This window comes from Neobacillus sp. C211, assembly GCF_051842875.1.
Lineage (GTDB): Bacteria > Bacillota > Bacilli > Bacillales > Cytobacillaceae > Neobacillus.
The window spans coordinates 1-57,211 of sequence record NZ_JBPXRO010000033.1 but is presented as its reverse complement, the minus strand read 5'-3'; the positions used below and the strand labels follow the sequence as shown (position 1 = coordinate 57,211).

46 protein-coding genes and 11 tRNA genes are annotated in these 57,211 nt (G+C 37.3%); 44 read left to right on the top strand and 13 right to left on the bottom strand.

What is annotated here, in order from left to right; translation table 11 throughout:
- Positions 1 to 7: 7 nt before the first annotated feature.
- From ACSU6B_RS24090 to ACSU6B_RS24040, 11 genes are all read left to right on the top strand, one after another.
- Positions 8 to 83: transfer RNA gene (locus ACSU6B_RS24090), tRNA-Phe, on the top strand.
- A gap of 170 nt (positions 84 to 253) precedes the next feature.
- Positions 254 to 329 (top strand) — tRNA-Thr (locus tag ACSU6B_RS24085).
- Positions 330 to 355: 26 nt separating this feature from the next.
- Positions 356 to 440 (top strand) — tRNA-Tyr (locus tag ACSU6B_RS24080).
- Positions 441 to 445: 5 nt separating this feature from the next.
- Positions 446 to 519, top strand: a tRNA-Trp gene (locus tag ACSU6B_RS24075).
- Between the two features lie 11 nt (positions 520 to 530).
- Positions 531 to 606: transfer RNA gene (locus tag ACSU6B_RS24070), tRNA-His, on the top strand.
- Between the two features lie 31 nt (positions 607 to 637).
- Positions 638 to 712 (top strand) — tRNA-Gln (locus tag ACSU6B_RS24065).
- Positions 713 to 716: 4 nt separating this feature from the next.
- A tRNA-Gly gene (locus tag ACSU6B_RS24060) sits at positions 717 to 791 on the top strand.
- Positions 792 to 799: 8 nt separating this feature from the next.
- Positions 800 to 873: transfer RNA gene (locus tag ACSU6B_RS24055), tRNA-Cys, on the top strand.
- Between the two features lie 44 nt (positions 874 to 917).
- Positions 918 to 1,003 (top strand) — tRNA-Leu (locus ACSU6B_RS24050).
- 27 nt (positions 1,004 to 1,030) lie between these two features.
- A tRNA-Leu gene (locus ACSU6B_RS24045) sits at positions 1,031 to 1,112 on the top strand.
- Between the two features lie 502 nt (positions 1,113 to 1,614).
- Positions 1,615 to 1,688: transfer RNA gene (locus tag ACSU6B_RS24040), tRNA-Gly, on the top strand.
- Between the two features lie 79 nt (positions 1,689 to 1,767).
- Here ACSU6B_RS24040 and ACSU6B_RS24035 read toward each other — a convergent pair.
- The gene (locus tag ACSU6B_RS24035) at positions 1,768 to 2,439 is read right to left on the bottom strand and encodes a B3/B4 domain-containing protein (RefSeq protein WP_410888810.1); all 672 of its coding nucleotides are present in this window, start codon (positions 2,437 to 2,439) and stop codon (positions 1,768 to 1,770) included.
- 112 nt (positions 2,440 to 2,551) lie between these two features.
- Between ACSU6B_RS24035 and queG the strand changes: the two genes are divergently transcribed.
- From queG to yhbH, 6 genes are all read left to right on the top strand, one after another.
- Positions 2,552 to 3,682 (top strand): tRNA epoxyqueuosine(34) reductase QueG, encoded by a 1,131-nt coding sequence (queG, locus tag ACSU6B_RS24030; RefSeq protein ID WP_410888808.1) that lies wholly within the window; start codon positions 2,552 to 2,554, stop codon positions 3,680 to 3,682.
- A gap of 85 nt (positions 3,683 to 3,767) precedes the next feature.
- Positions 3,768 to 4,640, top strand: coding sequence for an amidase domain-containing protein (locus ACSU6B_RS24025; protein WP_410888807.1), 873 nt, complete (start codon positions 3,768 to 3,770; stop codon positions 4,638 to 4,640).
- Between the two features lie 73 nt (positions 4,641 to 4,713).
- The gene (gene trmL / locus ACSU6B_RS24020) at positions 4,714 to 5,187 is read left to right on the top strand and encodes a tRNA (uridine(34)/cytosine(34)/5-carboxymethylaminomethyluridine(34)-2'-O)-methyltransferase TrmL (RefSeq protein ID WP_410888805.1); all 474 of its coding nucleotides are present in this window, start codon (positions 4,714 to 4,716) and stop codon (positions 5,185 to 5,187) included.
- Positions 5,188 to 5,239: 52 nt separating this feature from the next.
- Positions 5,240 to 5,989, top strand: coding sequence for an oxygen-insensitive NADPH nitroreductase (nfsA, locus tag ACSU6B_RS24015; protein ID WP_410888804.1), 750 nt, complete (start codon positions 5,240 to 5,242; stop codon positions 5,987 to 5,989).
- Between the two features lie 324 nt (positions 5,990 to 6,313).
- A complete protein-coding gene (locus ACSU6B_RS24010) occupies positions 6,314 to 8,209 on the top strand; it encodes a PrkA family serine protein kinase (RefSeq protein WP_088085888.1) in 1,896 nt (631 codons plus the stop codon).
- Between the two features lie 275 nt (positions 8,210 to 8,484).
- Complete coding sequence (yhbH, locus tag ACSU6B_RS24005) at positions 8,485 to 9,651, top strand: sporulation protein YhbH (RefSeq protein WP_215003926.1); 1,167 nt, start codon at positions 8,485 to 8,487, stop codon at positions 9,649 to 9,651.
- Between the two features lie 194 nt (positions 9,652 to 9,845).
- Here the strand turns inward: yhbH and ACSU6B_RS24000 are convergent, their stop codons facing one another.
- The 4 genes from ACSU6B_RS24000 to nagE form a co-directional block, all read right to left on the bottom strand.
- Complete coding sequence (locus ACSU6B_RS24000) at positions 9,846 to 11,117, bottom strand: cation:dicarboxylate symporter family transporter (RefSeq protein WP_410888802.1); 1,272 nt, start codon at positions 11,115 to 11,117, stop codon at positions 9,846 to 9,848.
- A gap of 198 nt (positions 11,118 to 11,315) precedes the next feature.
- Positions 11,316 to 12,209, bottom strand: a complete 894-nt coding sequence (locus tag ACSU6B_RS23995; protein ID WP_410888817.1) for a response regulator — start codon at positions 12,207 to 12,209, stop codon at positions 11,316 to 11,318.
- Positions 12,210 to 12,211: 2 nt separating this feature from the next.
- Positions 12,212 to 13,492: an ATP-binding protein gene (locus ACSU6B_RS23990; protein WP_410888801.1), complete on the bottom strand. Its 1,281-nt coding sequence runs from the start codon at positions 13,490 to 13,492 to the stop codon at positions 12,212 to 12,214.
- Positions 13,493 to 13,846: 354 nt separating this feature from the next.
- Positions 13,847 to 15,736, bottom strand: a complete 1,890-nt coding sequence (gene nagE, locus ACSU6B_RS23985; RefSeq protein WP_410888799.1) for an N-acetylglucosamine-specific PTS transporter subunit IIBC — start codon at positions 15,734 to 15,736, stop codon at positions 13,847 to 13,849.
- 247 nt (positions 15,737 to 15,983) lie between these two features.
- Between nagE and nagA the strand changes: the two genes are divergently transcribed.
- The 5 genes from nagA (at position 15,984) to ACSU6B_RS23960 (ending at position 20,605) form a co-directional block, all read left to right on the top strand.
- A complete protein-coding gene (nagA, locus tag ACSU6B_RS23980; protein WP_410888797.1) occupies positions 15,984 to 17,183 on the top strand; it encodes an N-acetylglucosamine-6-phosphate deacetylase in 1,200 nt (399 codons plus the stop codon).
- A complete protein-coding gene (nagB, locus tag ACSU6B_RS23975; RefSeq protein ID WP_410888796.1) occupies positions 17,180 to 17,935 on the top strand; it encodes a glucosamine-6-phosphate deaminase in 756 nt (251 codons plus the stop codon). Before nagA ends, nagB begins: the two co-directional genes overlap by 4 nt.
- A gap of 24 nt (positions 17,936 to 17,959) precedes the next feature.
- Positions 17,960 to 18,682, top strand: coding sequence for a GntR family transcriptional regulator (locus ACSU6B_RS23970; protein ID WP_410888795.1), 723 nt, complete (start codon positions 17,960 to 17,962; stop codon positions 18,680 to 18,682).
- A gap of 21 nt (positions 18,683 to 18,703) precedes the next feature.
- On the top strand, positions 18,704 to 19,441 hold the full coding sequence (locus ACSU6B_RS23965; RefSeq protein ID WP_410888794.1) for an SIS domain-containing protein: 738 nt from the start codon (positions 18,704 to 18,706) through the stop codon (positions 19,439 to 19,441).
- A gap of 456 nt (positions 19,442 to 19,897) precedes the next feature.
- On the top strand, positions 19,898 to 20,605 hold the full coding sequence (locus ACSU6B_RS23960; protein WP_410888815.1) for a CAP domain-containing protein: 708 nt from the start codon (positions 19,898 to 19,900) through the stop codon (positions 20,603 to 20,605).
- 43 nt (positions 20,606 to 20,648) lie between these two features.
- Here the strand turns inward: ACSU6B_RS23960 and ACSU6B_RS23955 are convergent, their stop codons facing one another.
- Positions 20,649 to 21,695 carry an ATP-binding protein gene (locus ACSU6B_RS23955; RefSeq protein WP_410888793.1) on the bottom strand — a complete coding sequence of 349 codons (1,047 nt, stop codon included), beginning with the start codon at positions 21,693 to 21,695 and terminating at the stop codon, positions 20,649 to 20,651.
- A 351-nt stretch (positions 21,696 to 22,046) separates the two neighbouring features.
- Positions 22,047 to 23,573: a diguanylate cyclase domain-containing protein gene (locus ACSU6B_RS23950; RefSeq protein ID WP_410888792.1), complete on the bottom strand. Its 1,527-nt coding sequence runs from the start codon at positions 23,571 to 23,573 to the stop codon at positions 22,047 to 22,049.
- A 483-nt stretch (positions 23,574 to 24,056) separates the two neighbouring features.
- Between ACSU6B_RS23950 and ACSU6B_RS23945 the strand changes: the two genes are divergently transcribed.
- Together ACSU6B_RS23945 and ACSU6B_RS23940 are read left to right on the top strand one after the other, a co-directional pair.
- Positions 24,057 to 25,466: an MFS transporter gene (locus ACSU6B_RS23945; RefSeq protein WP_214713320.1), complete on the top strand. Its 1,410-nt coding sequence runs from the start codon at positions 24,057 to 24,059 to the stop codon at positions 25,464 to 25,466.
- Positions 25,467 to 25,845: 379 nt separating this feature from the next.
- On the top strand, positions 25,846 to 27,225 hold the full coding sequence (locus ACSU6B_RS23940; RefSeq protein ID WP_410888790.1) for a glycoside-pentoside-hexuronide (GPH):cation symporter: 1,380 nt from the start codon (positions 25,846 to 25,848) through the stop codon (positions 27,223 to 27,225).
- Positions 27,226 to 27,297: 72 nt separating this feature from the next.
- Here the strand turns inward: ACSU6B_RS23940 and ACSU6B_RS23935 are convergent, their stop codons facing one another.
- Positions 27,298 to 28,491, bottom strand: a complete 1,194-nt coding sequence (locus ACSU6B_RS23935; protein WP_410888788.1) for an ROK family transcriptional regulator — start codon at positions 28,489 to 28,491, stop codon at positions 27,298 to 27,300.
- Positions 28,492 to 28,750: 259 nt separating this feature from the next.
- Between ACSU6B_RS23935 and uxaC the strand changes: the two genes are divergently transcribed.
- The 7 genes from uxaC (at position 28,751) to ACSU6B_RS23900 (ending at position 36,799) form a co-directional block, all read left to right on the top strand.
- On the top strand, positions 28,751 to 30,154 hold the full coding sequence (gene uxaC / locus ACSU6B_RS23930; RefSeq protein WP_215014831.1) for a glucuronate isomerase: 1,404 nt from the start codon (positions 28,751 to 28,753) through the stop codon (positions 30,152 to 30,154).
- Between the two features lie 73 nt (positions 30,155 to 30,227).
- Positions 30,228 to 31,640 (top strand): NADP-dependent phosphogluconate dehydrogenase, encoded by a 1,413-nt coding sequence (gene gndA, locus ACSU6B_RS23925; protein WP_410888786.1) that lies wholly within the window; start codon positions 30,228 to 30,230, stop codon positions 31,638 to 31,640.
- 237 nt (positions 31,641 to 31,877) lie between these two features.
- Positions 31,878 to 32,813, top strand: a complete 936-nt coding sequence (locus ACSU6B_RS23920; RefSeq protein WP_410888785.1) for an AraC family transcriptional regulator — start codon at positions 31,878 to 31,880, stop codon at positions 32,811 to 32,813.
- Entirely contained in the window at positions 32,814 to 33,701 is an 888-nt protein-coding gene (locus ACSU6B_RS23915; protein ID WP_410888783.1) for a sugar phosphate isomerase/epimerase family protein, read from the top strand.
- A gap of 2 nt (positions 33,702 to 33,703) precedes the next feature.
- Complete coding sequence (locus ACSU6B_RS23910) at positions 33,704 to 34,864, top strand: Gfo/Idh/MocA family protein (RefSeq protein ID WP_215003893.1); 1,161 nt, start codon at positions 33,704 to 33,706, stop codon at positions 34,862 to 34,864.
- A 67-nt stretch (positions 34,865 to 34,931) separates the two neighbouring features.
- Complete coding sequence (locus ACSU6B_RS23905; RefSeq protein ID WP_410888781.1) at positions 34,932 to 35,936, top strand: Gfo/Idh/MocA family protein; 1,005 nt, start codon at positions 34,932 to 34,934, stop codon at positions 35,934 to 35,936.
- 2 nt (positions 35,937 to 35,938) lie between these two features.
- Positions 35,939 to 36,799 carry a sugar phosphate isomerase/epimerase family protein gene (locus tag ACSU6B_RS23900; RefSeq protein WP_410888779.1) on the top strand — a complete coding sequence of 287 codons (861 nt, stop codon included), beginning with the start codon at positions 35,939 to 35,941 and terminating at the stop codon, positions 36,797 to 36,799.
- A gap of 504 nt (positions 36,800 to 37,303) precedes the next feature.
- On the opposite strand, the gene ACSU6B_RS23895 is transcribed toward ACSU6B_RS23900, so the two are convergent.
- Positions 37,304 to 38,485: an ROK family transcriptional regulator gene (locus tag ACSU6B_RS23895; RefSeq protein ID WP_410888777.1), complete on the bottom strand. Its 1,182-nt coding sequence runs from the start codon at positions 38,483 to 38,485 to the stop codon at positions 37,304 to 37,306.
- Positions 38,486 to 38,718: 233 nt separating this feature from the next.
- Here ACSU6B_RS23895 and ACSU6B_RS23890 point away from each other — a divergent pair, with 233 nt between their 5' ends.
- From ACSU6B_RS23890 to tkt, 8 genes are all read left to right on the top strand, one after another.
- A complete protein-coding gene (locus tag ACSU6B_RS23890; RefSeq protein WP_410888776.1) occupies positions 38,719 to 39,987 on the top strand; it encodes a lactate racemase domain-containing protein in 1,269 nt (422 codons plus the stop codon).
- Positions 39,988 to 40,009: 22 nt separating this feature from the next.
- Positions 40,010 to 40,780 carry an SDR family oxidoreductase gene (locus tag ACSU6B_RS23885; RefSeq protein WP_410888814.1) on the top strand — a complete coding sequence of 257 codons (771 nt, stop codon included), beginning with the start codon at positions 40,010 to 40,012 and terminating at the stop codon, positions 40,778 to 40,780.
- An 88-nt stretch (positions 40,781 to 40,868) separates the two neighbouring features.
- A complete protein-coding gene (larE, locus tag ACSU6B_RS23880; protein WP_410888774.1) occupies positions 40,869 to 41,672 on the top strand; it encodes an ATP-dependent sacrificial sulfur transferase LarE in 804 nt (267 codons plus the stop codon).
- Between the two features lie 153 nt (positions 41,673 to 41,825).
- Positions 41,826 to 43,298, top strand: a complete 1,473-nt coding sequence (locus tag ACSU6B_RS23875; protein ID WP_215003879.1) for a gluconokinase — start codon at positions 41,826 to 41,828, stop codon at positions 43,296 to 43,298.
- Between the two features lie 24 nt (positions 43,299 to 43,322).
- Positions 43,323 to 44,081 (top strand): nickel pincer cofactor biosynthesis protein LarB, encoded by a 759-nt coding sequence (gene larB / locus ACSU6B_RS23870; RefSeq protein ID WP_410888772.1) that lies wholly within the window; start codon positions 43,323 to 43,325, stop codon positions 44,079 to 44,081.
- Positions 44,078 to 44,923: a LarC family nickel insertion protein gene (locus tag ACSU6B_RS23865; RefSeq protein WP_410888770.1), complete on the top strand. Its 846-nt coding sequence runs from the start codon at positions 44,078 to 44,080 to the stop codon at positions 44,921 to 44,923. Before larB ends, ACSU6B_RS23865 begins: the two co-directional genes overlap by 4 nt.
- 46 nt (positions 44,924 to 44,969) lie before the next feature.
- On the top strand, positions 44,970 to 45,446 hold the full coding sequence (larC, locus tag ACSU6B_RS23860) for a nickel insertion protein (protein ID WP_168242344.1): 477 nt from the start codon (positions 44,970 to 44,972) through the stop codon (positions 45,444 to 45,446).
- A 65-nt stretch (positions 45,447 to 45,511) separates the two neighbouring features.
- Positions 45,512 to 47,524, top strand: a complete 2,013-nt coding sequence (gene tkt / locus ACSU6B_RS23855; protein ID WP_410888768.1) for a transketolase — start codon at positions 45,512 to 45,514, stop codon at positions 47,522 to 47,524.
- A 49-nt stretch (positions 47,525 to 47,573) separates the two neighbouring features.
- Here the strand turns inward: tkt and ACSU6B_RS23850 are convergent, their stop codons facing one another.
- The 4 genes from ACSU6B_RS23850 to ACSU6B_RS23835 form a co-directional block, all read right to left on the bottom strand.
- The gene (locus ACSU6B_RS23850; RefSeq protein WP_214732019.1) at positions 47,574 to 47,855 is read right to left on the bottom strand and encodes a hypothetical protein; all 282 of its coding nucleotides are present in this window, start codon (positions 47,853 to 47,855) and stop codon (positions 47,574 to 47,576) included.
- Positions 47,856 to 47,862: 7 nt separating this feature from the next.
- Positions 47,863 to 49,143, bottom strand: coding sequence for an ArsB/NhaD family transporter (locus ACSU6B_RS23845; RefSeq protein ID WP_410888766.1), 1,281 nt, complete (start codon positions 49,141 to 49,143; stop codon positions 47,863 to 47,865).
- A gap of 155 nt (positions 49,144 to 49,298) precedes the next feature.
- Positions 49,299 to 50,405 (bottom strand): metallophosphoesterase, encoded by a 1,107-nt coding sequence (locus tag ACSU6B_RS23840; protein WP_410888764.1) that lies wholly within the window; start codon positions 50,403 to 50,405, stop codon positions 49,299 to 49,301.
- A 91-nt stretch (positions 50,406 to 50,496) separates the two neighbouring features.
- A complete protein-coding gene (locus tag ACSU6B_RS23835) occupies positions 50,497 to 52,671 on the bottom strand; it encodes an MMPL family transporter (protein ID WP_410888762.1) in 2,175 nt (724 codons plus the stop codon).
- 284 nt (positions 52,672 to 52,955) lie between these two features.
- Between ACSU6B_RS23835 and ACSU6B_RS23830 the strand changes: the two genes are divergently transcribed.
- The 5 genes from ACSU6B_RS23830 to ACSU6B_RS23810 all read left to right on the top strand — a co-directional run bounded on the left by ACSU6B_RS23830 (position 52,956) and on the right by ACSU6B_RS23810 (position 56,900).
- Positions 52,956 to 53,897 carry a sugar-binding transcriptional regulator gene (locus ACSU6B_RS23830; RefSeq protein ID WP_215003866.1) on the top strand — a complete coding sequence of 314 codons (942 nt, stop codon included), beginning with the start codon at positions 52,956 to 52,958 and terminating at the stop codon, positions 53,895 to 53,897.
- Between the two features lie 128 nt (positions 53,898 to 54,025).
- The gene (gene deoC, locus ACSU6B_RS23825) at positions 54,026 to 54,700 is read left to right on the top strand and encodes a deoxyribose-phosphate aldolase (protein ID WP_410888759.1); all 675 of its coding nucleotides are present in this window, start codon (positions 54,026 to 54,028) and stop codon (positions 54,698 to 54,700) included.
- Between the two features lie 24 nt (positions 54,701 to 54,724).
- Positions 54,725 to 54,895, top strand: coding sequence for a DUF1427 family protein (locus ACSU6B_RS23820; protein WP_088085922.1), 171 nt, complete (start codon positions 54,725 to 54,727; stop codon positions 54,893 to 54,895).
- Between the two features lie 25 nt (positions 54,896 to 54,920).
- Entirely contained in the window at positions 54,921 to 55,319 is a 399-nt protein-coding gene (locus ACSU6B_RS23815; protein ID WP_410888812.1) for a cytidine deaminase, read from the top strand.
- Positions 55,320 to 55,658: 339 nt separating this feature from the next.
- On the top strand, positions 55,659 to 56,900 hold the full coding sequence (locus ACSU6B_RS23810; protein WP_410888758.1) for an LOG family protein: 1,242 nt from the start codon (positions 55,659 to 55,661) through the stop codon (positions 56,898 to 56,900).
- The last annotated feature ends 311 nt before the right edge of the window (positions 56,901 to 57,211 follow it).

The following is a 57,211-nucleotide window of genomic DNA, read 5'->3' as shown; positions in this document are numbered from 1 at the left end:
CTATTATGGCTCAGTAGCTCAGTCGGTAGAGCAAAGGACTGAAAATCCTTGTGTCGGCGGTTCGATTCCGTCCTGAGCCACCATTTATATTAAAAAACTTGCCGGGGTAGCTCAATTGGTAGAGCACGACCGAATATGCTTCCTGAATTATCTTCAGCATACTGACCGAGTTGCTGCTTGTATAAACTTCCTGAGGTCAGGATGACGATAACTAGGACAGCGTGGATAAATCAAATAATATACCAAACTTTATGCCGGGGTAGCTCAATTGGTAGAGCAACTGACTTGTAATCAGTAGGTTGGGGGTTCAAGTCCTCTCGCCGGCACCAGAAGTTACACAGTGAATATAATATGTGGAGGGGTAGCGAAGTGGCTAAACGCGGCGGACTGTAAATCCGCTCCCTCCGGGTTCGGCGGTTCGAATCCGTCCCCCTCCACCATTTATAGGGGTATAGTTTAAAGGTAGAACGAAGGTCTCCAAAACCTTTGGTGTGGGTTCAATTCCTACTACCCCTGCCAATTATATTGTGGCGATTGTGGCGAAGTGGTTAACGCACCTGATTGTGGTTCAGGCATTCGTGGGTTCGATTCCCATCAGTCGCCCCATAATATGATTATTAAATAATTAGAATAACATTGGGCTATAGCCAAGCGGTAAGGCATCGCACTTTGACTGCGACATGCGTTGGTTCAAATCCAGCTAGCCCAGCCAATTTGCGGAAGTAGTTCAGTGGTAGAACATCACCTTGCCAAGGTGGGGGTCGCGGGTTCGAATCCCGTCTTCCGCTCCAATATATATGGCGGCATAGCCAAGTGGTAAGGCAGAGGTCTGCAAAACCTTTACCACCGGTTCGAATCCGGTTGCCGCCTCCATAAAACATTTGCTATGTATGGATTAAAACAGGTAATTAGATTTTGCCGGGGTGGCGGAACTGGCAGACGCACAGGACTTAAAATCCTGCGGTAGGTGACTACCGTACCGGTTCGATTCCGGTCCTCGGCATTGCTTTATCAAAACAATTTTATACGCGCCGGTGTGGCGGAATTGGCAGACGCGCACGACTCAAAATCGTGTTCCGTGAGGAGTATCGGTTCGACCCCGATCACCGGTATCAATTTGTTTTAATAAGAAAGTTGCTCATAAAAATATGAGCAACTTTTTTTGACTAAATTTTATTTTGTTCTTTTCTAAAAGATTGTTGCTCATAAAATTCGCCCATAAAAACACTATAATCGCCCATAAAAGTTCGAAATTCGCTCATTAAAACCCAAGATTCGCTCATAAAACTCAAAAATTCGCCCATTGAATAGTAAATCGTTAAATCAATCAAAAAATTACAAATAATGAAGTGTAATTTTACACAAAATATAAATTTTAATGAGCATCTCCTTTATAATTGCATCATTATTGACGAAAACAGACTAATGGTATAATCCATAATCTCCATAATCTTTTATGAAGACTGTCAAACTAAAATTCTTGTTTCTTTCCCAAAATATGCAACACTCTTAAATAAATTCGACAAAATTTGCGTTTTTCCCTTGACGATACTAAAAATAGTGTGTAATATAGAAAAGGTCAGTTGATGATTCAAAAATTTGTCACTTATTAATGCGGGTGTAGTTTACTGGTAAAACCTCAGCCTTCCAAGCTGATGTAGTGGGTTCGATTCCCATCACCCGCTCCATACATATTAACTAACGCAGTGTATCGTTACATAAGAGAACGATGCATTGCGTTTTTTTCTATAGAAAGAAAAAGATGTCCTATGGACACCTAAGGATTTGGAAGGAAGCATCTCCTCCATGTAATTTTGTAAACATATTCATTAAAGATTCTGTTAGTTTCATCGCGTTTTCAACGTCGGTTGAAGGCCTCAAATAAATAATTTGCAGGGCATTTTTAGTAGCAAAAGTTACTGGTGTTCTATCAGAATCGACGAATGGGCTTCCAAATGGCCCCAGTTCATCACAAGATACAATTAGTCGATTTAAAGAATTTATTCGCCCATTCAATCCGGTATATTCCTCACCCACCGTTCCCAACCGAATGCTCACCCCTCCCTTTATGAGATTCAGGTCATATATTCCGATTGGTACTTGATATTGTAAAGAGAAAAAATTATTTATATCAATCGCACTCTGAACGGAAGTAAGGTAATTTTGTTTTTGTACTCTCCTGTATAACGCCTCTACTGAGGGTCGATACCTGTTCGGGTCTTTACCGATTTTTTTAAAAATAGTACGCCATTCCTGAATGCCAGAGAGTTCAGTAACATTTTTATTTTCTAAATCAAAATAAATAGATTCTTGGAAAAGCTGGAGTCTTCCTTTTATCATTTGCTGCGATTCCCCGACCATAATATCTTTATATTCAATTATCCCCAGCTTAAAGTTAGGTATTTGCTCAAATAATTCCTGTGAGAGTTGAATTTCCAACCATTTCACCTCCAAAATTCATTGAAAATAGTTTATCATAAATAGATGTGCATCTAATAATATAACGAGCCAATTATTAAAATAAATGACTTCTAGGGAAGGAGGGGATCAAATGGATGTCCTAAACTTAAAGGAAGAACTAATCGCCTATAGTAAAGAAATTGGAATCGATAAAATTGGTTTCACAACCGCAGACACGTTCACTGAATTGAAAAACCGATTAATAAGGCAACAGGAACTCAAATACCAATCAGGATTTGAAGAACCAGATATAGAGAAGAGAGTGACCCCTTCATTATTACTAGAGGAACCTCGTTCGATCATTTCCATTGCCATTGCTTACCCTTCCAAAATGAATTACCGTGTTGAGAGTAAAAAGGGTGAGAGAAGAGGGATTTTCAGCAGGGCCTCTTGGGGTCTCGACTATCATCATGTTCTCAAGGACCGGCTACACAAACTTGAGGAGTTTATCTCTGCAAAATTTCCAGAAGCTAGGTTAAAATCGATGGTTGATACTGGAGAACTCTCAGACCGCGCTGTGGCCGAGCGTGCTGGAATTGGTTGGAGCGGAAAAAATTGTTCCATTATTACACCGGAGTTCGGATCATATGTTTATCTTGGGGAAATGATTACCAGTATCCCTTTTGAACCAGATACACCAATTGAAAATCAATGCGGGTCATGCACAAAGTGTTTGGATGCTTGTCCAACAGGGGCACTTATACAAGGTGGACAAATTAATGCACAGCGCTGTATTTCTTATTTAACACAAACAAAAACATTTATCCCAGATGAGTTTAGAGACAAAATTGGTAACCGCGTCTATGGCTGTGATTCTTGCCAAACAGCATGTCCGGTTAACAAAGGGAAGAATTTTCATTTCCATGAGGAACTTGAAGCAGATTCTGATATTGCCAAACCGTTACTAAAGCCAATCTTAAAATTAAGTAATCGGGAATTTAAAGCTAAATTTGGTTACGTTGCTGGTTCATGGCGAGGGAAAAAGCCGATTCAACGGAATGCGATTATCGCGCTTGCCCATTTTAAGGATATAACAGCAATTCCTGAATTAGTGGATGTATTAGAAAATGAGGGAAGCCCAGTATCAAGAGGAACAGCTGCCTGGGCCCTTGGGAAAATTGGCGGTGAAACTGCTTTTGCTGCCTTAAAAAAAGCTCAAGAGCTTGAAACCGATCTGGAAGTACAAAATGAAATAGAAAAAGGTTTAAGTTATTATAGGTAAAAATGAGTGAACTCAAGGGTTTGCTCATTTTTTTTGATTGAAATCCTGTCTTCTCTCATATGTATGAGAGAAAGGGGTGAGAAATATGCTTCATTTGATACAAGATTTATTTGATAAAAGAGTAAATCAATTTGTCTCCGATAAAAGAACACATAAAGTATTTTTTCCAAAGGCTGAAATAAAACAAAGTGCATTGTCAAAAAGGTCTGCAGAAATTGTCAAAGTAAAAGCAGCCGGCAGAATCATAGAAAGAAATGAAGAGGATGAATTTCAAACAGTAAAATATCATGCTCATTATCAATATTTAATTAAACAAAAAGGTATTCTTTACATGGAGGAAGAAGTCGAAGAAAGATTAGCTAAGTTTTATAAAGAGGCTTTAGTGATGGATGAGGAAATCAACCCTTATGATCATCAAGAGCCTTATCAAGTACCAATTACACAGAGCTTTGAGGATAGTGATGAACGATTAAGCTTTCAATACAACCGCTTAAAAGCTGTACAATATGCTGAACGCTGGTGGAATAGCTACAATCCTGCCTACAAAAAATTTGAGAATGATTGCACCAACTTTATTTCACAATGCCTCCATACGGGCGAAGCGCCGATGAGAGGCTATCCAAATCGGAGCATAGGGTGGTGGCTCCAAAATAAGAATTGGAGCTACAGTTGGGCGGTGGCACACTCATTTAAGCTTTATTTTGCACATTCTAAAAGTGGTTTACGGGCACGGGAAGTCAGCAGTCCTGATCAATTATTATTAGGTGATGTTATTTGTTACGATTTTGAAGGGGATGGACGATTTAATCATAATACAATTGTTACGGGTAAGGATGCACATGGAATGCCGTTAGTGAACGCCCATACCTATAATAGCCGAATGAGGTATTGGGCATATGAAGATTCATCTGCCTACACACCTAAAATAAAATATAAGTTTTATACGATTCTGGGTTAAAAATGCATCATTATTGAAAGGATAAATCATAGTGGTATAATGGCATGTAGAGTTTTTTATCGAGGTGAGAAACGTGTCAATAAATGTAGTATTATATCAGCCACAGATTCCTTCTAATACAGGTAATATAGCAAGAACATGCGCCGGAACAGATACCAATTTACATTTAATCCGTCCATTAGGTTTTTCGACCGATGACAAAATGTTAAAAAGAGCAGGTTTGGATTATTGGCAACACGTTAATATTGTCTACTATGATTCACTTGATGACTTTTATAAAAAGAATGCTGGCGGTGATTTTTTTTATATCACAAAATTTGGTCAAAAGCCTTTTAGCAGCTTTGATTATAGTAATTCAAGCAAAGATTACTATTTTATCTTTGGACGGGAAACGACAGGACTTCCGAAAGATGTTATTGAAAATAACAAAGACGTCAGTTTGCGGATCCCTATGAATGAAAATATTCGTTCCTTAAATTTATCCAATACAGCTGCCATTCTTATTTATGAAGCACTTCGTCAGCAAAACTATGCACATTTAAAATAATAAAAGGAGGTCCTATCGGGCCTCCTTTTGATGAAATGAAAGGATGTTTGTCATGAATGAAGTTATCAAAACAATTCTTAATCATCGCTCCCTTCGTCATTTTGAGGACAAGCCATTAGCAGATGAACAAATCAAAACGATTGTTACTAGTGCCCAAGCAGCGGCAACATCAAGTTTTATTCAAGCCTACTCTATTATTGGTGTTAAGGACAAAGAGAAAAAGAAAAAATTAGCTGAGATTGCTGGTAACCAAGAATATGTTGAAAAAAATGGTCACTTTTTTGTTTTTTGCGCCGATCTTTATCGTCACACCATTATTGGGGAGAAGGAACAAAAAGATGTTACTCCATCTATCGAAAGTACTGAAAAGTTCATGGTTGCTCTAATAGATGCTTCTTTAGCTGCACAAAATGCAGCGATTGCAGCGGAATCGCTTGGGTTAGGAATATGTTACATAGGTGGAATTCGCAATAACCTAGAAGAAGTTAAAAAGCTTTTAAAGACACCCGAGCGGGTTATTCCTTTGTTCGGACTAGCTGTTGGAGTTCCAACCAAATTGACAGACAAAAAACCTAGGCTCCCGTATGAGCATGTTTACCATGAAGATGAATATCAACAAAACTCTGAAGTTTATCTTAGTCAACTGCAAAAATATGATGAATTAATTTCTTCCTATTATGAAGAGCGGACCAATGGGAAAAGAAAGGACCGCTGGACTGACCAAATAGCTACTATGCTTGATAGGAAGAGTAGAATGTATATGAAGGAGTTTGTTCAAAAAAATAAACTTAATCTTAAATAAAAAAACTGCCGATTGGCAGTTTTTTTATTTTGAAGAACCTGGTTTGTCATTATAACCCGATGTGAAGATTGCCGCTAAAAACGTGACCATTACTAAACAAACGATGAAAGTGTTCATATTTATGTAATCCTCCTTCGTCATACATTTTTCATTTTTATCACACATATAGTTTTATTATAGCCTATCTTATAAAAATGAAAAGAGGGAGATTCTTTTTATTAATACAAAAAATATAGACGCTACTTGGAATGGTACGCATGTTCAAAAGCTTATCAGCATAGAGTATATTAATCGTCTCTGATTAACCTACAGGGGGAGGGCCTTATGGATATTCTAAAAAAAATCGAGATGTATCGCGAAGAAGAAGAAAAGCTACGGTGGGAAGGGTCATTCGCAGATTATTTACAGTTGTTGAAAGAGAAGCCATGGGTTGCACAGTCGGCACATTCACGAGTTTATAATATGCTTAAAGATGCAGGAATTACTGAAGAAAAAGGGACGAAAAAGTACGAATTCTTTAGCAATCAATTATTTGGTTTAGAGGAATCGCTGGAACGGCTTGTTGAAGAATACTTCCATCCGGCAGCAAAAAGGCTGGATGTAAGGAAGCGTATTTTGTTATTAATGGGTCCTGTAAGTGGAGGGAAGTCAACTCTTGTTACCATGCTAAAAAGGGGACTTGAAGCTTACTCTCTCACGGATAGAGGCTCTGTGTTTGCCATTAAAGGATGCCCAATGCATGAAGATCCACTTCATTTAATTCCACATCATTTACGCAAGGATTTCCATGATGAGTATGGAATTCGCATCGAAGGTAATCTTTCTCCATTGAATATGATGCGTCTAGAACAGGAGTATGGTGGACGAATCGAAGATGTTTTAGTAGAAAGAATCTTCTTCTCCGAAGATAAGCGAACCGGAATCGGAACATTTAGCCCATCCGATCCGAAATCACAGGATATTGCCGATTTAACAGGAAGTATTGATTTTTCAACCATTGCGGAATTTGGTTCCGAATCAGATCCACGTGCCTATCGCTTCGATGGTGAGCTTAATAAGGCGAACCGTGGAATGATGGAATTCCAGGAGATGTTAAAGTGTGATGAGAAATTCCTTTGGCACTTGTTGTCTCTAACTCAAGAGGGGAATTTCAAAGCAGGCCGGTTTGCCTTAATTAGTGCTGATGAGCTAATCGTAGCGCACACGAACGAAACGGAGTATCGCTCCTTTATCTCCAATAAGAAAAATGAAGCACTCCACTCAAGGATAATTGTTATGCCTATTCCTTATAACTTGAAGGTGTCACAAGAAGAGAGAATTTATGAAAAGATGATTAATGAGAGTGATGTTTCTGATGTTCACATTGCACCACATACATTAAAGGTAGCAGCGATGTTTACCATCCTTACTCGCTTAAAGGAACCGAAAAAAGGCGATATTGATTTACTTAAGAAAATGCGCCTTTATGATGGAGAAAGTGTGGAGGGCTTTAATACGGCGGATGTGGATGAACTTAAGAAGGAATATCCAGATGAAGGTATGAGTGGTATTGATCCTCGTTACGTGATTAACCGGATTTCATCCACGATCATTCGTAAAGAAATACCTTCAATTAATGCACTTGATGTATTAAGATCATTAAAAGATGGGCTGGATCAACACCCGTCCATCACTACAGAGTTACGTGAACGTTATATGAATTATATCTCATTAGCCCGTAAAGAGTATGATAATATTGCCAAGAAGGAAGTCCAAAAAGCATTTGTTTATTCATACGAAGAGTCAGCTAAAACGTTAATGGATAATTACCTTGACAATGTTGAAGCTTATTGCAACAAATCGAAGCTTCGCGATCCACTTACTGGAGAAGAAATCAATCCAGATGAAAAGCTCATGCGTTCCATTGAAGAACAAATCGGCATCTCTGAAAATGCGAAAAAGGCTTTCAGGGAAGAAGTACTAATAAGAATTTCTGCTTTTGCAAGAAAAGGCAAACGTTTTGACTATAACTCTCATGACCGCCTGCGTGAAGCCATTCAAAAGAAATTGTTTGCAGATTTAAAGGATGTAGTAAAAATCACCACTTCATCGAAAACACCTGATGAACAGCAATTGAAAAAGATTAATAACGTGGTGGCCAGGTTGGTTGATGAGCATGGCTATAATACAACTTCAGCTAATGAATTGCTGCGTTATGTTGGTAGTCTATTAAATAGATAAGTGGATTAAAATAGCTAGGACTGGCAGAAGGTAATCTGTCAGTCTATTTTTTTCCTTATGATGATAAGGAGAAATCCCGGTGCATCCACATGGATAATTTGTCCAATTTAGTAGGCAAAAGCACAATTGTCAAAATAATTTGTAAATTATTCTATTTTTCTGCATAGGATAAAGTAATCCATATTTATCTTAATTTTTTCATTCGAGTTATATTATGAATTTGATAAAAATTTGTGCATATTGGAAACTAATAAATTAATAAGGAGGGGTTTACATTGTCAGTTAACAACCATCAATATGTCATTTCAAGAGAAGATTGGTCCCTCCATCGTAAAGGCCACGATGATCAGCAGAGGCATCAGGAAAAAGTCCAGGAGGCAATTCGCAACAATCTTCCAGACTTAATTACAGAAGAGAGCATAATTATGTCTAATGGTCGAGATGTAGTAAAAATTCCGATTCGTTCATTGGACGAATATAAAATTCGTTATAATTATGACAAAAACAAACACGTGGGCCAAGGTGATGGTGACAGTCAAGTAGGTGATGTCGTTGCACGTGACGGTTCTAGCGGCCAAAAGGGACCAGGTAAAGGCCAAGGAGCGGGAGACCAAGCAGGCGAAGATTATTTTGAGGCAGAAGTATCATTAATGGAGCTTGAGGAAGCCCTATTTAAACAATTGGAGCTTCCAAATTTAAAGAGAAAAGAACAAGAAGAGCATCTCGTTGAAAATATTGAATTCAACGATATACGAAAAACAGGTTTAATGGGGAATATCGATAAGAAACGAACGATGATGTCTGCATTTAAAAGGAATGCAATGAGCGGGAAGCCTGCTTTTCACCCTATTTATAAGGATGATTTGAAATTTAAGACTTGGAATGAAGTAGTTAAACCGGATTCCAAAGCGGTGGTCATCGCAATGATGGATACAAGTGGAAGTATGGGGATATGGGAGAAATATATGGCACGCAGCTTTTTCTTCTGGATGACACGCTTTTTAAGAACGAAATATGAAACAGTGGAAATTGAGTTTATTGCGCACCATACTGAGGCTAAAGTTGTTACTGAGGAGGACTTTTTCTCTAAGGGTGAAAGCGGTGGGACAATTTGTTCATCTGCATACCGCAAAGCCTTAGAAATCATTGATGCCAAATACAATCCACGTAAGTTCAACATCTATCCATTCCACTTCTCAGACGGTGATAATCTCACATCGGATAACGCCCGCTGCGTGAAGCTAGTTGAGGAATTAATGAAGGTGTCAAACATGTTCGGGTATGGAGAGGTAAATCAATACAATCGCCATTCAACCTTAATGTCAGCCTATAAGAACATTAAAGATGATCAATTCCGCTACTATATTCTTAAGCAAAAAGCAGATGTATTTCATGCGATGAAGAGCTTTTTCCAAGCCGAAGAATCGAAATTATTCGCTTAACAAAAACGACTGGTGTCAGGCACCAGTCGTTTTTTGCTATTGCTACAAGTTACTTTACATTAATCTTTGTGGAATTGGTAAAGATGACAGGGGGATAGCAGAAGATACGGATTTCTTAAGTGAAATCCAAGTTGGATTATTAATACAAATGAAAGGCGATGACTGAGTTTCATCGCCTTTTTGTGTTTACCATCTTATGCAGCTTTATCAATGGAAGTGATATATTCTTTACCTTTCTTTGAATCAAATCGTCCTTCCCACTTAGACATAACGATTGCTGCCAATGAGTTACCGAATACATTAACAACGGTACGAGCCATATCTAGAAGTCTATCGATACCCGCAATAAATGCGAGGCCTTCTAGTGGAATGCCTACAGTTCCTAAAGTTGCTAATAGAACCACAAAAGAAACACCCGGTACACCTGCAATTCCTTTGGATGTAACCATTAATACTAACATTAAAGAAATTTGTTGAGAAATACTTAAATCGATTCCATACATTTGAGCAATGAAAATTGCTGCTAGCGCTTGATAGAGGGTAGAACCATCTAAGTTAAATGAATAACCTGTTGGAATAACAAAGGAAACAACATCTTTCGGACACCCGTATTTCTCCATTTTTTCCATCACTTTTGGCAAGACGCTTTCTGAACTGGCCGTTGAAAAAGCTAAAATTATTTCGTCCTTTAATATCTTTGTAATATGAAGAATGCTGGTCCCACATATCTTTGCTATAGCACCTAACACAACAACAATAAAAAAGAACATTGCGGCATAAACACAAATGACTAATTTTCCAAGGGGAATTAAGGACGCTACTCCAAATTTTGAAACCGTTACACCTATAAGGGCAAAAACGCCAAATGGTGCAAATTTCATAATCCGATTTGTTACCCAAAACATGGCATCGGCCGTACCTTGGAAGAATGCAAGAACTGGTTTTCCTTTTTCACCGATTGCTGCAATTCCTAACCCAAACATAACGGAAAAGAAAATGATAGGAAGCATGTCCCCATTTGCTATAGATTCGAAGATATTTTTCGGAACAATATTAACAAATGTATCCATAAAACTATGACTTGTTACTTCACTTGTTGAGTCTACATATGTTTGTATATCGCCTTTAGCCAGTTTGGCCATATCCACACCTACACCTGGCTTAAAAATATTCGCTGCAAGCAAACCTATTATGATAGCGATCGATGTAACAATTTCAAAGTAAAGAATGGTTTTCCCACCGAGTTTACCTAACTTTTTCATATCCCCGGTTCCGGCAACACCAAGGATTAGTGTTGAAATAACAATGGGAACCACAATCATTTTTATCATTCGAATAAAGATGTCACCAATGGGCTGTAAATAGGTTGCAACTGCAGGATTTCCGTAAAAAATGGCTCCGACAACAATCCCCAAAATCAATCCAACAAGTATTTGATAACCTAAGCCAAACTTAAATTTCTTCATCCAATATCCTCCTTAAAATATAAAGTGCAAACGCTTACTATTTTTTCTGTAAATTTTAAGATGTAAGTTAATTATATAAGGAGATTATTAAATCCTACTAAATCCGACATAACTGATTATAAAATATTTACGTTATTTTGAATTGACAGAAAAAACTCCAGAACTTAGCTAAAGATCTGGGGAAATAAATCGTTTCTTTTATGAAGTTTGAGAGTATTTTTCTGCTGTATCAAGGAACAAAACTTGGAGGAATTTTTTAATATTAATTTTTACTTTCGTTGCTTCATTGCTATTTTGATTCAATTCTTTCATTCGTACCCTTATTTCTTGAAAATCGAAATAACGGGGTGCATAATATTCAAAATTGGGGTTGGTATAATCCAATGTTCCTAATGAAGCCAAGTTGTTAAGTGCTGCTATAATGGCTCTGCGGAGACGCTGTTCAATCGATTTCGTTTCTTTTTTAATATCCAGGATGTCTGCTTTATTCGAACTGGAAATAGCTTCGTATAAATCCTTGAGAGGGGGCAATAGTGCAGTGGAATCATTGCGATTTATTAAAAATTCCATCATCAATACCATATCCCCACTTCCTGATTCTCCGATAATCCCCATATCATTTAATATGGAATATACGATTTCTTTCACACTTAGTTGTTTTTGAGTAAACTTGTCTGATTCCATGTATGCCAAGGATTCCCGAATAGTCATTAACGATTGTCTAAGGCGATATTGTCCTACTGTTTTTTTGAGAATGCTTTGTACTTCTAATCGGTTGATTGGTTTATGAATAAAGAACTCAACACCCTTTTCATAAGCTTCACCGACAATTTCTTTATTTTCGATTTGAGAAATCATGATGAATTGTCCTTGAAATCCTTGAATCCTCAATTGTTCAATTGTTTCAATTCCGTCGAGATTAGGCATTAAAAAGTCGATTAAGACAACATCTGGACGGATCGAAAGGATGAGCGGAAGCGAATGGGCGCCAGATTCTGCTTCACCGACTACATCTCCTAGCTTGCCCTCTGAAATGATTTTCTTTAGCATTCTACGACTTGCTGTATCGTCGTCTACTATAAAATATCTCAGTTTTATTCACCTTTCTTTCTTATGTTATCGGTAGGAATTTTGATTCGAAAAGTAGTACCTTCATCTTGTGATTCTACTTCAATTTGGCCTTGAAGAGTATGAACAATTTCATGTACATGAGATAGACCAATCCCTGTTGCACCAACCCCATGATTATTGAATTTTGTTGTATAACCAGGTTCAAAGATGATTGATAGGTCCTCTTCGGGAATTCCATTTCCAGAATCGTTTATAGTGAAATAAATAAACTCTAGTTCCTCGAAGATATCTATAACGATTTTTCCTTTTTCCGAAATGGCCTCAACAGCGTTAGCGGTCAGATTATTCAATAATGCCAGTAATTGAATTTTTTGATGGGTATAAAAATCGGTAGAAATTGTCAGATTAAACGATATTTTTTTGTCTAACATTTCACTATATTTTTCATTTGCTGTAACCACAAATCCTAGCACATCAGAAAGAAAAAGATCATCATTACTTTTTTGAATCGTTATCTTGGACAGACCTGAAAGTATCCGCTGTGAATCCTTTTTCACTTCATGTATTTCTTGAGCAATGAGCAATGCTTGCACGCTTAGCTCGCCCTGATTGCTCTTCTTTAATTTTCGATATAAATCATGGCAAGATGCCGTGATTTGTTCAATATGATTCATTGATTTCTGAAGGTAGAGAGTTTCCGAATATAATTCCGATCCAACTTCGAGCATTTCTTGCATTCGTTTTTTTTGTTCCGAAACAGTTATGGAACTATATAGTCCTACAACGAAGTAGCTCCGGAATAAGGCAACCCCGCTTAATAATGCCCATTCGCTAAAGCTCGAGTTCTCATGATTTAATAACAGGTAGCGCATCAGGTGCTCTGCGCAGTTTGCGATAAACTCTATTCCTGCAGCCAAAAAACCAAGTATAAGGGGAAAAGTTTTGTATTTCTCTATTTTAATCACGCTGAGCCCTAAACCAAACAAGAAATAAAACAGAAATGCAGGCAGATGATTCTTTATGTTTGCCAAGAAAGGAACGGGATCGATCATCAAATCTCCAAGAATGCGAAAACAAACGACAATCATGCCAGTGAAGAACCCTGTTAGAGCTAATGAAGCTGGTGGCTGAATAAGAATTATTAGAAAAAAAGTAATACTTCCTAATCCGAAACGAAAAGCCTCCCCATTGAAAGGAATTACTTTGATTTCGCTAGCAAACGCGGTTAACAGACCAGTAAGAATTAAGGAAATCCATCTAGATTTGTTAAAAAATATCTCAAAAAATGAAAATGAAGAAAACATTTATGTCTCCTTTGAAGTAATGAAGGCACCTAACTAAACAGGTGCCTTTACTTATCAAGATAATTTATTTTACCATTTCCTGAGGCAAATCAATATATTATAACCTGTTTTTTGTGAATGTATCAAAAGATGTCATTTTTCATCCATATGATGCGGATGCGATGTGCTTGCACCAGATAATAAAATTTCTTTAAGAAAAGTAAACATACTGCCATTTAAAAGATTGATTAAATAAATTCAATCGTATAAACATGGACTTCATGTATTTCATGCGATGAGAGCTTTTTCCAAGCCGAAGAAGCGAAACTATTCGCATAAAAGAAACGACAGGTGCCTGACACCTGTCGTTCTTTTTTATTCAATCGATAGAATTCCACTTTGACCTTGAGGCGTGTGTCCTTGTTTCTTTACATTTAATTTTGTTAGGTTCGTAAAGATAATAGGAGTAACAGTAGATGGAGCTGACTTCTTGATAAAATCTAAATCAAATTTTAGTATTTCTTGCCCTTTTGTAATCTGCTCGCCTTCTTTTACAAGAACTGTAAAACCTTCTCCTTTTAAATTCACAGTATCCATCCCAACATGGATGAGAATTTCATATCCTTGTTTTGATTTGAGTCCAAGGGCATGTTTTGTTGGAAATATATTAATGATTTCACCGTCAACAGGTGAAACTACTGAACCTTTAGATGGAACGATTGCAAAACCATCACCCATCATCTTTTGTGAAAAGACCTGGTCTGGAACCTCATGAAGTGGAATAATTTCTCCTTCAATAGGCATAATAAATTCTTTTTCCGAAAGAGGTAGTTTCCGATTCTCTTTCACTGATGTGTCTTCGTTGGGAATAATATCAAGATTTACATTGTCCATATCAATTTTCTTCATAGCATCAGCAACAAATTCTACTTCTGTACCAACCACGATTTGCAGATTGGTTTTATTTAACTTCATAATTCCTTTAGCACCATGCGCTTTGAGGGCAGATTCGCTTACCTTCTCCATATCCTTAATATTTAAGCGAAGGCGTGTTGTGCAATTATCAATTGTTGTAATGTTTTCTCTTCCACCAATATCATTAATAAAATGATAAGCCATCGTTTCATATTTATTGTTACCAACAGTGGCAGCGGGAGTCGCATTATCGAAGTTTTCGTCATCATCCTCACGGCCAGGTGTTTTAATATTAAATGCTTTAATTAATCCGTAGAAAATAACGAAATAAATAACGGCGTAGACAAGACCTACTACTAATAACAATAATGGCTTTTCAGCGATGTTAAAGTTTAATGCATAATCAATAGCACCTGCAGAAAAAGTGAAACCATCACGAATTCCAAGCATCGATGTGATCACAAAGGATAATCCTGTTAAAACAGCATGAACACCATATAATAATGGAGCAATAAACATAAATGAAAACTCAACTGGTTCTGTAATCCCTGTGAGGAATGAAGTCAATGCTAGACCAATAAACATTCCTAATGTAGCTTTTCTTTTCTCCGGTTTTGCGGCAGCCACAATAGCAAACGCTGCACCAGGAAGTCCAAACATCATAACTGGGAAGAATCCAGTCATATAACCGCCCGCAGATGGATCTCCAGCAAAGAAACGAGCAATATCTCCGGTTTTACCAGCATACTCTCCAAATTGGAACCAGAATAAACTGTTTAATACATGGTGCAATCCTAAAGGAATGAGCAGACGGTTTAAAAAACCGAAAATACCTGACCCGATTGCTCCTAAGCCTATAATCCAGTTGCCGAGCCCATTAATGCCATCCTGAATCGGCGGCCAAGCAAATCCGGCAATTCCAGCTAAAAGAACCATTGCAATGGAAGTAATAATTGGAATAAACCTTCGGCCACTAAAGAAGCCTAACCACTCAGGCAACTTTATATCATGGAAGCGATTGTATAATAATCCCGCAATAATCCCGGCTAATATTCCTCCAAGAACTCCCATATTAATATCTTTATCAATTGCTTTTGTTCCTTCAGTTAAAACCAAGTAACCTATTGCACCGGATAATGCAGCGGCACCGTTGTTATCCTTTGAAAAACCAATGGCTACTCCTATCGCAAAGATTAATGCTAAGTTTGCAAAAATTGCGTTTCCTGCATTTGCTATAAATGGAATATCTAATAAATCGGGTTGTCCAAACCGGAGCAATAGCCCTGCAGCAGGCAATACTGCTATCGGAAGCATTAATGCTTTACCAATCCGTTGTAAAAATCCTAACATAATAGTCCTCTCCTTTTTAAAAGTCATTCTAGTGAAAGCGCTTTTCCATCAGTAAATATATCACTAAATATTTATAGATGTCTATACCAATTTTTAATTCAATAATAGATATTTAAATTCCTTTACGATAATTGATGACCGAAAGTTGGAAAATTTAAGTTTTTCGATTCAATTAAATTGGTATAGACAACTAGAAAAGGGTGATGCTAATATATAGTATAGAAATACCCGAAAGGAAGTAATTTCTATGATTCAAAAAATTAATCATATTTTGCTTAAGGGAATCCAAGTTTATGCAGAAGATATATTAATTGAAAATGGATTTATTAAAATTAATAACGGAAAAATAGTGGAAATCGGATCAATGGAAGAACTTGAAAATGAGAATGAATTTGAAGTTATTGAGCTTCCTGGGCACTATAAAGCAATTCCCGGTTTAATCGATGTTCATATTCATGGGGTCAATGGTGCTGATACGATGGACGCCACTAAGGAAGCACTAGACACAATGGTTACAGCTTTACCGAAAGAAGGAACTACGAGTTTTTTAGCCACAACAATGACCCAAGAAGGTAAACAAATTGAAAATGCTTTAATAAATGCAGCGCAATACATTGAAAAGCAGAAACCAAATGGAAAGGCCGAAATACTTGGCCTCCATCTTGAAGGGCCGTTTGTAAACGCAAAAAGAGCAGGGGCACAGCCGATACAGCATATTATTGACCCAGACCTTGCTTTATTTCAAAAGTGGCAAAATCTTACAAACGGAAATATTAAACTTGTTACACTTGCGCCAGAGCGTACAGGTGGATTAGAAATGATTCGATATTTAAAGTCAAATGGGATCATTGCATCAATTGGTCACACCGATGCAACCTTTGATGAGGTTGATCAAGCCATTGATGCTGGTGCAAACCACGTAACCCATCTTTTTAATCAAATGAGGGGACTGCATCATCGTGAACCCGGTGTCGTGGGTGCAGCTTTTTTACGAGATGAATTAAAAGCTGAAATTATCGTGGATGGGGTGCATGTTCGTCCGGAAATGGTAAAACTTGCTTTCAAACAAAAGCAAAGTGAAGGGTTAATCTTAATAACCGATTCCATGCGGGCGAAATGTTTGAAAAATGGTAAATATGATCTTGGTGGTCAAGAGGTAACGGTAAGAAATGGAAAAGCAGTCCTTAAGGACGGAACCCTGGCAGGAAGTATTTTAAAATTGGGGCATGCAGTAAAAAATATTATTGCTTACACTAGCTGTCCACTTGAAGATGCCATTGAAATGGCTTCAGTAAATCCAGCAAAGCAGTTGAATATCTATGATCGGAAAGGCAGTATTGCTGTTGGAAAAGATGCAGACATTGTCATTCTTGATGAGCAACTGGAAGTTTATATGACACTTTGCCATGGGGCAATTGCATTTAATAGGGAGGAAAACTCAAAATGAGAATTATCGAAGTAAAAGATTATCAACAAATGAGTAACAGAGCGGCTGAATTTATCATTGAAAAGGTAGTTCAGAATCCAAGTATTAAACTTGGATTAGCAACAGGTGGGACACCAATCGGAACCTATAAAAGTTTAATCGAGGATCACAAAATGAATGGGACGTCTTATCAGAAAGTAACCACATTTAATTTGGATGAGTACATGGGACTATCAGGTGATAATAAGAACAGCTACCGGTATTTTATGAATAACCAACTTTTTAATTATATTGATATGAATAAAGCTAAAACCAATATTCCAAGCGGTATTGCTGCTGATTTTCAAGAAGAATGCAATCGTTATGAAGATTTAATTGCTAAGCATGGCGGCGTTGATTTACAAATTCTCGGAATTGGCAGTAATGGGCATATTGGATTCAATGAACCAGGAACTTCCTTTGGTTCCAAAACGCATATTGTAAAGTTAGCACCTTCAACCATTCAAGCAAATGCAAGATTTTTTAACCGAATTGATGAGGTTCCTACAAAAGCGATTACGATGGGGATTGCAACCATTATGAAAAGCAAAGAAATTCTTCTTCTCGTTTCAGGTGAAAAGAAAAAAGAAGCACTGTTTAGACTTTTGAACGGCGAAATTAATGAAAGTTTTCCTGCATCCGTGTTGAAAAATCATCCCTGTGTTACAATTATTGCAGATAAAGCGGCAATAGCAGATCTAAAGATTCACTATAGCGCAAAGGTGCCAATGTAAAGGAAAGGGTGCAGTTGGAGGAAAATGATTAATAAGAATTCTCCCATTCCAATTTATTATCAACTTGAAGGATATATCAAAGAGTTAATTGAAAACGGCGAATTGCGACCTGGTGATTCTCTCCCTCCTGAGAGAGAATATGCGGAGAAATATCAAATTAGCCGGATGACCGTTAGACAGGCCTTTACACAGTTAGTAAATGAGGGCTATTTATATCGTTTGCAAGGAAAAGGAACATTTGTTGCAGAAAGAAAAATCGAACAGCCCCTTCAGGGATTAACAAGCTTCACAGAAGATATGAAGGCAAGAGGATTGGAACCAGGGAGCCAATTAATCCACTTTGAAATTATACCCGCGACAAAACAAATAGCAGGTCAGCTTTTGATTTCAGAATATGGACCCGTTTATGAAATCAAACGGATTCGTATGGCAGATAGTGTCCCAATGGCCTTAGAAACAAATTATATTTCAGCAAATCTCGTTAAAGGACTTACGGAACAAATTGTAAATAAATCCCTATACTCACATATTGAAGGACAGTTAGACTTAAAAATTGATAGCGCTTCTCAGATTATTGAATCATCAGTTGCCAGCCAAAGTGAGGCAAATTATTTAAAGATTAGCAAAGGGTCACCAGTTATGTTAATCCAAAGAAATACTTTTCTTAAAGATACTACCCCGGTTGAATTTGTTAAATCTGTATATCGTGCGGATCGTTACAAGTTTATGATTCAGATGAAACGCTGAAAACAAAGGAGATTATTTATCTTGTTCAATCTTTATTTTTCTAAGCTTAAAGAATTATTAAGCTTAATCGAAAAAGATGAAAATGAAAACCTAAAAAAAGCTGCAAAGAAAGTGGCCAAGTGCATCCAAAAGGATGGGATTGTTCATGTTTTTGGTTGCGGACATTCCCATATGCTTGGGGAAGAACTATTCTACCGAGCTGGTGGACTGGTTCCAATTAATCCAATCCTAATAGAAGATTTAATGCTGCATAAAGGGGCGGTTCGCTCCTCTCAATTAGAAAAAGAAAATGATTTTGCAGAACAATTCATGAAAAATGTTAAGATTCTACCTCAAGATGTTGTCATTGTCGCATCAACCTCTGGCAGGAATCCTGTGCCAATTGATGTGGCCGAGATTGCTAAAAATAAAGGTGCATTTGTCATTAGCGTCACATCGTATGTTTATACAAAAATCGTGAAGTCAAGACATAAAAATGGTAAATATTTGTATCATACGGCTGACCTTTCCATTGATAATCATATTAAAGTGGGTGATGCATTAATGGAGCACGAGTCAATTGGTGTAAACTTTGGTTCAGGTTCAACGGTTGTAGGGACAGCAATTGTTAACGGAATAATGGTTGAAGCCATTCGCATAATGATTGAAAATAATTTTGAACCGCCAATCTTTAAAAGTGGCAATGCAGATGGTGCCGAAGAACATAATCGAGATCTTATTAACAAATATAAAGGCCGAATTCCGATGCTGGAAAATTGACCCTTAAAAACAAGCCGACAGTTTCAATAGTTGGTTTTTTTTGTGGAAAATTGTTATTATGCCCGATTATTAAATACGTTTATTTTCCATCAATACTTTCTTTGAAAAACATTAACACTATGAAGGCAACATGAATTTCAAAAGGAGGTATTTCGATTGATAAAAAAACCAGTTGGGTTACTGTTAACAGCGGTCTTAACAATGGGCCTTGCTGCTTGTAATAACAATGATAATAAAGAGATAAATGATCAAGGGTCAAATCGTATAGGAATGAACACGAATAACAGAAACAATACCCCTTATATGGATGTACGTAATGGGAGAGATGATGGGATCGACCACAATGGTCCTTTAACTGAGGATTATACGAACAATAATAACAGCGAATCTGATTCTGATGTAAATTTTTATAACAATAAACGAAAAAATAAGAAAAATTACAACAACAATGATGATATGATTTCTGCATATCAAACAAATTTGAACAGTAATCAATACCCTCATACAAGGGCGGTATTAATCCAAGATGCAAAGTACCAGTTTATTCGTCTCGATCCTAGACTAGGTAATTTGGCACTCCAACAGATCCAACCTTATATTCAGCAGCAAAGACCGAATGGACAAGCACCAGTCCAACAACAACCGGCACCAACTCAACAACAACCAGCACCAGCACCTATCCAACAACAGCCAGCACCGAAGCAACAACGGCCAGCTCCACCACAAGCCCAACCTGCACCAAAACAGCCAGCTACTACACAAAATAATACACCAGCTACTGGGACAGTTAGTCAATACGTACAACAAGTAATTGACCTTACAAATGCCCAACGCAGTAAAAACGGACTTCCTGCTCTAAAGGCGGACACACAGTTAAACAGTGTTGCACAGAAAAAATCGTTGGATATGCAGCAAAAAAATTATTTTTCACATACAAGCCCTACCTATGGATCACCATTTGACATGATGAGAGATTTTGGCGTGACTTATAAATCTGCAGGTGAAAATATCGCACAAGGACAACGAACGCCACAAGAAGTAGTAACTGCTTGGATGAACAGTGAAGGGCATCGTAGAAATATCTTAAGTTCAAATTTTACTCATATTGGGGTAGGATTTGAAGCGACAGGCAAACATTGGACCCAAATGTTTATTGGTAAATAAAGCGAACAAACCGACAAAAGTTAATCTTCTGTCGGTTTGTTTTTTAAATGATAATATTTTCTTTTTTCATTATCGACGAAATCGTTGGAAATTTAAAATGAAAAGTGGTTCCCATTCCCACTTCACTTTCAGCCCAAACCGTACCATCCATTGCACGTGCTATGCTGTAAACCACCATCATACCTAAGCCAGTTCCATTTTTTCCTTTTGTAGAATAAAATGGTTCTCCTAATCGCTCTAGTTGTTCTATGTTCATTCCTACACCAGTGTCCTTCACACTAATGGTTACATTGTTTTTACTATACTCCGTTGTGACAGTTAAATAACCTCCATTAGGCATTGCTTCAATCGCATTTTTGAGGACATTCACAAAGCATTGACGGAACTTTTGCCCATCTCCTTTTATAAACCCAATCACTGAAAAGTCTGTGTTAATCTCGACTGAATTTTGATGGGCTAAGGGCTGAAGAATATTAATTATTTGCCGTAATTCACTTTTTACATTTATTTCCTCAAATGACTCGATCGATGGTTTTGCAAAGGTTAAATAATCTTGTATAACCCGTTCAGCCGAAATTAATTCCTCTTTTACAATCGATAAATATTCTTTCCGTTTATGCCTTGAAAGATAATCATCTTGCAGGAGCTGAACAAACCCGCTAGCTGCAGTTAGTGGATTTCGAATCTCATGGGAAATGGCAGCTCCCATTTGTTCAACTGCTTTTAACTTTTCAGCTTTAATCAGCTGCTGCTGCATTTCATTATTTCTTCTGACAAATTCAATCCCATATGAAATGATCCCAATCCCGAGAGAGGGAATGAATAAGAACGCAGTCCACGCATCCAGCCAATAGGAATGAGTATTGGCGAAACTCATCCCGATAACTGTAATAACGCCGAGGAGTATTCCCAAACATACTGTAACGAAAATACGGCGTACTGGAATTTGCTTTAAAAACCAAGGATATAATCTCCAGAATATTATCGAGAGAGGTGCATAAAGCATAATGGTTTGAAAAAAGCCTAAATCAAAACCATAGAAACCCCGAATAATAATAATTACTCCTATAAGAATCGGGCCAATTCCCACATAAAGGGCCCCCAAAACCAAAGGAATAATCCTTAAATCATATCGAACATATGAAATCGGATTGTATGAAAATTGAATACATAACCATAACATGGCAATAAAAAAGATTGTAAGTGAGGGTTTGGATAGGGTGAATTTTTTATAATTATCGAAAAAAATTAAACAAAAAAACAATAAAACGATATATATTGAGAGGTTTAAGAAAAGATGTTTCGTAATTTCCATTGTCTCACCATCCAAAAAGGGCTGATAGGAAAATTTTACATGTATTTTCCGCATTATACAACAAAATTTGCATAATATTTAGAAAAATATGTTTTGAATTGATAAAAAAAGGAAGGCTTGTATTATTTACAAGCCTTCCATGCTTAAATGAGAAGATGAAATTGTATTTCTACCTTTTGTCTTAGATAAATATAATGCCGAATCAGCCATTTGAATTAATGCTTGCGGTTTTTCTAAAGTTGTTGGAACCATTGTGGCAAATCCAATACTTAAAGTAACAATATCAGCAATGTCAGAACTACTATGAGGAATTTTAAGTAACTTAATTGTCTCCTGAATTTGATAAGCAATTTTCATCCCTTCCTCTATGGTTGTAGAAGGAGAGATGAGAGCAAACTCCTCACCTCCATAACGGCAAAAAGTATAATGAGAGTTAACAGCCATTTGATTGTTAATAGCTTGTGCGATTGATTGTAAGCAAAAGTCTCCAGTTAGATGGCCGTATGTATCATTGTATTTTTTAAAGTAATCAATATCAAACATAATTAATGTGATTGGCGTATGACTTATAGAAGAATTAGCCCATGCTTTATTAAGTGTTTCGTCAAAATATCTTCTGTTGGCAATCCCTGTTAGTCCATCTAAGTAGGATAGTTGATTGAGTAATTGATTTGCCTCTTGTAGTTTTTGTTCGGTACGTTTTCGATCAGTAATATTTCTTGATACAATAATGACTTTCTTACTTCCATCTTCTTCGAAATGAACGCTTTTTAAAGTAGATTCAATCCAAACATAATCTCCTTTATTCGTACGGTACCTGTAAGTTGATTCAGCCCCACCCTCATGAAGTGCTTTTTCAAACATGTCTTTTGTTTGTACAACATCATCTGGATGAATAAAAACCTCCATTTTTTTTCCGAGAAGTTCAGGATACTCAAAATGAATAACTTCTTTTACAGCGGGTGAAATATAAATATATTCGGCTTTTTCGTTGTGCATTGTAATCATGTCACTTGAATATTCAGCTATGAGGCGAAAACGTTCTTCTGTTTCCTTCAATTTCATGACATTATGTTTTAATTGATTTTGTACTTCGTATGACTTCACCACGAAAACAAAAAAATGATAAGCAAAAAAACCACCAATGAGAGAAATTAAATAATGTATGGTTAAAACACTTTTGAGCATTTGGAAGTTGTCAATTCTGATAATGAAAATGAGTGATACAATTAATAAACCAATCAGATTCATTATGAAAGCCTTTAAAGTTCTGGAATAGTTTAATGTTGCGATTCCACCACAGAGGATGCCTGTTAATACAGCCCCGATTGCTCCCAATAAGGAAGATTCATTCATACCAAAAAGAAGGATTCTTCCTGCTGCAATAAGAACAGCAGCCAATAATGCTGGGATATACCCACCGAAAGTTGCTGCGATCACTATTGCCAAATGGCGTAGATCAGCAATCGTGTTTACGTTAATTTGAATGCTAAACGACATTAAAATATTCCCTAGAACTCCAAAACAAAATCCCCAATATAATTTTGAGGATAGCGGAGAGGAAGGATTAATTGGCTTATTTTTAAATAACACTCCCATAATAGAAAAGGAAGCAATTAATAGTGAGGCATTTGAAACAAAATCTTTTAACATGCATACTCTCCTGGAATAGTGAATAAAGTTCTTAGAACTATTGTGCAATATTATTTCATAAATTATTTGCATCTTTCCAATTATACTATGAATTAGATATTTATGACAAAGTTAGATTAAAAAAGGCTCCCTTGTGACGTTCTTGAACAGTAGTGTCAATTTTTTTTAATTACATCAATATACTACTTCTGACTACAAACTATCTTAGGCACTTAATCACGTAAGTGAAGGGACCTTAATATTTGGAAAATTTTTTTATTAAACGCTTACAAAAAATCTGTTGACTGAGTAAATAGTCGATGATAAGATACAACTATACTAATTAATTAGTTCAATAAACTAATTAAAAGAAATGCACTAATATTTTTTTAATAATCTTTGAAAGGGATTTCAAAGTACTGAAGGTTCAAAAAGTTTTAAGGATTTAAAGGAATAGGTAATCGGGTTAGATTAAAAACTAAATGCATAATGGAGGGGTCAAAAATGAGTCAAACTGCAAAAAAAGCCGCTGTAGTACAAGGTTCTGCAAATGAATTTAGAAAGTTTGGAATGAAAGACAAACTTGGTTATATGTTTGGTGATTGGGGGAACGATTTCTTCTTTGTTCTAGTTGCCGCATTTTTAATGGTTTTTTATACAGATGTCTTTCATATTAATCCTGCAGCAGTCGGTGGATTATTCTTACTTGCCCGTTTGTGGGATGCAGTAGCAGACGTATCATGGGGCCGTTTTATTGATACAAGAAAAGCAGGGAAAAATGGCAAATTCAGGCCTTGGATTTTTAGAATGTCTTTCCCGCTTGTTATTTGTGGTGTTTTAATGTTTGTTCACATTCCAGGAATGTCAGATGGATTTTATCTTGCTTATGCTTACGTAACATATATTATTTGGGGAACACTATATAGTACAGTTAATATTCCTTACGGATCAATGGCTTCAGTTATCACAGGCGATCCTGTTGAACGTACAGCACTATCAAGCTGGAGAACATTAGGTGGAAACTTGGCTGGTTTAATTATTAACGTGGTTGGCCCTATGATTTTGTTTGTTAACAACAAACCAGATGCTAATCGCTTCATATTAGCTGCATTAATTTTCGGTGGACTTGCACTTGCTTGTTATATGGCTTGTTATAAATTATCGGTTGAACGAATTGTAATGGATGAAACAACTAAACCAAAAGTGAATTTGGGACAAACAATGAAAGGTCTTGGAAAAAACAAACCATTAATTTGGTTCCTCATTGCTTCATTATTGTTCTTGGTTTGCTTTATGCTAATTGGTGCAGTAAACGTTTATCTATTTAAAGATTACTTCGGAAATGCGAAAGCACTAAGTATGGTTGGTCTTCTTCAAGCTATTGCAGTATTTGTAGGTATGCCATTTGTTAAACCATTAGTTGCGAAATTTGGTAAAAAAGAAGTGGCTTCTGGTGGTTTATTAATAGCAACAGTTATATATGCGATTTTGTACTTCCTTCCAAATTTAACTGGAACACAATTTATTGGTGTATTAACAATTGGGATGTTTGGTTATGGAATTTTCAACCTTGTCATTTGGGCTTTCGTTACTGACGTTATTGATTATCATGAGTATTTAACTGGTTTACGTGAAGATGGAACCGTTTACTCGATTTATTCTATGGCACGTAAAGTTGGTCAAGCAGTAGCTGGCGGTGTTGGTGGTGCAGCAATCGCAGCTGTTGGTTATAATCCAACTCTTAAAGCACAAACAGCTGATACGCTTCAAGGAATTCATACACTTGGAACTCTAGTACCTGCAATCATACTTGCTGTTGTGTTCCTAATTATTGTATTCTGTTATCCATTAAACAAAAAACGTACAGCGCAACTTACAGCTGATTTAGCTGAAAGGAGAAAAGGCAAACATTAATTCAATATTACCAGAAGGAAGATAGCTAACATCTAGCTATCTTTTTTCATCATGTCTTAAGTGATATTTTAAATTAGGAAAATATCGGCTCCGATTTCATACGAATTGGAGCCTTTTCTGTTATGTTATGAACTCCATTATTGATCTCTGCTGGATAAATGTTTATAAATGGGTAGGACAGGATGATATACGCTTACAAATTATTATTGACGAAATTTGTCGACGGTGGTATTCTATCAATGAAGTTAATTTGTTAGTTTATTAAACAAATTAAAAAAACTTTTTCAAGCGTAATATTCAAACCATATAATCTTTGTAGTTTTGAAAAGGGTTACAGGTAAAACTCATTTAATTAATATAAAAGGAAGAGGGAGACATAATGGAGAATAGTGCCCAAAAAAAATTAACCTTAAAAGAAAAAATCTCCTACGGTTTAGGTGATGTTGGTAACGGATTTATGTTTGATATGGGGCAAATTTATTTGCTTAAGTTCTATACAGATATTTTAGGAATTTCGGCTTATTGGGGCGGTCTCGTATTTTTAGTATCGAAGATTTTTGATGCATTTGCAGATTCATCAGTAGGTGCTTTTGTGGATAAACGAAAGGTAGGTAAACGAGGCAAGTTCCGGCCGTTCATCTTATTTGGATCGATTCCGCTTGCCATTATGACTATCATTTCTTTCATGGCACCTGACTTTTCAGATACAGGAAAAATTGTCTTTGCTTTTATAACCTATATAGCCTTTGGGTTGTCGTATTCCATTGTTAATATTCCTTATGGATCACTCGCAGCTTCCATGACCCAAGATTCTGTGGATCGGGCATCTCTTGGATCCTTCAGAGCTATTGGCAGCCAATTTGCAATGCTTATTTCTGGGATGGTTGTTATCCCAATTGTTTTATATTTTCCAGATCAAAAATTAGGATATACCGTGGGAATCGGTTCGATGGCGTTAATTGGGGTCATATTCCATTATATTTGCTATCGTAATACAAATGAAAATGTTATTAGGGTCCCTAAAAAAGAAGAAGAAAAGCTTCCAATGTCAAAACTCTTCAAATTATTGCTAAGTAATAGACCGCTAATTGCTCTATGTTTCGTTTGTTTGTTTATGGTTGCTGGGAGTAACCTACGCACGGCTGTTCAGTTATATTACCTACAATATAATTTAGGAAATCCAGGTCTTATGTCTTTGCTTTCATTTACTAGTATTGGAATCGCTGTCATTGGTTCATTTTTTATTCCAGCACTTGTTAAAAGACTTGGAAAAAAGAAAACATTTATTATCGGTCTTTTTATTGGAGTTGCCGCGGATGTTGCGAACTTTGTTCTACCAGCTAACGTACCGACTTTCCTTATATTACTTACCATTGGAAGCTTAGGTCTTAGCTTTGCACTAGGTTTACCATGGGTAATGGTTGCGGATGCAGTGGATTATCACGAATGGAAAACAGGACAACGGACAGAAGGGATTGTATATTCAAGTTACAGTTTCTTCCGTAAACTAGCACAGGCGTTAGCTGGTTTTATTCCTGGAGTTGCCCTTGGATTAATCGGTTATGTTCCAAATGCAGAGCAAACTGCTGGCGCACTCCTTGGTATAAAAGGGCTAATGTTCCTCGTTCCAGCCGGACTAAACTTAATTGCTGCGGTTATCTTAATTGTTCAGTATAATTTAACAGAGGATCTTTATAAAAAGATTGTTGATGAACTTAAAGAAAAACAAAAGGTGAATGATAGTTTAAAAAGTGCGTAATGAACATCGATAAAAACCCCTTTTAGCACTAACTAAAAGGGGTTTTTCCTTGAAAGAAGGGGTAATCAAGTTCTAAATGAGTACGCTTCCAATGCGGTTGGATTTTATCTCATAAGGTAAATTTAACATCGGGACATCAAGAAAATGTTTGATAGCAAGTGCACATGCCCCAAGGACACAAGATTCTTTCCCGATAGTAGAGATCATTAATTCCCGGTAATGACTAATTGAAGAATTTAGATTTCCACTAATTTTATCGAGAGAGTCCGGATACATACGCAGCAGTTCACTATCAAGCACGAGTACGTCTGGATTATACATGTTAATCATATTATTCAATCCAATGGAAAGATAGAAAAGGAATTGTTCCATCAATTCGTGCACTTCCACATCGCCGTCATTAAGCCACTTTTGAATATGTTCGTAAGTTAGATTCTTTATTTGTCGTTTTTCAGATAAATGTTCAAAAATGACCGATTCCGAAGCATATTTTTCCCAGCAACCCTTATTTCCACAATTGCACGGTTTTCCTTGTGGAACAACAATCATATGACCTATTTCACCAGCATATCCGTCATTCCCTCGGAAAAACTCATTGTTCATCATCATACCTAGGCCGATCCCAGAATAGAGGGTCGCACATAACAAGTTGTCTGTTTCATGGTGCGCAAAGACCCTTTCGGCAAAAGAACTTAGATTTGCATTATTTTCAAGGTAGATAGACGTATCAAATTCTCTTTCTAAATCACGCTTGAGATTAATATCATGCCAATTAAATCGTGGAACATAGTGGATCTCTTCGTCTTTTGTGACCAGACCATGGATGGCGATAACAATTCCTACAATACCATAGCGGCTCGTAGTGCAATCTGCTTTGAACTTTTTGATTTGTTGAATTAAAAGATGAAGTATCTCTGCATAATTAGAAGTATTTATTTCGATAATATTAGATGAAACAGGACAGCCAAGAAGGTCTGATAATGTAAATGATATTTGACCATAATCAAGGTCAATACCAAGTGCATAGCCAACTTGTCCGTTCAATGAGAGCATAATCGGCTTTCTTCCAACCGAAAAATGCTCAAGCTGTGTCTCTATAATAAGCCCTTCTTCTAATAAGTCTGCAACTTGTGCTGAGATGGTTGCTCTTGTTAAGTTAGTGGCTTTGGATAGATCTGCTCTCGAAATCATTCCTTCTTTAACAATTTCTCTAAGGATTAAAGAGCGATTAATTTTTTTTATATATGCCGCATCACCCGTAACCATTTTTATCCTCCATTTCGTGCATTCCTTTGTTTATATTCTTATTATATCAGTTCTTTCATTAAAAGGTCGTTATTATTCTATTAATTCCTAAATAGTTAATTGACTAAACATATTAAACATGATAAATTAGGAATGTGATTAATTTGTTTATTAAACAAATTAAAAGAGAATGATCTGATAACAAATACTTATATATTTCTGTAAGGGGTTACAGATGTGCATTTACCGTATGAATTTCTATCTAAAGGAGAGGTATTCGATGAAAAAATTTATGGATCAACACTTTTTGTTAAATACAGATACTGCAGTTAAACTGTATGAAAATGCCGCAGCATCTTCACCAATTTTTGATTTTCACTGTCACTTAGATCCAAAGGAAGTTTGGGAAAATAAGTCTTACGAAAATATTACTCAAATCTGGCTTGGTGGGGACCATTATAAATGGCGAACAATGCGCATGCATGGTATCGGAGAGCAATACATTACTGGAGATGCGGGTGATTGGGAAAAATTCTCAGCATGGGCAGAGACAGTTCCACATTTAATTGGAAACCCAGTATACCATTGGACGCACTTAGAATTAAAAATGGTCTTTGGTATTGATAAAGTATTAAGTCCTGAGACAGCTCGTGAAATTTGGGAAGAATGTAATGAAAAGTTACAGACGCCTGAATTCAGTGCAAGAGCTTTAATTGAGAGATCAAATGTAAAGTTTATCGGAACAACGGATGATCCAATCTCTACATTAGAATTCCATCAATTACTGAAAAATGATGAGACCTTTAAAACAATTATTGCTCCAACATTCCGTCCGGATGGTGCGCTTTTTATTGAACGTCCAACTTTCAAAAGCTGGATTGAAAAATTGGCGGATGTGTCAGGTATAAAAACGGATTCCTTAGATGGATTTTTAACAGCTTTGAAACAAAGAGTAGAGTATTTTCATGAAAATGGGGGCCGTGCCTCAGACCATGATATTCAAAAAATGGAATATGTAGAAACAACCAAACAAGAGGTTGAAGCGATTTTCAATAAACGTATTAGCGGTGAACAACTTACAAATGATGAAATGATTGCCTATCGTATTTTCCTCTTAAAAGAACTTGGAAAAATGTATGCAGAAAAGCAGTGGGTCATGCAGCTTCACATGGGAGCAATGCGAAACAACAACACAAGGATGAAGGAACTGCTTGGAACAGATGTAGGATTTGACTCCGTTGGAGAAGCTAATATGGCAGAGGGGTTATCCCGATTCCTTGATGCCCTTGATCAGGAAAATGCACTTCCTAGAACTGTATTATTTAACTTGAACCAAAAAGATAATGTAGTCTTAGCTGGAATGATGGGTAACTTCTATGAAGAAGGGATTCCAGGAAAAGTTCAATTAGGCTCTGGCTGGTGGTTTTTAGACCATATCGATGGTATGGAGAGACAAATGAAGGATTTTGCAAATGTCGGATTACTCAGTCACTTTATCGGCATGCTGACAGACTCTCGCAGTTTTCTATCCTATGCACGTCATGATTACTTCCGCCGAATTCTATGTAACCTCCTTGGCGAATGGGTTGAAAAAGGGTTAGCGCCGAATGACATGAAGCAAATGGAGCAAATGGTAAAGAATATTTGTTTTGATAATGCCGAAAAATATTTTTTAAGACGCTAAAAAGCACTTTTTAATTGTATTAATGAAAGAAATATGGTTATCTAAGTAGTATTAATAATGAAAGAGGGATAGTATGTCTAAACAACAAATTGGTGTAGTTGGTTTAGCTGTTATGGGTAAAAACCTTGCCCTAAATATCGAAAGCCGTGGTTATTCTGTCGCTGTATTTAATCGTTCATACGATAAAACAGAAGAGTTTTTAAAGAATGAAGCAGAGGGAAAAAACTTTGTAGGTGCACGTACTGTTGAAGAATTCGTTAATTCTTTAGAAAAGCCTCGCAAAATTTTATTAATGGTTAAAGCTGGTACTGCAACAGATGCAACCATCGACTCTTTAAAGCCGTTTCTTGAAGAAGGCGATATTCTAATTGATGGTGGGAATACATTCTTCCAAGATACAATCAGACGTAATAAGGAACTAGAGACAGCAGGATTCCATTTCATCGGAACTGGCGTTTCAGGTGGAGAAGAAGGCGCATTAAAAGGTCCTTCTATCATGCCAGGCGGTAAAGAAGAGGCTTATAACCTTGTTAAACCAATCTTAGAAGCCATTTCTGCAAAAGTAGAGGGCGATCCTTGCTGTACGTATATTGGTCCAAATGGTGCTGGTCACTATGTGAAAATGGTTCATAACGGAATTGAATATGGAGATATGCAGTTAATCTGTGAAGCTTATTTTATTTTGAAAAATGTCCTTGGTTTAGATGCAAAAGAGCTTCATAAGGTCTTTGCTGAATGGAATAAAGGCGAATTAGACAGCTATTTGATTGAAATTACGGCTGATATCTTTACAAAAGTGGATGAAGAAACTGGTAAACCAATGGTTGACTTAATCCTCGATACAGCTGGTCAAAAGGGTACTGGTAAATGGACAAGCCAAAATGCTTTAGACTTAGGTGTTCCACTTCCAATTATCACTGAATCTGTATTTGCCCGCTTTATTTCAGCAATGAAGGATGAGCGTGTTAAGGCAAGTCAGGTTCTTAATGGACCAGAAGTTAAGGCGTTTGAAGGCAATAAAGAAGAATTAATCGAAGCAGTTCGTAAAGCATTATATATGAGTAAAATTGTTTCTTATGCACAAGGTTTTGCACAAATGCGTGCTGCCTCTGAAGAATACGATTGGAATCTTCAATACGGTAATATCGCGATGATTTTCCGCGGAGGCTGTATCATTCGTGCACAATTCTTACAAAAGATTAAAGATGCGTATGATCGCGACCCTGAATTAAGAAACTTATTGTTAGATCCATACTTCAAAGAAATTGTTGAAAACTATCAACAGCCATTACGTCAAGTACTTGCTGTGGCAATTGAGCGTGGTATTCCTGTACCGTCATTCGCTAGCGCGATTGCCTATTATGACAGCTACCGTACAGAAACTTTACCAGCTAATCTGTTACAAGCACAACGTGACTACTTTGGTGCTCACACCTATCAACGTGTTGATAAAGAAGGAGTATTCCATACACACTGGATGGAATAAGCAGTTTGATTTGGACCAATTTCAAAAGAGACAAAACTAGCTCAACAGGGGCTGGTTTTGTCTCTTTTTTTTTAGTCGGTTGTCTAAAATTCATTATGAAAAAGCAACGTGAGTCAAAAACCAACTATTTTTTAAGCAGTTTTAGAGAATGATTTTGGTTTCTAAGTGCAATATAATAATAGTATGTTCAGTTAACAAATTAATTTGTTAACGCTTACCTATAAGGGTGTGAGAGTAATGGATGAGTGGAATACATCTCCGAACCAAAAGAAAATAATGGATGAATGGATAAACGCATTCTACCGAGCACAAGGTATGGAGTCCAACATATTTAATTTTCACTCACATCAAGAATATGAGATCTATTTTTTTCATTCGGGTGATTGTAAGTATTTAATTAATAATAGGATTTATGAATTACAGCCTGGTGATATCATTCTTTTGGATGGTATGACATTGCATAAACCGAACCCGAGGACCGGCAGCACGTATACAAGGAGTATGCTTCATTTTTCACCTACGTGGCTGCAAGAGTTATTGACAGCTCTTGGAATCCCAAATTTGTTAGATCCTTTTAAAAAACTTAACAATTGTTTGCTGCGAACACGATATGATGAAGCGGGACAATTTGTTGATGGACGGATAAAGGAAATCGCCGCATCGTTGGAACAGATTAATGAAGAAATGCAACGAACCGGTAAGAAAAATGAACTATTAGAAGCCGAAGTGAAACTTGAGTTAGTTCAATTATTGATAGGAATTTTTAAAATGAGTCAAAAAGAGTTATCTCAAGTTACAAGTAAAAAGACTGAAAAGGAACATCATGCAGAGGCCATTGCGTCTTGGATTAATGAACACTATAGCGAAAAAATAAGTTTAGATCGAGTGGCTGCAGAGTTGAATCTGAGTAAGTATTATGCTTCGCATGTGTTTAAGGAAGTCACTGGCTTTACGGTAATGGAATATGTGATGGGATGCCGGCTCAATCAGGTGAAATATTTGTTGGAAATGGAGCCTGATCGAACGCTAACAGAGGTGTCACAGGTAACTGGCTTTGAGAGTGTGGCCCATTTTAGTCGGTATTTTAAGGAGAAGGTGGGCACCACACCGTCACGTTATCGTAAAAATAAAATTACTAGCAACATTACTGTGAAAAAGGGGGAACAGTCCTAAATGAATAAAGACTTAATGATCTCAGGCTTTTCAGATGAAATCTCTTCTGATTTTGATACCCAGCTTGAAGTTGTCTCAAATCTTGGTATGCATTATCTTTCTTTACGCGGTATTGATGGGAAAAATATTGGTGATTATACTGTTGATGAGATTAAAGAAAATGTACAACCACGGCTTCAAAAGGCAGGTATCGGTGTTTCTTCAATAGGGTCGCCTATTGGCAAGGTGTTCATTAACGATGAAGATGGATTTGCCAATCAAAAGATCATGTTGGACACGCTTTGTCAAATTTCCAACCTATTAAATTGTCAATATATCCGTATATTTAGCTTTTATATTCCTAAGGGCGACAATGCCGACCAATACCGTGAGGAAGTCGTTAGTAAGCTTAAGGAATATGCGGCCATTGCAGAAAAATACAATGTGATTTTGCTGCATGAAAATGAAAAGGATATCTTTGGTGATATCGCGAGACGCTGTCATGAGATTTTAACAGAAGTAGATTCTCCTTACTTTAAAGGGATTTTTGACTTTGCTAATTTCGTACAGTGCGGTGAGGACACACAAGAGTGTTACGATCTCTTAAAAGATGAGATTTTTTATATACACATTAAGGATGCTGTAACATCAGATAGTCAAAACGTTGTCTGTGGAACTGGCGAAGGTAAAATACCTGAGCTATTAGCTCAATTTATTAAGAGCGGCTACAAAGGCTTTTTAACTCTTGAGCCACACCTCGTTCTCTTTGATTCACTAAAGGATTTAGAACTTGAGGATGCAACTGAGATTATAAAAGACAACAAGGGGCTGGATGGTGCCGGCGGCTACAAGCTTCAATATGAAGCACTTTTAGAAATTCTTAAAACAATTGAAAGCGAGGAGAAGTAATAATGGAACAAGTTAGATTAGGGATTATTGGTTTAGGTGCAGAAGGCGGTATGTACGCTAATTTCATTTCTGAAGGCAAAGTTAAAAACATGGTGATTGGTGCGATTTGTGATAATGATCCTGCTAAAAAACAAGTAGCGCAAGAGAAGTATCCTGGTGTTCCTTTCTACGACAATTATATCGATATGATGGAAAGCGGTGACGTTAATTCGGTCGTTACAACTGTTCCGCATTATCTCCATCCTGAAATGGGAATCGAAGCACTAAAACGAAACCTCCATGCATTAGTGGAAAAACCAGCTGGTGTTTATACAAAACAAGTTAAAGAGTTAAACGACTTTGCAGCAACAAAGCCTGAAGTTAAGTTTGCCATCTTCTTTAACCAGCGTACAAATCCACTTTATAAAAAAGTAAAAGAAATTATTGATAATGGTGAGATTGGCAGCATTCGCAGTACCAACTGGATCATTACTACTTGGTGGAGACCTCAAGGGTACTACAATCAAAGTGAATGGAGAGCAACTTGGGGCGGAGAAGGCGGAGGTGTCCTTGTAAACCAAGCGCCACACCAAATTGACTTGCTTCAATGGATTTGCGGCATGCCGAAAAAGGTTTATGCAAAAGTAAACTTTGGCTCTCAAAGAGATATTGTTGTTGAAGACGATGTGACAGCAGTATTTGATTATGGAAATGGTGCTACTGGTGTATTTGTAACTCGTACACACGATGTAGTGGGGACTGACCGTCTAGAAATCTTGGGCGATAAAGGAAAAATTGTGGTAGACGATAGTAAGAAAGTAACCATCAAGCGCCTGAAGAAATCTGAAAATGAAATGAGCAATTCTATGGATATGTCAGATGTTATGAAGCTGTTTATGGGCGGCGGTGCAGGTGATATTTTCACTGAGGAAGTACTTGATTTTGGCAATGTTTGGGGCGAACAGCACATTGCTGTATTAGATGACTTTGCTTCTGCGATTGTAGAAGGTACTCCATTATTAGCACCTGGCAGCGACGGCATTAATGGTGTTAGACTTGCAAATGCTATGCACCTGTCAGCCTGGTTAGGCAAGGAAGTGGAAATACCATTTGATGAAGATTTATTCCTAGAAGAATTAAATAAACGGATTGCAGAAGAAGGTAAATATCCGGTTAGAAAGTAATCAAACACATGAAACGAACTCATCGCTAATACAGCTTTGAGTTCGTTTCAAAAAAGGGGAGAAGCTCATGCTAAAAGTAGCAGTAATAGGGCTTGGAGATATTTCAAAAATTCATATTCCAGCTATACAAGCGAACCCAAATGCTGAGTTAGTCGCAGTTTGTGATCTTGATGAATCATTAAAAGATAACGTACCTGAGGTAAATTTTTATCGAGATTATCACGAGATGCTTGAAAAAGAAAACCTTGATGTTGTCCATAATTGCCTGCCTCACTATCTACACTATCCTATAACAAAAGCTTGTGTAGAAAAGGGTGTTCATGTTTTTCAAGAAAAGCCGTTGGGCTTGAACACGGAAGAGGGACAGGCACTCGTAAAACTAGAGGTAGACCACCGTGATGTTAAAATCGGTGTGTGTTTACAAAACCGTTATAATGAGTCGTTTGAAATGCTTATGGAGATTGTCAAAGGCGGCGAATATGGCAAGGTCACAGGAGTTAAAGGATTGGTGGCTTGGTATAGACCAAAAGCTTATTATGATGTGAAACCTTGGCGTGGAAAAATGGCGTATGCCGGGGGCGGTTCCATGATCAATCAATCCCTCCATACACTGGATTTAATCCAGCTAGTCGGCGGAAAAATAGAATCAATAAGAGGTTCAGTGAACCAATTATTGGATTATGGGATTGAAGTGGAAGATACTGCTTCCGCACATATACTCTTCGAAAACGGTGCAAGAGGATTATTTTTTTCAACCAATGCCAATCCAGAGAACTCCAGTGTAGAGCTTGAAGTATATCTTGAAAAGGGTAAATTCATCATTAAAGACAGCATTCTCACAAGAATAAATGATGAGGGAAAAAAGGAAGAATTGGTAGAAGATGCTAAGCTGCCTGGCTCAAAATTCTATTATGGTGCCAGCCATGCGAAAACGATCAATCAATTCTATAACTGTATTTTACAGGGTACTCATGATTATGTTCATGCAAAGGATGCGGTCGTATCTATTCAAATGATTGATGCCATTCGACTTTCTTCAGAGACAAAACAAAGTATTAAGATGGAGGGATAACCATGAAAAAAGGTAAAATCGGCGTTCAAATGATGATGCTTAAAGGCAAAGTGGAAGAACTAGGTGCTTATGAAACAATGAGAAAAGTTAGTGAGCTTGGATATCACGCTGTTGAAGTATCTCAAATACCTATGACTCCAGAAAACGTAGCGGAATTAAAAAGGGCGAGTGTAGATTTTGATATCAAGATTGCGGCTCTTTCTGCCGCTGTAGAGCCAATGTTGCCTGGAATGCCTGGCGAAACATTGACAAGTGATTTTGAAAAAATAGTTAATGATTGTAAGACACTTGATTGTAATTTCTTACGTATTGGTATGCTTCCGTTAACATGTATGGGTCATAAAGATAAAATCATGGAATTTATTGAAAAGGCAGAAGTAATGGCTCACAGATTAGCTGAGCATGGAATTGAATTGTATTACCATACTCATCATTTAGAATTTCAAAAATATGATGGTGAATATTTGTTAGACATTATAAAAAATAACACCACTAAGCTTGGATTTGAATTAGATGTTCACTGGATTCAAAGAGCAGGCGTAAATCCTGTGGAGTTTGTTAAGGAATATACAGGTCGTATTTCACTCTTACATTTGAAGGATTATCGAATTGGACAAATGGATTTAAGTGAAGTTGACTTCAAAGATATGGCTAAATTCTTTGACAAATTCACGAATACGATTGAATTTGCAGAACTCGGTGAAGGAAACCTTGATATCAAAGCGATTACTGAAGCCGGTCTTGAAAGCGGTGCACAATATTTCTTGGTAGAACAAGATGATACGTATGGTCGCGATCCATTTGAATGTCTAGAAATTTCAGCTAATCACCTGAGAAAACTAGGATTTGGCGAATGGTTTTAAAATTAAAACGACCGTAAAAGAGATGAAGTAAATTGGGTGTCAGGCACTATGGTGTCAGGCACTTTCTTTTTTTTTAAAGGCTATGTTATAGGACATTGTTGATTTTATAGCCAAGTTGATTGGAGCGGAACTCAACATTCAAGTTTAACAAGCAAAAAAAAACCAAATCACATTTTATTTACGTGAATTGGTTCTGATAGGTTCTGATAGATGAAATGGAATGTATTCACCATGTTTTTCAATTTGTTTAACTACTAAATTAATTAAATGTTTCATTACAATTCCTCCTAGTAATTTGATACTCTTATTATCATTAATTATCAAAATTTAAACAAACTCACTGAAAACGGAAACAAACGCGATGAAAACGGGAACATTGGTTATGAAAGTGTTCACATCATCCTTTTTCTTATAATTACGCTGATTTTCTCGCTATTTCATTCATTCCAAATGAAAAAGAAAAAGCCCTCTGGAATGAAGGCTTATAGTTACTTTTTGCTTATTCTATTTATCGAGAAAGTTCTCCTCACACAAAGTTAAACAAAGCTCTGAAACCCCTAAAAAGTTTTGAATGGTCAAAGCACAAGCACCCATGATACATGCCCTTTTTCCAAATTCTGAGATCAACAATTCCGAATAATGGCTAATAGAAGAAGAGAGATGGGCTTTAATTTCTTCAGCTGCATTAGGATATAAACGAAGGATTTCACTATTTACCACTAAGATTTCAGGATTATAAAGGTTAATTAAATTATTTAATCCAATAGAAAGATACATAATAAATCGATCAATCTCTTTTAGGAAAACAGGGTCATGTTCATTGATCCGATTTTGAAAATCTTCAAGGTTGAAAGCTATTCCTTTTTGATTTTCAGCAAATTGGGTAATAAAACTCAATTCGGAAGCGTATTGTTCCCAGCATCCCAAATTTCCGCAACGGCAGGGGAGTCCATTTGGAACGACAATCATATGCCCAATCTCACCAGCATAACCGTGGAATCCTTTGAATAATCCGCCATTGATAATAAATCCAAGACCAATTCCAGAATACAAACTGACAGATAATAGGTTGTTACTTTGGTGGTGTTTATACACTTTTTCCGCAATGGAGCATAAGTTGGCATTATTTTCGATGTAAACATTGACTCCTATTTCATTTTCTAAGTCTTTTTTTAAGGTTTTGTTTCGCCAACCGTGTTGAGGGACAAAATCAATTATTTCATCTTTATTCACAATTCCATGTATTCCAATGGTAATACCAACAAGACCGTAACGAGTATGGGCGGATTTAAATTTATAACTAGTAATCTGTTCTATTAATAACTTAAGAATGACATCATATTCAGATACTTGTATTTCAATTATATCTGTCTGAATAGAAGTACCAATTAAATCTGATATGGTAAAAGTAATTGAATTTTTATCTAGGTCAATTCCCAGGGCAAAACCTGCCTCTCGGTTTACTGAGAGCATGATTGGCCTTCTCCCCAAACTCTTGTGTTCCTGTTGTGTTTCAATAATTAATTCTTTGTCCAATAAATCTGATACCTGTACAGAGATCGTTGCTTTATTTAATCCTGTAATTTTTGCAAGCTCTGCTCTAGATATCAATTTATGCTCAACAATTTTACTTAAGATTAAAGACTTGTTCATTTTTTTGATAAATGCTGCATCTCCTGTGAGCATAAAGAACCTCCTTGCATTTTTAAAAGGAAATAACTTATTAATATTGACGTAATTTATTCATAATGATATTATACAGGTAATTAGTTTGTTTGGTAAACAAATTAATAAATAATACTTTTTTTAGTTTCTTTTGTAAGGGATTACAGGGGGATTTCATTATAGCCTCATCAATACATGGAATGTAATAGAATGAGGAAAACTTTTAATAGGTAAAAAAAAGGAGTGATACAAACATGGGTATCCTACAAGAATTATTAAAAGATATTCCAGTTCCTAAAATGGCAAAGGTCAAAGTTCACTTTGATAACACAAAGATTGATGACCTTGGTACTACGCTGAAGGAACAATTACAGCAAGTACATATTCAGAAAAAAGTCCAGCCTGGGATGGAAATTGCGGTTGCTGTTGGCAGCCGCGGACTTGATCGCCTCGTTGAAATTACTGAGGTAACAGTCAAGTTTCTTAAAGATTTAGGAGCTAAACCTTTCATTGTACCAAGCATGGGGAGTCACGGGGGGGCGACTGCAGAGGGTCAACGCGAAGTTTTAGCGCATCTTGGTGTAACCGAAGAAAGTGTCGGTTGCGAGATTCGATCTTCAATGGATGTAGTAAAGATTAGTGAGCTGCCGAATGGATTACCAGTTTATGTGGATAAATTTGCTTCTGAAGCGGACGGAATCGTTGTTATTAATCGTGTGAAACCACACACAGCTTTTCGTGGATCAGTAGAAAGTGGAATTATGAAGATGATTAGCATTGGATTAGGAAAGCAAAAAGGGGCAGAGGCCTGTCATCAAATGGGATTTAAATATATGGCAGAAAATGTCCCAGCCATGGCAAAGATCATCATGGAAGAGACCCCCATACTTTTCGGAGTTGCAACAGTTGAAAATGCATTTGATAAAGTTGCAATTATTGATGTACTTACTCCAGAAGAGATTATTAATAGAGAACATGAACTTCAAAAACAAGCAAAAGAATTATTACCAAAGCTTTTCTTTGATCAATTGGATGTCCTTGTAATTGATGAAATAGGTAAAAATATTAGTGGGGATGGTATGGACCCGAATATTACGGGCCGTTATCCAACACCATATGCATCTGGTGGACCCGAAGTTAACAAAATGGCGGTGCTCGATGTAACACATCAATCAGAGGGGAATGCCAATGGCGTAGGAACGGCTGATTTTACAACACAACGGCTAATAGACAAGATGGACAAAGAAGGAACTTATGCAAATGGTTTAACTTCAACCGTTGTTGCTCCTACAAAAATTGCTACGACATTACCAAACGATAAACAAGCGATCCAAGCGGCTATTAAAACATGCAATATTCTAGATTTTAGAAACGTCAAATTAGTCCGCATTAAAAATACATTAGTTTTAAGTGAAATTGAAGTATCTGAGCCTTTACTTGAATATGTAAAACAGCATCCAAATATGGAACTAAGTTCAGATCTTTATGATATTCCTTTTAATGAAAATGGAAATTTATTTTAACAGAACAAAGGAGAGAAGAATGATGTCAAATTTATTTGATTTAAGTGGAAAAGTTGCAGTCGCAATTGGTGGAAATGGTGTGTTGGGTTCAGCAATGGCAAAAGGCTTGGCTTCACAAGGGGCAAAAGTTGCGATTGTAGGACGTAATCTTGAAAAAGCAGAGGAAGTTGTCAAAGAAATTGAAGAGAACGGCGGGGAAGCAAAGGCATTTTCTGCAGATGTTAGTTCAAAGGATTCTTTAGTTAACGTTGCGAATGAAATTGAACAATGGTCCGGTGGCTGGGACATTCTTTTAAATGCACCAGGTACAAATAGTACTACACCATTTTTTGAACTTGGTATGGATGAATGGGACAAAATTATGGATATAAATTTAAAAGGAATTGTGTTGACCTGCCAGATTTTTGCGAAGAAAATGATTGAGCAGGATAGAAAAGGAAGCATTATTAATATCTCATCTGTTTCTTCAACCACACCACTTTCAAAAGTGTTTACTTATTCCGTATCAAAAGCAGGACTTAACAGCGTTACACAGTTTTTAGCACGTGAATTTGCTCCAAATGGGATTCGTGTCAATGCAATTATTCCAGGATTTTTCCCTGCAGAACAAAACCGAAAAATTTTAGACAAAGAACGCATTGAATCAATCATGCGACATACCCCAATGAATCGTTTTGGTGAGGCGGAAGAGTTACAAGGTGCTACTGTCTGGCTTGCCTCTGAGAAAGCGTCAAGTTTCGTAACAGGAACTCTCGTTCGTGTTGATGGCGGCTTTGGCAGCATGACTATATAATCCAAGGTACACATAAATCTACAGCTCAATAAATAAATTAACAATGGCGGACTTTAAATTGGATGAGGGATAGGGGGAGAAAAGGACCATGCTAACAGAGAAATACGAAAAATTAACGTCTATTCTCCGAGAAATGGAATCCGTGGTTGTAGCCTTTTCAGGAGGAGTGGACAGTACATTTCTATTAAAGGCTGCTGTGAACGCATTAGGTGCTGAACATGTTCTCGCCATTACAGCAGACTCTGAAAGCTACCCTTCTAGTGAGCTTGAAGAGGCAAAAGGACTTGCAAATCAAATTGGTGTCAGGCACCAAGTGATTGAAACATCTGAACTCGCAATCCCAGGATACGCGGAAAACAATAAAAATCGTTGCTATTTTTGTAAAAGCAGTTTATTTGAACACATAATTCCAGTTATGGATGAAAAGGGCTTTCAAAATGTAGTTTATGGTGTCATTGCTGATGATATGAATGAATTCCGACCGGGTATGCAAGCCGCTAAAGAAAAGGGAATACGCGGCCCACTCCTAGAAGCTAATCTTTTTAAACAGGAGATCAGAGAACTCTCTCGGGAATTTAGTTTGCCTACATGGGATAAACCATCTTTAGCTTGTCTTTCTTCAAGAATTGCCTACGGTGAATATATTACAAAAGAAAAGCTGACGAAGGTTGAAAAAGCCGAAGCTTATTTAAAAACATTCAATATCCATCAGGTACGGGTCCGAACACATCAGGATATTGCAAGAATCGAAGTAGAACCTAATGATATGAAGGAGATTCTTGAAAATCATGACTCGATCGTGAAAGCACTTCAAGGCTATGGTTACAAATATATCACGTTAGATTTAATTGGATATCAGAGTGGAAGCATGAATAAGGTGTTATCTGAATAGCTTTCTGCTCGGCAAATTAGCTTAGGACTGTACACTAAAAAAATGGCTTTGGATCATCCAAAGCCTCTTATTTTAACGATAATATAAAATAGCAATAAAGAATCAAAATAAACTCCAATATTACTTATTGTTATGTGAAAAGGAAGAGGAAGTATGTCAAGAGAAGTTGTAATTGGACTTGATATCGGAACTACAAGTGTTAAAGCATGCGTATTTGACTTAAAAGGTAAATTAATTGCAGAAGCCGAGAGAATGAACACATTCACTTATCCACAGCAAGGATGGGTAGAACAAGACCCCATTGAGATTGAACAATCAGCTGTAAAAGCAATCAAAGAGGCGATCCAAAAAGCTGGTATTGAGAAAAATGAATTAATTTCAATCGGGTTTTCAGCTGCAATGCATTCACTGATTTGTGTAGATGAGAATGGCTGTCCAATATCTCCGGCCTTAATTTGGGCTGATGGAAGAAGTTATCTACAAGCAGAATCAGTGATAGAAACAATGGGTAACGAGGTTTATTCAAACACAGGAACACCGGTTCATCCAATGACACCATTCGTTAAGTTGTTATGGATGAAAGAAACAAAATATGAACCCTACCTCCAAGCAAAGTACTTTATGTCGATTAAAGAGTATTTACTACAATGCTGGTTTAATCAGCGGGTTATTGATTATTCGATGGCATCTGCGACAGGTTTATTTAACCCTGCCACACATACTTGGAATCAAACATTATTATCTCTAACGGATATTCATGATGGTCAGCTTTCAAGAATTGTCCCTCCAACTGAGATATTAACAGGGATTAATCCACAAATTGCTGAAGAAATGGGAATTGACCCGGAACTTCCTTTTGTGATTGGTGCTGCCGATGGCCAATTGGCTAACTTGGGAATTGGAGCGATTCTCCCTGGTGAAGTTGCGGTTTCAGTGGGTACTAGCGGGGCCATCAGACAAATCACAAAAGGTGTTAAGATAAGTGAAAATCAAGAAACCTTCTGTTATTCCTTTACTGAAGATTTTTCTATCATTGGAGGTCCAACCAATAATGGCGGGATTGCCTTACAATGGTTAAAAGACCTTTTGAACGACCAAAGAGACTTCTCCGAATTCCTTGCCGATGCAGAAAAGGTTCCGCTTGGCGCAGACGGAATCATCTTTCACCCTTATTTAAATGGCGAAAGAGCGCCGATTTGGAATCAACGGGCAAAAGGGAATTTCTTTGGATTATCTGTTACACATAAAAGAGAACATTTTATCCGAGCTGTTCTAGAAGGAATCACTTTTAACCTCTTTCAAATTGGCAAGGCATTAGAGAGGTTAGCTGGGAAACATCAAAAGATATATGCTAACGGTGGTTTATCCAGGTCACCATTGTGGCTGCAAATGATGGCAGATGTATTCGATGCGGAAATTTATGTGCCTGAGAGCTATCACAGTGCAGCATGGGGAGCAGCTTGGACAGCTTTAGTGGCTACTGGTAAAGTAAATTCATTTGAAGAGATTAAAAAGAATATTCCAATGGGTAAAGCAATCGTTCCTATTAAGGAAAATAGTGAAAAATATAGAATTATATATGAGAACTATGAAAAATTGGCAAGTGGAATGGCAAAACATTTTTGAAGTGTATATTAAGGGGGAGAACGAATGCTTGAAGAAATTTTAGAGCAGGTTCAAAGAGGTACCCTAAGTGTTAAAGAAGCTAAAGAGCAATTAGCAACATTTGAAAATTTGGGATTTGCTAAAGTGGACCATCATCGTAAGAAACGTCAAGGATTCCCAGAAGTAGTGTACGGTGAAGGGAAAACGACTGAACAAATCGTTTCAATTATTCAAGTGTTACGAGCTCGAAACAACCAAGTACTCGTCACACGTATTTCCAAAGAAAAGGCAGAAATTGTCCAACGTTCTTGCCCTGATTTTATCTACAAAGAAGAAGCACACATTCTTTTTTGGAAAGAGGACCATGAGAATGAGGCGGATCCACAAGGGTATATTGCTGTGATTTGTGCAGGAACCTCGGATTTAAGGGTTGCAGAAGAAGCTGCAGTGACGGCTGAAGTATTAGGAAGCAAGGTCCATCGTATCTATGATGTCGGTGTTGCTGGAATTCATCGCCTGTTAAGCCATGCTGAGGAAATTCAAAATGCCACGGTTTCCGTTGTAGTTGCAGGTATGGAAGGGGCACTTCCAAGCGTAGTGGGCGGACTTGTATCACATCCTGTAATTGCAGTCCCAACAAGTATTGGGTATGGGGCAAATTTTAATGGACTATCTGCCTTATTAACCATGTTAAATTCATGTGCTTCCGGGATTAGTGTCGTGAATATTGATAATGGGTTTGGCGGGGGATATAACGCAGTATTAATTGATCAGCTTGCACAAAAAGGGGCCAGAAAAAATTGAAAACACTTTATTTTGATTGTTTTTCAGGTATCAGCGGAGATATGGTCATTGGAGCCCTTATCGATGCCGGAGCAGATCCCAATCGGTTAGTAGAAGAATTAAAAAAACTTCATATTGATGATGAGTATAAGTTGACATGGACAAAGTTAGTAAAGAATGGGATTACAAGTACCAAATTTGACGTGGTGTTATTGAATAATGCTCATGACCATACACACGACCATGACCACGATCATGACCATGACCACCATCATGTTCATAACCACAACCATGAACATGATCATAACCACGATCATCACAGTCATAGCCACGAACATGAGCACCACCATCATGAGCACCGTGCATATAAGGATATTGTTGGATTAATTGAGAGTGCTGGTTTTGTTGAGCCAGTGAAAGAAATGTCTTTAAAAATTTTTAAAAGAATCGGTGAAGCAGAAGGACATATCCATGGGATTCCACTAGAGAAGGTCCATTTTCATGAAGTAGGGGCAGTAGATTCGATTATTGACATTATCGGAGCTGCTATCTTAATTCATCAATTAGAAATAGACGTAATCAAGTCATCACCCATCCCAGTAGGAACTGGACGTATCCATATTGACCATGGTATTTATCCTGTCCCTGCACCGGCCACTCTTGAAATTTTGAAAGGTGTACCAATTGAACAATCGGACATTCGTTTCGAGCTCACTACTCCAACGGGGGCAGCGATTGTCGCTGTACTGGCAGAAGAATTTTGCCCCATACCATCCATGAAGGTTACATCCATTGGTTATGGTGCTGGAACGAAGACCTTTATAAACCATCCCAATGTGCTCCGTGTCATCATTGGGGAATAGAAAAGTAGCTCTAAAATCCTTTTTATGAAAGAAAGGAAATGATTTAATGGTCTCTCATCATCCTCCCAGCAATGAGCATCTTGATGATCAGATGGTCAAAATGGAAGTTAATCTTGATGATATCCCTGGGGAATGGCTAGGCTATGTGATGGACTTGCTGTTTGAGGCTGGCGCTAATGATGTCTTCTATACCCCGATTTATATGAAAAAAAATAGACCAGGCGTATTGCTTCAATTGCTTTGCTCGATGAAACATATAAATACAATGAAGGAAATTCTTTTTAAGGAAACCACCACACTAGGAATACGCTATTATCCTTTAACAGTACACCGGTTAGAAAGAATGTTTAGGAAGGTTACAACTGAGTGGGGTGAAGTGACAGTAAAAGAAGGAATTTATGAGGGACATGTTGTGCAAAGAGCTCCGGAGTTTGAGGAATGCAAAAGCATTGCACAACTACATAACATTCCCTTGAAAAAGGTTTACGAAATGGTTTGGAAGGCTTTGGGTAATGAAAACTAAGCCTTTCAAACTGCTCTATAACAAGGTTGATATACAATATTAATAGATTTGGAGTGTAATAGCACATGACAACATTACTTAATGAAACAAAACTTGATCAATTAGCCATAAATACGATTCGTACTTTATCGATTGATGGGATCGAAAAGGCCAACTCCGGTCATCCCGGCATGCCAATGGGTTCAGCCCCAATGGCTTATACACTTTGGGCAAAAGAAATGAATCATAACCCAGTGAATCCTAAATGGTTTAACAGAGACAGGTTTGTTTTATCAGCAGGTCATGGATCAATGCTTCTATATAGTTTATTACATTTATTCGGTTACGACGTAACTATTGACGATTTGAAAAACTTCCGTCAATGGGGAAGCAGAACTCCTGGTCACCCTGAATTTGGTCATACTCCTGGGATAGAAGCAACTACAGGGCCATTAGGACAAGGGGTTGCTATGGCTGTGGGGATGGCAATGGCGGAAAGACATCTTGCAGCTACATACAATCAAGAGGGATATACAATAGTTAATCATTATACTTATGGTATTTGTGGAGATGGTGATTTAATGGAAGGTGTATCTGCTGAAGCAGCATCCCTGGCAGGTCATCTTAAACTTGGAAGACTAATTGTTATGTATGATTCAAATGACATTTCATTAGACGGAGATTTGCATTTATCTTTCTCTGAAAGTGTGGAGGATAGATTTAAAGCCTATGGATGGCAAGTGATTCGTGTAGAAGACGGAAATGATACTGATGCTATTCAAAAAGCATTACAAGAGGCAAAAACAGAGTTGAATCGCCCTACTTTAATTGAGGTTAAAACCGTGATCGGTTATGGTTCTCCAAATAAAGCTGGTAAGTCTGCTTCCCATGGGTCTCCACTTGGGAAAGAAGAAATTAAGTTAACAAAAGCTGCATATAATTGGGACAATGAAGAGCCATTTTTCGTTCCCGAAGAAGTAAAAGAGCATTTCAAGCAATTTACGCTAGATGGCCAACTCAAAGAAAATGCATGGAATGAATTATATGCGAGTTATAAGAAGGAATACGCAGAGCTTGCTAAACAATTTGAAGCCGCGATCATTGGAGAGCTTCCGGCAAATTGGGAAGAAGCATTACCTATTTTTACAGAAGGAGAAAAAATCGCAACTCGCGTATCATCGGGGAAAACACTGAATGCGGCAGCCAATGTTGTCCCACATTTTATCGGGGGATCTGCTGATTTAGCAGGATCGAACAAGACACTTATTACATCTGAAAAGAATTACTATATTGATAGCTATGCAGGTCGCAATATTTGGTTCGGAGTTCGTGAATTCGCAATGGGTGCCGCACTAAATGGGATGGCTCTTCATGGCGGCGTTAAAGTATTTGGTTCTACTTTCTTCGTATTCTCTGATTACTTACGTCCAGCAATTCGTCTAGCTGCCTTAATGAAGCTTCCTGTTACTTATGTTTTTACCCATGATAGCATCGCTGTAGGTGAAGACGGACCTACACATGAACCAGTTGAACAGCTAGCAGCATTACGTGCAATGCCGGGAATTTCCATTCTTCGCCCCGCGGATGCGAAGGAGACTGTTGCCGCTTGGAGATTAGCAATGGAAAGCACAGATACGCCAACAGCCCTTGTTTTAACACGTCAGGACTTACCGACATTAGCGCTTTCACAACAAACGGTTTATGAAGGTGTTAAAAAAGGTGCATATGTTGTTTCAGAAGCAAACGGCAATGCTAGCGGTTTATTGCTTGCAACAGGATCCGAAGTGTCCTTAGCGATGGCAGCTCAAAAAGAGCTTGAAAGTGAAGGGATTTTTGTATCAGTTGTAAGTATGCCAAGCTGGGATCGTTTTGAGAAACAATCGCTTGAATATAAAGAATCAATCCTTCCTAAAAATATTAAAGCACGTCTTGCTATTGAAATGGGTTCGTCAATTGGATGGAGAGAATATATGGGGGACAATGGCAGCGTCATTGCCATCAATCAGTTCGGGGCATCTGCGCCTGAGAGTATATTACTTGAGAAGTATGGTTTCACAGTTGAAAATGTCGTTAAATGCTTTAAGGAGCTTAAAAATTAAGACGTTAAACGATAATAGAAATGGCTGCCAGATGGATGGCAGCCATTTTTTAGATCCATTTAATCTCTTTCACTATTTGCTGTCTAAACAACTGGATGATAAATTCATTATAAAAGTCTTTTCTAACGATTATTTGAAACCTATTATTCGGGTGAATATAAAAATGGATATCAGTTAGGATATTATTTGAATCAAAATACCCACGAATTTCTTCGATTTTTTTCTTCCATTTATTTTCAACAAAAGTAAGGGTGAATTCAAAATCATCGCCATTAGCAGTTTCCTTTAAGTCGAGAAGCTGTTCGTTATATTTATACTCCACTTTCATCATACTCCCCCTAAATTAAATATCTTAGATAAATGTATACAGTACAGATTATGATCGATAAAATCATTAATGGGAAGGCAATTAACAAGAATTTACCAAAAGTAATCGGATGCCCTTCCTTCGCTGCTAGCCCGGCGACAATCACATTGGCACTTGCACCAATTAATGTACCGTTTCCGCCAAGACATGCCCCTAACGATAGACTCCACCAAAGTGGCTCTAAATTATTTATTCCTAGTTCTCCCATATCTTTAATCATAGGAATCATTGTAGCGACAAACGGGATATTATCAATAAAGGCAGATGCGATGGCGCTTACCCAGAGAATTAATATCGATGTAGAAGTAACATCACCCCCGGTAAGGTGTACAGAGTAATCTGCTAATAACGAAATCACCCCTGTTTCTATCAAACCTGATACCAATACGAACAGTCCAATAAAGAAGAAAATAGTTGTCCATTCTACTTTTGAAAATGCTTTATCTAAATATTTTTCCCCTGTTAAGAGAAGAAGCAGAAAGGCACCGGCCAATGCGACAGTTGCTGATTCAATGTGAAGCAGTTGATGCAGGAAGAATCCCACAATCGTCAGCAAAAGGGCAATTAATGATTTGATTAATAACTTTTTATCCGTTATTTCTTCCTTTTCATCCAGGTCCATTAGATTGGCTTTTAATTCTTCTGATGTTCGAAGCTGTTTCCGATAAATGAATGCTAATATTCCAATATTAACGAATAGGATAAAGAATGATATGGCTGTAAGATTATTAATAAATGCCATAAAGGTAAGTTCCTTCACGGCGCTGCCTAGCATAATATTCGGAGGGTCACCAATCAGTGTGGATGTTCCTCCAATATTTGATGCGATAATTTCGGTTATTAAAAAGGGAATCGGATTTACTCGAAGCTGTCTTGTAATACTGAATGTAACTGGAACCATTAAAAGTACCGTTGTCACATTATCTAAAAACGCTGAACCCAATGCAGTTATGGTACCGAGCGCCAGCAAGATTTTTAAAGGATCCCCTTTCACTTTTTTAGCAGCCCAAATAGCTATGTATTTGAACAGACCAGTCTCAGAAGTAATAGCAACGATGATCATCATACCGGTTAGCAATCCGAGTGTATTAAAATCGATATGATGAAGTGCCTTTTCCTGCCCAACAATTCCCAGTAATACCATCATAATTCCGCCGGTCATGGCAATGATCGTGCGATGGATCTTTTCTGTGACAATAAAGGCATATGTAATTAAAAATACACCAATTGCGATTAGTGCTTGAGTTGACATGTAGCGACCTCTTCTCCCAAATATTTTATCCAGTACAATAGTAAAAAATGACAAAAAGGAGCCTGTTTGACAGACTCCCCCTAATAAAAACACCAATTATATTCTACATTATTTTATAAAATTATACTTTGGATGTAAAGAAAATCTTTTAACTATTAAAGCCCCAATTTTTTAATAAAATCTACCGTTTCCTGGTGCTCAGGTTTCACTAACTTATATAGTCCTTTATCCTTCCTTACAAGAGGATTTCCTGACTCATCAGCAATGGGTCTTGTTAAAGATGTCCCTTTTACTACCCTCCACGTACTATTGATTTTTTGGATTCTGAGATCAATAATCCCAAGTCGGCTTCCAAAAGCTCCTGCCATTACAACAGGCTTTCCATTTATTTGCCCCATTTTTATGTTGGTATTGGGAGAATTTTCATAAACAGGTCCTGGGAAGACACTATGTGAATGTCCAGCTAACAGGGCATCAATTCCAGGGATTTTTGTTAAATAATAGACAGTATTTTCTGATTCAGCATTATATGGCTCGTAGCTGATTCCTGTATGGGCAAGGGCGACAATGATATCCGCTCCTTTAGACTTCATGATTGGTATAAATTCTTTCGCTGTATCAACAATCGGTTTTGCAGTAATCTTCCCTTCAAGATTCGCCTTATCCCATTTCATGATTTGTGTTGGCATAAATGAGATGACCCCAATCTTTAGTTCATGTTTTCTTCCTGTTTGGTCAACCACATTCCTTTTTAAAATAACATAGGGGGTAAAATAGGGTTTATTCTTTTTAACAGAGAAAACATTTGCATTGATGACTGGCATCTTGGCACCTTTTATGGCGGCATTTAAGAAATCTAGTCCATAATTAAATTCGTGATTACCAATGGCAATCGCATCATAGTCCAAAAAATTAAAGGCACGATAAACTGGATGTATTTTTCCCCTATGAATTCCCCGAATTCTAGCTAAATACTCTCCAAGGGGATTTCCCTTAAGGTGATCTCCATCATCAAACAATAAAGAATTTTGGACTTCATTCCTTGCAGTACGGATAAGTGTTGCAGTCTTTACAAGTCCAATTCGGTTGTCTGCTTTTGTTTGATAATAATCATAATTGATTAAAGATGCATGCAAATCGGTTGTTTCTAGGATACGTAAATCAACTACTCCTTGTTGATTTGGCGTACTCTCTGCAATAGACAAAAAGGAAGTTTGCGAAAGACATATTAGAAAAAGGATAAGAAGAGTTTTTTTATGCAAATAGAATACCTCCTTCAGAATCTGGCTTTAAAGGTATTCTTAGTATTCATACTTCTAATTGAATTATGATTCTTTTTGACAATCAAGGAAATTAGGCTGGCTTTTTACTTGATCTATGTAGTCTATTATTTTTTTTGCCAAAAAACCACCAGTTCCAATCGCCAAGCAGCTTCATCAAGGCTGGCACCAAGACCATTCTCACAATCGTCGCATCAATGAAAATTGCTATGGCAATTCCCACCCCTAATTGCTTAACTGGCATAACCCCAGTAAAAGCAAACGCACCAGTAACGACAATCATAATGGCAGCGGCTGAGGTAATAATTTTACTGGTATAAGTCAAACCAGAAATTGTAGCCTCACTATTATCTCCTGTTTTTAAATAGAATTCCTGTATTCGCGAGATGAGAAATACTTCGTAATCCATTGAAAGACCAAAAACAAGTGTAAAAACAAACACAGGTAAGATTAAGGCAATATCAACTGGTGTGATTCCTAAATGACCTTTCTGGAAAATCCAGACAACAATTCCGAAGGTGCAGCCCAGGCTTAACACATTCATTAGGATGGCTTTCAATGGAATAAGAATCGAGCGGAAAGCTGCCATTAATATTACAAACGTAGAAATGACAATCAATAAGAATCCATAGGGAGCTTTTTGGAATATTTCTGAAAAAATTTCTTGCTCAAATTTTATGGGTCCGCCAAATGAAGCTTTTAAGCCTAAATCTTTATTCGACCAATCAGCTACCCATTGTCTTGCTTTAGAAGAATGTTCGCCTGTTTTTAAATACACCTCTATAAGCAGTTTATTATCTCTAATATAGTAATCATAAATAGGAGCCATCTTGGCATTTTTTCCAATGGTGAGGACTTGATAAAGTTGGTCCACATCCTGTAATCCTGTGGCTGAAAATGGTGAGTTTATAGAATTTACGAGCTTGTCGTTATCAAGTTTTTTTATCACTTCACTTACTTTTTCAAGATTGTTTTTTTCAATAATGCTGCCTTTTGTTTCTAGGACCATCGTCACTTTTTTCTCATCGCGCTGTTCTTTTGCTACGAAGTGATCCTTAAATACTTCCATGGCAGTTCGTGAAGGGTAATTTGGCGGCAGAGATTCAGTACCAGGAATTGCTAAAACCATTTGTTTAAGAGGTATCAATCCTGCCAAAAGAATAACAAGGGCTGCAACTGTCATAAGAATAGGGTGCCTCATCACAATTTTAGCAAATCGGTACCATATGCTTGTTTTCTCGTCTGCCATGGGCAGTATACTTAATTTGTTGATCTTGGTTCCCAATATGGCAAGCAATGCAGGAAGAAAGGTTAATGCACAAACAGCAGAAATTAACACTACGGTCATCCCGCCTAGCGCAACATTTTGAAAGATATCAATTTTGATAAACCAAAGAGCCGATAAGCCAATAAAAACACAAAGGCCAGAAAAGATGATGGATCGTCCCGCGGTTGATACTGTTATTTCAAGTGCAGACTGAATGGATTTGGTTTTTAGTTCTTCTTTATATCGATTGATAAACAATAAAGCAAAATCAATACTTAGTGCCAACCCGATCATTGGAACAATATTTAATATAAAAATGGTTAAATCAGCACCATAACTAAAAAAGTAAACGGTTCCCATTGTACATAATATCGAAACAACACCGATAACAATCGGAAGAGAGGCAGCAACAAGACCTCCGAACGCTAGGATAAGAACGATTAAGGCAATCGGCAAACCGATCATTTCCGCCTTTGCTAAATCTTCCTGACTCGCAGTATTTAGGTCTTTAACAATAATGGGTTCACCAGTCATTGTGACCTTTAAGCCCTTTTTATTTTCAAGTACATCTTTTAATTGGTTAATTTCTTTTCCAAGACTCTCCGCTTTCTTGTTAAAAGTAAGAAGTCCATAGGCATAATTATCCTTTACCATCCCGTCCTGTTCGAATGGAAGAATCATTTGTTGCCTATCATGAATAGCCGTTATTTTATCAAATATGTCTTGAATGAACTTCCTGAAATTCTCATCACTAACCGATTTATCTTTTTCGAACACAAGGATAATGGAAGATTTAGAATGTCCAAATTCTTGTTCGAGGAGTTTACGTGTATGATTGTATTCGCCTTTATACTCAAAACCATTTCCGCTAAGAACTGTCGGTAATTTTAATGCAAAAAATCCTAATAATAGGATCACTAAAATCCAAAATACCAGTACCCATTTACGTTTAAGGTATATATATCCGCCTAATTTCTGCAATGTATCGCCTCCTTAAAAGGAACCATTTTCCTTATTTCAGTATACAGAAGAACTGATGATTAGCGGATGACTTTTACATGTCTTTTTGTATTGTTAACAACTCAGATAAATATCTTAATAAATGTTCCCCATATTAGATGATGAAAATTCACCGTCCTTTTAAAGCCCACCTTTAAATATATTGAAATTAAATTCAAAATGTTGTTTACAAATGTAAACTATGAATGAAATCATTTGTTTTTTTTGTTACAATTAAGAAAATATTAAAACATAGGGTGATAGCAGTGGATCGTGAAAAATTAGCGAAAGTCATTGAAGCAGCAAAGTTATATTATCTATTGGATTATAATCAAAATGAAATTGCCAAGAAGCTCGGAGTTTCCCGCCCTACTGTATCCCGTCTATTACAGCAGGCGAAAAGTGATGGTATTGTCCAAATCAATATTTTGGATCCTACAGAAGATGTTGAGAATCTTGCAATGCAGCTTGAACAAAAGTTCAACCTTAAAAAGGCGGTTGTCGCTTCGATTCCACAATATGAAGATCACATCATAAAGAATTATCTGGGTGAAAAAGCTGCGGTTTATCTTGATGAAATTGTCAAGGATGACGACATAATTGGGGTGACTTGGGGAACAACTTTATACCATGTTGCGGTTGAACTCAAGCAGAAATTTGTAAAAGGGGTAAAGGTTGTTCAATTAAAGGGCGGTGTTAGCCACGCTGAAACAAATACGTATGCATCGGAGATTTTATATCTTTTTGGCAAGGCCTTTCATACAACCCCCCATAACCTACCGCTTCCTGCAATTGTCGATCATGTCGTTGTAAAACAGGCAATGGAGGCTGATCGTCATATTCGAAAAATCCTCGAGCTAGGAAGTCAGGCCAATATTGCTCTCTTTACGATTGGTCCAATTAAAACCGACTCTTTATTATTTCAGCTAGGTTATTTTACAGAAAGTGATTTGAAGTCTCTTTATGGAAAGGCAGTCGGTGATATTTGCTCGCGTTTTTTTGATGAATCTGGAGAAGTATGCAACGAGAGCCTAAATGAAAGGACACTGGGAGTAAATCTTAATGAATTAAAGAAAAAGGACCATTCCATTCTTGTAGCCGGAGGTCCGAATAAAATTGAGGGAATATACGGAGCATTAAAAGGCGGGTACGCCAATGTGCTCGTAACGGATCAATATACAGCACAATTCTTGCTTGATAAGAATTAAAAAAATCATTTTTTACATTTGTTCATAAATGTATTTACAAATGTTCAATGTGTTTGATATAGTTACATTGTGATAAATGCCATAAAATCTTTATATAAATTTACAGGGAACAGGGAGGAAGATTGGTTATGACTCAAAATGTTGTTAGGATGATTGATCATACATTATTAAAAGCAGATGCAACAAAAGAAGAAATTGGTAAATTGGTTGAAGAAGCGAAAAAATATTTATTTGCATCGGTATGTGTAAATCCTACTTGGGTAAATTTTGCAGCTAAAATGCTTGCAGATACCCCAGAAGTAAAAGTATGTACAGTCATTGGTTTCCCGCTTGGGGCAACTACATCAGAAACAAAAGCATTTGAAACAAAAAATGCCATTGAAAACGGTGCAAATGAGATAGATATGGTGATTAACGTCGCTGCGCTTAAAGATAAGCAGGATGATTTGGTTGAAAGAGATATCGCTGCAGTTGTGGGTGCTTCAAAGGGAAAAGCATTGGTAAAGGTAATCATCGAAACTTGCTTGTTAACTAAAGAAGAAAAAATAAGAGCATGTGAAATTTCTGTAAAAGCTGGGGCAGACTATGTAAAAACTTCTACTGGTTTTTCAACAGGCGGTGCAACAGTCGAGGATATTCGCTTAATGCGTCAAACAGTCGGACCTGAAATTGGCGTAAAGGCTTCTGGTGGGGTTCGCAGTCGTGAAGATGCAATTGCAATGGTAGAAGCTGGAGCAACTCGCATTGGTGCAAGTTCTGGTGTTTCAATCAGTAAAGGTGAGCAATCTTTAAGCAATTACTAAAAATACTATTGTGAGGTTCATTTGATGAGAGACGTAATAATGGCATTAATTGCCGGATTAATAGTTGGTATGTTGTTTAAATTTTTAAAGCTTCCGTTACCTGCACCTCCAGTATTTTCGGCTGTCGTTGGTGTTTTCGGGGTGTACTTTGGCGGCGTCCTGCTTGAATGGATTACAAAAATAGTTCAGCATTAAATTTCCTTGGCGGAGTGTGAACATGATGGAAAAAAACGACTTAATCGTTGAAGCGAATAAAGCGAGAGAGTTTGCTTATGCACCATATTCAAAATTCAAAGTTGGTGCAGCCCTATTATCAAAAGATGGTCAAGTTTATCATGGTTGTAACATTGAAAATGCTGCATACAGCATGACGAACTGTGCTGAACGAACTGCTTTGTTTAAGGCATACTCTGAGGGTGTCACACAATTTAATTCGCTCGTTGTTGTGGCGGATACTGAGGGGCCAGTTTCACCTTGTGGGGCTTGCCGTCAGGTAATTTCAGAACTTTGTGATGCAGAAATGGAAGTAGTGCTAACAAACTTAAAGGGTGATATTTTAAAACTCAAAGTAAAAGACTTACTTCCAGGAGCATTTTCACCTAAGGATTTAAATAAATAAAAGAAGTTTATCCTTTTCTGATAAACTTCTCTGGCTATCGAAAAACTTTCGATAGTCTTTTATTTTATTCTCTTTCGTTAAAATTAATTCAAAGAGTTAAATTGTTAAAAAATATTAACAAGAAACCTCGTGTTTTCTATCTACTTAAGGCGTTTGGAATTGAAGGGAAACGTCTCTCCAGGTCTCACATATTCTATACTTTCAATTTGTGCCCAATACTGAATAATAATAAAAAGCTTAGTTAAACTAACAAAAGGAAAATACTGGACAAATCCAATGTGACATGCAAGCCCGTAATCCGTAAAAGAAATGAATTAAGTAAAGGAAGGTTGTTCCTAGATGAATGAAATTGAATTGTATGGCACGATCTTTTATGACCCCGCTACAAACCAATGGAAGGGATCAGGTACGGGGTGGTGGATTGAGAAGACGGATGAGAATGTGGCAAAGATTACGTTTGAGGAGCCAATTACATTTGATCCGAGGTTACCATCAAAAACAAATAACTATAGTCTTTCCATCAGTAATATCAATGAAAATGGTGATGTGGATACCTATAATGTAGACGAAGACGGCTTTATTATGATTTGGAAGGATTATTCAAATGAAACTTGCATGGCTTCCTTTCATGTGGTCGGAACCAAAGTCTGCTTTGTACCGAATGACAGGGCTCTCGTTACGGAAGAAAGCGTGGCTGACATATATGCAGCAGAGCTTTTATTTAGCTATGAAGCAAAGTATGGAGTTATTACACTGATGGGTTCCGGAACTATATCATGCAAAAAAATCGCAGAGGAAAAGTTAGATATCCTAAGTACCCATGAAAAGAAAATTAAGGATCAGCTGGAGAATCAAGAGGACCCATTCTACAGGAAGCTGCTTCAGCACAAATTGGACATGACAAAGCTCAGGATGGACCGCCATAAAAGAATCATCGAAAAAAGTACAAAGTATTGGGATTCTGCTTTTAAGTTCGGGGAGTTATGGGGACATTATTCTGCAAATCAACAGGAAAAGGCACTAGGCGGATGTTATGTACCACTTTGTACAGGCGGAGGTCCTGGAATCATGCAGGCAGCAGCCCAAGGAGCAAGAAACCAGGATGCCCATGTCATTGGGATCGACTGTCAATTTGGTATTGACAACTTTTTCAATTTAAAGGATACATACTCTGTCACCTCGAATCAGCGGCTGAGAATGAATAATTTCTCAATCAGGGAGGGTGTTCTCATTAATTATTCCCATGTCATCCTGTTCTGGCCTGGAGGATTTGGTACGGCATGGGAAGTTTACGAAACCCTATCAAAAATTCAAACCAATCACCTTCGAAGACATCGAACCAAGGCCATTTTTGTCCATGCTGAGTATTGGCAGCCCCTTTTCAATTGTATCAACCATATGCGTGAGCATGGTGCCATTAACAGCTATGGGGACCGTATTAAGATACCTGGTATAGACGATCAATTACCAGACGAGGCCTATCTTGCAGAAGTCGCCAATGGTCCGGAGGAGGCCTTCGAAAAAGCACGTGCGTTTGTCGAAGAGCTATATCGAAAAAATCAATTAACATTAAAGGCATAGATTCCAAAAAGCTTCATTTACTAATTATGAATAAAGTAGGGAAGCCTTGAGAAAGGTTTCCCTACTTTATTCAATTCCCTATATATTGTAGCAGGCGAAACCCCGGTAGGTTCTTCACTTTTCTTAAAAGTCATTCTTTAAGAATGATAGCAGCAATTGCCTAACTTAATTTTTGCCGATTAACATTTGGTCTTCCACATTTACGACATTATCTCTTTAAATGTGTTATACAATTTATTATTGACAAACCAAATGTGACATACTATTATAATATTAACAAATAAAAAAACGCTTACATTTTAAGAAATTAG

Excerpts from the sequence above, each read along its gene's own strand:
- queG (WP_410888808.1), top strand. The coding sequence starts at position 2,552 with ATGGATGTCCTAAACTTAAAGGAAGAACTAATCGCCTATAGTAAAGAA.
- ACSU6B_RS24025 (WP_410888807.1), top strand. The coding sequence starts at position 3,768 with ATGCTTCATTTGATACAAGATTTATTTGATAAAAGAGTAAATCAATTT.
- nfsA (WP_410888804.1), top strand. The coding sequence starts at position 5,240 with ATGAATGAAGTTATCAAAACAATTCTTAATCATCGCTCCCTTCGTCAT.
- ACSU6B_RS24010 (WP_088085888.1), top strand. The coding sequence starts at position 6,314 with ATGGATATTCTAAAAAAAATCGAGATGTATCGCGAAGAAGAAGAAAAG.
- ACSU6B_RS24000 (WP_410888802.1), bottom strand. The coding sequence starts at position 11,117 with ATGAAGAAATTTAAGTTTGGCTTAGGTTATCAAATACTTGTTGGATTG.
- ACSU6B_RS23990 (WP_410888801.1), bottom strand. The coding sequence starts at position 13,492 with ATGTTTTCTTCATTTTCATTTTTTGAGATATTTTTTAACAAATCTAGA.
- nagE (WP_410888799.1), bottom strand. The coding sequence starts at position 15,736 with ATGTTAGGATTTTTACAACGGATTGGTAAAGCATTAATGCTTCCGATA.
- nagA (WP_410888797.1), top strand. The coding sequence starts at position 15,984 with ATGATTCAAAAAATTAATCATATTTTGCTTAAGGGAATCCAAGTTTAT.
- nagB (WP_410888796.1), top strand. The coding sequence starts at position 17,180 with ATGAGAATTATCGAAGTAAAAGATTATCAACAAATGAGTAACAGAGCG.
- ACSU6B_RS23970 (WP_410888795.1), top strand. The coding sequence starts at position 17,960 with ATGATTAATAAGAATTCTCCCATTCCAATTTATTATCAACTTGAAGGA.
- ACSU6B_RS23960 (WP_410888815.1), top strand. The coding sequence starts at position 19,898 with ATGATTTCTGCATATCAAACAAATTTGAACAGTAATCAATACCCTCAT.
- ACSU6B_RS23950 (WP_410888792.1), bottom strand. The coding sequence starts at position 23,573 with ATGTTAAAAGATTTTGTTTCAAATGCCTCACTATTAATTGCTTCCTTT.
- ACSU6B_RS23945 (WP_214713320.1), top strand. The coding sequence starts at position 24,057 with ATGAGTCAAACTGCAAAAAAAGCCGCTGTAGTACAAGGTTCTGCAAAT.
- ACSU6B_RS23940 (WP_410888790.1), top strand. The coding sequence starts at position 25,846 with ATGGAGAATAGTGCCCAAAAAAAATTAACCTTAAAAGAAAAAATCTCC.
- ACSU6B_RS23935 (WP_410888788.1), bottom strand. The coding sequence starts at position 28,491 with ATGGTTACGGGTGATGCGGCATATATAAAAAAAATTAATCGCTCTTTA.
- uxaC (WP_215014831.1), top strand. The coding sequence starts at position 28,751 with ATGAAAAAATTTATGGATCAACACTTTTTGTTAAATACAGATACTGCA.
- gndA (WP_410888786.1), top strand. The coding sequence starts at position 30,228 with ATGTCTAAACAACAAATTGGTGTAGTTGGTTTAGCTGTTATGGGTAAA.
- ACSU6B_RS23920 (WP_410888785.1), top strand. The coding sequence starts at position 31,878 with ATGGATGAGTGGAATACATCTCCGAACCAAAAGAAAATAATGGATGAA.
- ACSU6B_RS23915 (WP_410888783.1), top strand. The coding sequence starts at position 32,814 with ATGAATAAAGACTTAATGATCTCAGGCTTTTCAGATGAAATCTCTTCT.
- ACSU6B_RS23910 (WP_215003893.1), top strand. The coding sequence starts at position 33,704 with ATGGAACAAGTTAGATTAGGGATTATTGGTTTAGGTGCAGAAGGCGGT.
- ACSU6B_RS23905 (WP_410888781.1), top strand. The coding sequence starts at position 34,932 with ATGCTAAAAGTAGCAGTAATAGGGCTTGGAGATATTTCAAAAATTCAT.
- ACSU6B_RS23900 (WP_410888779.1), top strand. The coding sequence starts at position 35,939 with ATGAAAAAAGGTAAAATCGGCGTTCAAATGATGATGCTTAAAGGCAAA.
- ACSU6B_RS23895 (WP_410888777.1), bottom strand. The coding sequence starts at position 38,485 with ATGCTCACAGGAGATGCAGCATTTATCAAAAAAATGAACAAGTCTTTA.
- ACSU6B_RS23890 (WP_410888776.1), top strand. The coding sequence starts at position 38,719 with ATGGGTATCCTACAAGAATTATTAAAAGATATTCCAGTTCCTAAAATG.
- ACSU6B_RS23885 (WP_410888814.1), top strand. The coding sequence starts at position 40,010 with ATGTCAAATTTATTTGATTTAAGTGGAAAAGTTGCAGTCGCAATTGGT.
- larE (WP_410888774.1), top strand. The coding sequence starts at position 40,869 with ATGCTAACAGAGAAATACGAAAAATTAACGTCTATTCTCCGAGAAATG.
- ACSU6B_RS23875 (WP_215003879.1), top strand. The coding sequence starts at position 41,826 with ATGTCAAGAGAAGTTGTAATTGGACTTGATATCGGAACTACAAGTGTT.
- larB (WP_410888772.1), top strand. The coding sequence starts at position 43,323 with ATGCTTGAAGAAATTTTAGAGCAGGTTCAAAGAGGTACCCTAAGTGTT.
- larC (WP_168242344.1), top strand. The coding sequence starts at position 44,970 with ATGGTCTCTCATCATCCTCCCAGCAATGAGCATCTTGATGATCAGATG.
- tkt (WP_410888768.1), top strand. The coding sequence starts at position 45,512 with ATGACAACATTACTTAATGAAACAAAACTTGATCAATTAGCCATAAAT.
- ACSU6B_RS23850 (WP_214732019.1), bottom strand. The coding sequence starts at position 47,855 with ATGATGAAAGTGGAGTATAAATATAACGAACAGCTTCTCGACTTAAAG.
- ACSU6B_RS23845 (WP_410888766.1), bottom strand. The coding sequence starts at position 49,143 with ATGTCAACTCAAGCACTAATCGCAATTGGTGTATTTTTAATTACATAT.
- deoC (WP_410888759.1), top strand. The coding sequence starts at position 54,026 with ATGACTCAAAATGTTGTTAGGATGATTGATCATACATTATTAAAAGCA.
- ACSU6B_RS23820 (WP_088085922.1), top strand. The coding sequence starts at position 54,725 with ATGAGAGACGTAATAATGGCATTAATTGCCGGATTAATAGTTGGTATG.
- ACSU6B_RS23815 (WP_410888812.1), top strand. The coding sequence starts at position 54,921 with ATGGAAAAAAACGACTTAATCGTTGAAGCGAATAAAGCGAGAGAGTTT.
- ACSU6B_RS23810 (WP_410888758.1), top strand. The coding sequence starts at position 55,659 with ATGAATGAAATTGAATTGTATGGCACGATCTTTTATGACCCCGCTACA.